General features: G+C 62.4%; 54 protein-coding genes (1 of these 54 only partly in view). 20 read left to right on the top strand and 34 right to left on the bottom strand.

Annotated features, from left to right (window positions below):
• The 6 genes from KG088_RS09975 to KG088_RS09950 all read right to left on the bottom strand — a co-directional run.
• A protein-coding gene (locus KG088_RS09975) for a hypothetical protein (protein WP_213825375.1) crosses the window boundary here: on the bottom strand, window positions 1–463 show its start. Its footprint begins 617 nt before the window's first position; only the first 463 of its 1080 coding nucleotides appear in the window; its start codon is at window positions 461–463; its stop codon lies beyond the left edge, outside the window.
• 74 nt (window positions 464–537) lie between these two features.
• Window positions 538–1392 (bottom strand): hypothetical protein, encoded by an 855-nt coding sequence (locus tag KG088_RS09970; protein WP_213825374.1) that lies wholly within the window; start codon window positions 1390–1392, stop codon window positions 538–540.
• A 15-nt stretch (window positions 1393–1407) separates the two neighbouring features.
• Complete coding sequence (locus KG088_RS09965; protein ID WP_250148179.1) at window positions 1408–2667, bottom strand: amidase; 1260 nt, start codon at window positions 2665–2667, stop codon at window positions 1408–1410.
• Window positions 2668–2828: 161 nt separating this feature from the next.
• Window positions 2829–4637 carry a hypothetical protein gene (locus KG088_RS09960; RefSeq protein ID WP_213825373.1) on the bottom strand — a complete coding sequence of 603 codons (1809 nt, stop codon included), beginning with the start codon at window positions 4635–4637 and terminating at the stop codon, window positions 2829–2831.
• Window positions 4638–5014: 377 nt separating this feature from the next.
• Complete coding sequence (locus tag KG088_RS09955) at window positions 5015–5803, bottom strand: sulfite exporter TauE/SafE family protein (protein WP_213825372.1); 789 nt, start codon at window positions 5801–5803, stop codon at window positions 5015–5017.
• A 72-nt stretch (window positions 5804–5875) separates the two neighbouring features.
• Window positions 5876–6643 carry an SDR family NAD(P)-dependent oxidoreductase gene (locus KG088_RS09950; RefSeq protein ID WP_213825371.1) on the bottom strand — a complete coding sequence of 256 codons (768 nt, stop codon included), beginning with the start codon at window positions 6641–6643 and terminating at the stop codon, window positions 5876–5878.
• 255 nt (window positions 6644–6898) lie between these two features.
• Here KG088_RS09950 and KG088_RS09945 point away from each other — a divergent pair, with 255 nt between their 5' ends.
• The 13 genes from KG088_RS09945 to KG088_RS09885 all read left to right on the top strand — a co-directional run bounded on the left by KG088_RS09945 (window position 6899) and on the right by KG088_RS09885 (window position 18162).
• Window positions 6899–8086 carry an acetyl-CoA C-acyltransferase gene (locus KG088_RS09945; protein ID WP_213825370.1) on the top strand — a complete coding sequence of 396 codons (1188 nt, stop codon included), beginning with the start codon at window positions 6899–6901 and terminating at the stop codon, window positions 8084–8086.
• A 181-nt stretch (window positions 8087–8267) separates the two neighbouring features.
• The gene (arsH, locus tag KG088_RS09940) at window positions 8268–8987 is read left to right on the top strand and encodes an arsenical resistance protein ArsH (protein WP_213825369.1); all 720 of its coding nucleotides are present in this window, start codon (window positions 8268–8270) and stop codon (window positions 8985–8987) included.
• Window positions 8988–9038: 51 nt separating this feature from the next.
• The gene (gene arsB, locus KG088_RS09935; protein ID WP_213825368.1) at window positions 9039–10124 is read left to right on the top strand and encodes an ACR3 family arsenite efflux transporter; all 1086 of its coding nucleotides are present in this window, start codon (window positions 9039–9041) and stop codon (window positions 10122–10124) included.
• Window positions 10125–10127: 3 nt separating this feature from the next.
• On the top strand, window positions 10128–10421 hold the full coding sequence (locus KG088_RS09930; protein ID WP_213825367.1) for a CC/Se motif family (seleno)protein: 294 nt from the start codon (window positions 10128–10130) through the stop codon (window positions 10419–10421).
• Between the two features lie 218 nt (window positions 10422–10639).
• Window positions 10640–11824: a thiolase family protein gene (locus tag KG088_RS09925; RefSeq protein ID WP_213825366.1), complete on the top strand. Its 1185-nt coding sequence runs from the start codon at window positions 10640–10642 to the stop codon at window positions 11822–11824.
• A 2-nt stretch (window positions 11825–11826) separates the two neighbouring features.
• A complete protein-coding gene (locus KG088_RS09920) occupies window positions 11827–12369 on the top strand; it encodes an RNA polymerase sigma factor (RefSeq protein ID WP_213825365.1) in 543 nt (180 codons plus the stop codon).
• 227 nt (window positions 12370–12596) lie between these two features.
• On the top strand, window positions 12597–13658 hold the full coding sequence (locus KG088_RS09915; RefSeq protein WP_213825364.1) for an alpha/beta fold hydrolase: 1062 nt from the start codon (window positions 12597–12599) through the stop codon (window positions 13656–13658).
• Window positions 13659–13792: 134 nt separating this feature from the next.
• Window positions 13793–14341: an OsmC family protein gene (locus tag KG088_RS09910; protein ID WP_213825363.1), complete on the top strand. Its 549-nt coding sequence runs from the start codon at window positions 13793–13795 to the stop codon at window positions 14339–14341.
• A gap of 38 nt (window positions 14342–14379) precedes the next feature.
• Window positions 14380–14949, top strand: coding sequence for a cupin domain-containing protein (locus tag KG088_RS09905; protein ID WP_213825362.1), 570 nt, complete (start codon window positions 14380–14382; stop codon window positions 14947–14949).
• Window positions 14950–15479: 530 nt separating this feature from the next.
• Window positions 15480–16490 carry a permease gene (locus KG088_RS09900; protein ID WP_213825361.1) on the top strand — a complete coding sequence of 337 codons (1011 nt, stop codon included), beginning with the start codon at window positions 15480–15482 and terminating at the stop codon, window positions 16488–16490.
• An 18-nt stretch (window positions 16491–16508) separates the two neighbouring features.
• Window positions 16509–16745, top strand: a complete 237-nt coding sequence (locus tag KG088_RS09895) for a thioredoxin family protein (RefSeq protein WP_213825360.1) — start codon at window positions 16509–16511, stop codon at window positions 16743–16745.
• 60 nt (window positions 16746–16805) lie between these two features.
• Window positions 16806–17975 carry an MFS transporter gene (locus KG088_RS09890; RefSeq protein WP_213825359.1) on the top strand — a complete coding sequence of 390 codons (1170 nt, stop codon included), beginning with the start codon at window positions 16806–16808 and terminating at the stop codon, window positions 17973–17975.
• Between the two features lie 25 nt (window positions 17976–18000).
• Window positions 18001–18162 (top strand): hypothetical protein, encoded by a 162-nt coding sequence (locus tag KG088_RS09885; RefSeq protein WP_213825358.1) that lies wholly within the window; start codon window positions 18001–18003, stop codon window positions 18160–18162.
• A gap of 73 nt (window positions 18163–18235) precedes the next feature.
• On the opposite strand, the gene KG088_RS09880 is transcribed toward KG088_RS09885, so the two are convergent.
• From KG088_RS09880 to KG088_RS09830, 11 genes are all read right to left on the bottom strand, one after another.
• Complete coding sequence (locus tag KG088_RS09880) at window positions 18236–18550, bottom strand: chaperone modulator CbpM (protein ID WP_213825357.1); 315 nt, start codon at window positions 18548–18550, stop codon at window positions 18236–18238.
• A 3-nt stretch (window positions 18551–18553) separates the two neighbouring features.
• The gene (locus KG088_RS09875; RefSeq protein WP_213825356.1) at window positions 18554–19495 is read right to left on the bottom strand and encodes a DnaJ C-terminal domain-containing protein; all 942 of its coding nucleotides are present in this window, start codon (window positions 19493–19495) and stop codon (window positions 18554–18556) included.
• 168 nt (window positions 19496–19663) lie between these two features.
• The gene (locus KG088_RS09870) at window positions 19664–20029 is read right to left on the bottom strand and encodes a metalloregulator ArsR/SmtB family transcription factor (protein WP_213825355.1); all 366 of its coding nucleotides are present in this window, start codon (window positions 20027–20029) and stop codon (window positions 19664–19666) included.
• A gap of 59 nt (window positions 20030–20088) precedes the next feature.
• Window positions 20089–21306 carry an organoarsenical effux MFS transporter ArsJ gene (gene arsJ / locus KG088_RS09865; protein WP_213825354.1) on the bottom strand — a complete coding sequence of 406 codons (1218 nt, stop codon included), beginning with the start codon at window positions 21304–21306 and terminating at the stop codon, window positions 20089–20091.
• Between the two features lie 4 nt (window positions 21307–21310).
• A complete protein-coding gene (locus KG088_RS09860) occupies window positions 21311–22354 on the bottom strand; it encodes an ArsJ-associated glyceraldehyde-3-phosphate dehydrogenase (protein ID WP_213825353.1) in 1044 nt (347 codons plus the stop codon).
• A 79-nt stretch (window positions 22355–22433) separates the two neighbouring features.
• The gene (locus KG088_RS09855) at window positions 22434–22859 is read right to left on the bottom strand and encodes an arsenate reductase ArsC (RefSeq protein ID WP_213825352.1); all 426 of its coding nucleotides are present in this window, start codon (window positions 22857–22859) and stop codon (window positions 22434–22436) included.
• Between the two features lie 126 nt (window positions 22860–22985).
• Complete coding sequence (pstB, locus tag KG088_RS09850) at window positions 22986–23768, bottom strand: phosphate ABC transporter ATP-binding protein PstB (RefSeq protein WP_213825492.1); 783 nt, start codon at window positions 23766–23768, stop codon at window positions 22986–22988.
• 106 nt (window positions 23769–23874) lie between these two features.
• On the bottom strand, window positions 23875–25041 hold the full coding sequence (pstA, locus tag KG088_RS09845; protein WP_213825351.1) for a phosphate ABC transporter permease PstA: 1167 nt from the start codon (window positions 25039–25041) through the stop codon (window positions 23875–23877).
• A 17-nt stretch (window positions 25042–25058) separates the two neighbouring features.
• Entirely contained in the window at window positions 25059–26318 is a 1260-nt protein-coding gene (gene pstC / locus KG088_RS09840; protein ID WP_213825350.1) for a phosphate ABC transporter permease subunit PstC, read from the bottom strand.
• 108 nt (window positions 26319–26426) lie between these two features.
• Window positions 26427–27455, bottom strand: a complete 1029-nt coding sequence (locus KG088_RS09835; RefSeq protein ID WP_213825349.1) for a substrate-binding domain-containing protein — start codon at window positions 27453–27455, stop codon at window positions 26427–26429.
• A 120-nt stretch (window positions 27456–27575) separates the two neighbouring features.
• Window positions 27576–28760, bottom strand: a complete 1185-nt coding sequence (locus KG088_RS09830; RefSeq protein ID WP_213825348.1) for a Bcr/CflA family multidrug efflux MFS transporter — start codon at window positions 28758–28760, stop codon at window positions 27576–27578.
• 143 nt (window positions 28761–28903) lie between these two features.
• Here KG088_RS09830 and tal point away from each other — a divergent pair, with 143 nt between their 5' ends.
• Window positions 28904–29842 carry a transaldolase gene (gene tal, locus KG088_RS09825; protein WP_213825347.1) on the top strand — a complete coding sequence of 313 codons (939 nt, stop codon included), beginning with the start codon at window positions 28904–28906 and terminating at the stop codon, window positions 29840–29842.
• A gap of 53 nt (window positions 29843–29895) precedes the next feature.
• Here tal and KG088_RS09820 read toward each other — a convergent pair whose 3' ends face one another.
• The 9 genes from KG088_RS09820 to KG088_RS09780 all read right to left on the bottom strand — a co-directional run bounded on the left by KG088_RS09820 (window position 29896) and on the right by KG088_RS09780 (window position 42611).
• On the bottom strand, window positions 29896–30405 hold the full coding sequence (locus KG088_RS09820) for an STAS domain-containing protein (RefSeq protein WP_213825346.1): 510 nt from the start codon (window positions 30403–30405) through the stop codon (window positions 29896–29898).
• Window positions 30392–31585 (bottom strand): PP2C family protein-serine/threonine phosphatase, encoded by a 1194-nt coding sequence (locus tag KG088_RS09815; RefSeq protein ID WP_213825345.1) that lies wholly within the window; start codon window positions 31583–31585, stop codon window positions 30392–30394. The genes KG088_RS09820 and KG088_RS09815 overlap by 14 nt, the downstream gene beginning before the upstream one ends.
• A gap of 12 nt (window positions 31586–31597) precedes the next feature.
• Window positions 31598–32344 (bottom strand): MlaA family lipoprotein, encoded by a 747-nt coding sequence (locus KG088_RS09810; RefSeq protein ID WP_213825344.1) that lies wholly within the window; start codon window positions 32342–32344, stop codon window positions 31598–31600.
• 34 nt (window positions 32345–32378) lie between these two features.
• Window positions 32379–33500: a beta-ketoacyl-ACP synthase III gene (locus tag KG088_RS09805; protein ID WP_213825343.1), complete on the bottom strand. Its 1122-nt coding sequence runs from the start codon at window positions 33498–33500 to the stop codon at window positions 32379–32381.
• The gene (gene hrpA, locus KG088_RS09800) at window positions 33497–37537 is read right to left on the bottom strand and encodes an ATP-dependent RNA helicase HrpA (RefSeq protein ID WP_319941414.1); all 4041 of its coding nucleotides are present in this window, start codon (window positions 37535–37537) and stop codon (window positions 33497–33499) included. Before hrpA ends, KG088_RS09805 begins: the two co-directional genes overlap by 4 nt.
• A 200-nt stretch (window positions 37538–37737) precedes the next feature.
• Entirely contained in the window at window positions 37738–39414 is a 1677-nt protein-coding gene (locus tag KG088_RS09795) for an AMP-binding protein (protein WP_213825342.1), read from the bottom strand.
• 66 nt (window positions 39415–39480) lie between these two features.
• The gene (locus KG088_RS09790) at window positions 39481–40260 is read right to left on the bottom strand and encodes a class II glutamine amidotransferase (protein ID WP_213825341.1); all 780 of its coding nucleotides are present in this window, start codon (window positions 40258–40260) and stop codon (window positions 39481–39483) included.
• Window positions 40253–42172 (bottom strand): VWA domain-containing protein, encoded by a 1920-nt coding sequence (locus KG088_RS09785; RefSeq protein WP_213825340.1) that lies wholly within the window; start codon window positions 42170–42172, stop codon window positions 40253–40255. Before KG088_RS09785 ends, KG088_RS09790 begins: the two co-directional genes overlap by 8 nt.
• A 10-nt stretch (window positions 42173–42182) precedes the next feature.
• Window positions 42183–42611, bottom strand: a complete 429-nt coding sequence (locus tag KG088_RS09780) for a hypothetical protein (RefSeq protein WP_213825339.1) — start codon at window positions 42609–42611, stop codon at window positions 42183–42185.
• 77 nt (window positions 42612–42688) lie between these two features.
• Between KG088_RS09780 and KG088_RS09775 the strand changes: the two genes are divergently transcribed.
• Complete coding sequence (locus tag KG088_RS09775; RefSeq protein ID WP_213825338.1) at window positions 42689–44824, top strand: S9 family peptidase; 2136 nt, start codon at window positions 42689–42691, stop codon at window positions 44822–44824.
• 3 nt (window positions 44825–44827) lie between these two features.
• On the opposite strand, the gene KG088_RS09770 is transcribed toward KG088_RS09775, so the two are convergent.
• The 6 genes from KG088_RS09770 to dnaX all read right to left on the bottom strand — a co-directional run bounded on the left by KG088_RS09770 (window position 44828) and on the right by dnaX (window position 49867).
• On the bottom strand, window positions 44828–45277 hold the full coding sequence (locus KG088_RS09770; protein WP_213825337.1) for a YcgN family cysteine cluster protein: 450 nt from the start codon (window positions 45275–45277) through the stop codon (window positions 44828–44830).
• 142 nt (window positions 45278–45419) lie between these two features.
• Window positions 45420–45731, bottom strand: a complete 312-nt coding sequence (locus KG088_RS09765; RefSeq protein ID WP_213825336.1) for a YcgL domain-containing protein — start codon at window positions 45729–45731, stop codon at window positions 45420–45422.
• A complete protein-coding gene (gene rnd / locus KG088_RS09760; protein ID WP_213825335.1) occupies window positions 45731–46855 on the bottom strand; it encodes a ribonuclease D in 1125 nt (374 codons plus the stop codon). The genes KG088_RS09765 and rnd overlap by 1 nt, the downstream gene beginning before the upstream one ends.
• A 25-nt stretch (window positions 46856–46880) precedes the next feature.
• On the bottom strand, window positions 46881–47486 hold the full coding sequence (gene recR / locus KG088_RS09755) for a recombination mediator RecR (RefSeq protein WP_213825334.1): 606 nt from the start codon (window positions 47484–47486) through the stop codon (window positions 46881–46883).
• 31 nt (window positions 47487–47517) lie between these two features.
• Window positions 47518–47844 carry a YbaB/EbfC family nucleoid-associated protein gene (locus KG088_RS09750; protein ID WP_213825333.1) on the bottom strand — a complete coding sequence of 109 codons (327 nt, stop codon included), beginning with the start codon at window positions 47842–47844 and terminating at the stop codon, window positions 47518–47520.
• 91 nt (window positions 47845–47935) lie between these two features.
• Complete coding sequence (gene dnaX, locus KG088_RS09745; protein ID WP_213825332.1) at window positions 47936–49867, bottom strand: DNA polymerase III subunit gamma/tau; 1932 nt, start codon at window positions 49865–49867, stop codon at window positions 47936–47938.
• A 271-nt stretch (window positions 49868–50138) separates the two neighbouring features.
• Between dnaX and KG088_RS09740 the strand changes: the two genes are divergently transcribed.
• The 4 genes from KG088_RS09740 (at window position 50139) to KG088_RS09725 (ending at window position 54925) form a co-directional block, all read left to right on the top strand.
• Window positions 50139–51551 carry a DNA recombination protein RmuC gene (locus KG088_RS09740; protein WP_213825331.1) on the top strand — a complete coding sequence of 471 codons (1413 nt, stop codon included), beginning with the start codon at window positions 50139–50141 and terminating at the stop codon, window positions 51549–51551.
• Window positions 51552–51752: 201 nt separating this feature from the next.
• A complete protein-coding gene (locus tag KG088_RS09735; RefSeq protein ID WP_213825330.1) occupies window positions 51753–52592 on the top strand; it encodes a DUF6544 family protein in 840 nt (279 codons plus the stop codon).
• Entirely contained in the window at window positions 52589–54475 is a 1887-nt protein-coding gene (locus KG088_RS09730; protein WP_213825329.1) for a serine hydrolase domain-containing protein, read from the top strand. The genes KG088_RS09735 and KG088_RS09730 overlap by 4 nt, the downstream gene beginning before the upstream one ends.
• 129 nt (window positions 54476–54604) lie before the next feature.
• Window positions 54605–54925, top strand: coding sequence for a M23 family metallopeptidase (locus KG088_RS09725; protein ID WP_213825328.1), 321 nt, complete (start codon window positions 54605–54607; stop codon window positions 54923–54925).
• Window positions 54926–55042: 117 nt separating this feature from the next.
• Here KG088_RS09725 and KG088_RS09720 read toward each other — a convergent pair whose 3' ends face one another.
• Together KG088_RS09720 and KG088_RS09715 are read right to left on the bottom strand one after the other, a co-directional pair.
• The gene (locus KG088_RS09720; protein WP_213825327.1) at window positions 55043–55423 is read right to left on the bottom strand and encodes a hypothetical protein; all 381 of its coding nucleotides are present in this window, start codon (window positions 55421–55423) and stop codon (window positions 55043–55045) included.
• A 91-nt stretch (window positions 55424–55514) separates the two neighbouring features.
• The gene (locus KG088_RS09715) at window positions 55515–56594 is read right to left on the bottom strand and encodes a L,D-transpeptidase family protein (RefSeq protein WP_250148178.1); all 1080 of its coding nucleotides are present in this window, start codon (window positions 56592–56594) and stop codon (window positions 55515–55517) included.
• Window positions 56595–56779: 185 nt separating this feature from the next.
• Between KG088_RS09715 and KG088_RS09710 the strand changes: the two genes are divergently transcribed.
• The coding region (locus tag KG088_RS09710; RefSeq protein WP_264759050.1) for a protein-disulfide reductase DsbD domain-containing protein at window positions 56780–57501 on the top strand (722 nt) is incomplete at its 3' end.

Raw genomic sequence — 57501 nt, 5'->3', positions numbered from 1 at the left:
ATGTCAGCTCTGTGGCCAGGCCCTGCTGCTCCCTGGCGAGGCGTTGCGGATAATCTACCTGGAGCTCGGCCAGGGCCGCCTCGATGCCGCTCGGCCTCACCAGCCGCTGATGGAGCTGCTCATCCAGCCAGGCGTCCGCGTCACCGACCAAGGCCACGCCAAGACGCATGTAGCTGCCACCGGGGGAGTAGTACCAGTCGAGATAGTCCGGCACCGCCAACGTCAGGGGGGCAAAGGCCTGATCGAGGCGCTCCTCCAACCATGGCGTCATTCGGGCCATCAGCCGTGCCTCGATATCTCCTGTCATCGCCTGTATGTCGCGGCTCAGAGCAGCATGATTCTCGGCGTCCAGAGTCAGCGGCTGGCCATTGACGATCACGCGGTACAGCGGGTCATCGGTGCGCTGCTCCAACAGCCGGAGGCCCGTGCCGAGCACCAGCATCAGCCCCAGGATCATCAACAACGACAACGCCCAATGGCGCCATACGCATGGCAACCCCCGTCCAGCTGTCATTGAGGATGAAACATGGCAAAGGCTCATGATGATGACCCTCGGATACCCGACCGATCGACGTTCCCGCCATTGTGGCGACCTTCCCGGCACAGCACATCGGCGCCGACCAGCAGTCGGACATAGGCCCAGGCGAACGCGCTCTGGGTCAGCAGCAATAGCACCCAGCCCAGCAGCGCGGCTGAGTTGGCGACCCGAAGACTCTGCATGGCATTCTGCATGACCCACACCTGAGTGATTTCGGCAGTGCTGCCCACGCGCACGAAGAATCCCAGCAATGAGTCGTTCTCACGCCCCTGTAAATGTTCGAGAAGTGCCTCTTCCCAGCGTAGCCCCACCAGGTAGGGCTGGGGTAGCCAGAGGACAGTCATCACCAGCGCGATCATCAGCAACCCCGCGGTGGGCAGCATCAGCAGGCGACGAGTCACTGCATCCACGTGGCGCGCGATCACGTGACGTGACAGTCGGCGACGCAGCAGATCTCTCGACACCACCATGGCAACCGCCCCCAGGAGCAACACTGGCCAGCAAACCAGCGGCAACAGTCGCAATTCAACTAACAGCACCAACGCCAGCCCCACGCCCAGTAACTGATGACGCACCACCATCACCACGCCGCCGCGCAACCAGCGATGCCAGGGAGAACGTTCATACAGGTACTGCCCAAGCCAGGCACGACGACGCAACCGGGCCGCTTCGAGACTGCCGGCCACGATCAATTGAGTGGCCATAACCCAGACTGGCAGAAACAGTATCTCGGCGACCGCAAGCCCCGTCAGTGACCAGAACAGCAGGACCCCGAGCGTCAGCACGAGATGTACGTGCCGCCGAAGTAGCCACCCGTATCGCCCCCATGACAGTGCCTTCAGCCATTGCAACATTGGCTAGATGATCGCCTATCCCGTTTGAGCACGCATCAAGGTTCGCGCGATCGACAGCAAGCGGTCGTCGTCATAGCGATCGCCGATCAGCTGGACGCCTACCGGTAACCCCTGCTCGCCCTGGCTGATCGGCAGGTTGAGGCAAGGCACTCCCAGTAGGGTCCAGGCACGACAAAACAGCGGATCACCGGTGGCACCCAGCCCTATTGGTGCCACACCTTGCGCGCTGGCGGCGAGAATCACGTCGACGTCTACGTCGAATCTACGCGAAAGCAACTGGCGCAGCTCGGTCGTGGCGCGCTGGGCCTCCCGGTAACGTGCGTAGGAGAGCGCCAGGCCTTGCTGAATCAACTCCACCAGTTTCGGCCCCATCTGTTGGGCATGGTGTTGGTACTCGCTGGCCAGACTCTGGGAGGCCTCATAAGCCATGACGACCTTCTGGTGCTCGACCAGGTCATCGAAGCGCGCATCGAACGGCAAGACGACGACACTGGCGCCAACTTTCTCGAACCGCTCCTGAGCCTGACGTAGTGCCTGGGTCACGTCGGCATTCAGCGCCTCGTTGCCGGGCAGACTGCATACCCCGACACGAATACCGGTGAGATCCGGGAGCGCCTCGATGGCCGGGGCTCGCGTCAGGGTCGAAAATGTCGTGCAGATATCCTCGATATGTCTGGCAAACCAGCCCAGGGTATCCAATGACGGCGCGAAGGGCTTGATCCCGGCGGTGCTGACGGTGTCGAAGGTCGGCTTGTAGCCGTAGATGCCACAGTAGCTTGCCGGGCGAATGATGCTACCCGCCGTCTGGGTGCCGAGCGCCAGGGGCACCATGCCATCCGCCACCGCCGCTGCGGAACCACTGGAGGACCCCCCTGGGGTACGCGAAGTGTCATGGGGGTTGCGGGTCTTGCCGGGGGTGAAATAAGCGAACTCGGTGGATACGGTCTTGCCCAGGACCAGCGCCCCCTGCTGCTGCAGCAGCGTTACCACGGCGGCATCGACGAGAGAGCCGTCGCTCGTCATATAGCCTCCGGTCCCCCAGGCGGTGGGCATATCGCAGGTATCGATGATGTCCTTGACGCCCACGGGCACGCCGCGCAGCGCGCCTTCGGCGGGGGCATGCCCCACCTCGGGACTGAGGAACTCCCAGGCCTGCACCTCGGATTCCCGGGCCTCGATACGCTCACGGCAGGCCTGCCACCAGTCGAGTGGCTTAGCCTCGCCGCTGGCAAGCCGCGCCTGAAAGGCGTCGATATTCATGTCATGTAGCTGCAAATTGAACTCTCCTCTGCCGCACCCCAATCACACCGGCATTGCCTTGGGACAATGCAGGACAACGCTGGGTGGTGTCTCGGCGCGCAGCCGGGAGATACGGTGGGCGGCTATGGACGGGTCAAGGTGCCCCCCAGTGCCTGAAAGACAAGGGGGGGACCAGCTCAGGGCAGAATGACGGTGAGACCTGGCACCACCCGATCCGGATTCTCGATGATGTGCTGGTTGGCCTGGTGAATGGTTGTCCAGAGGTTGGCGTCACCATAGTAGCGCAGAGCCACATCACCCAGGGTCTCTCCCGATTGTAGGGTGTAGAGCGTTCCCCCCTGTACCCTTGTCACCAAGGACTGTTCACGCCGCAAGTCCGCCACTACGTCATCGTAATCGGCTTGCGGGTCGTCGGCGTCGCTACTGCCGCGGCGCAACGCTTCGTGGGCAGTACGAAGTCGAGAGGCCTGTTCGGACGCGGCCGCCTGGGCGCTGTCGAGATCAAGCTCACCCCCCTCCTCAGAAGGAAGCAGAGCGCGAAGCTGCTCGACTTCGGTCCGAAGGGGAGTCACGGTGTCGCTGCGCACTTCAGCCAATTCGGCATCCAGCTCATCGCGCTCGCTGCGGACCTCGGACAGCTCGGTATCCAGTTCATCGCGCGCGGTGCTAACCTCGGACAGCTCGGCGTCCAGTTCATCGCGCGCGGTGCGGACCTCGGACAGCTCGGCATCCAGCTCATCGCGCGCGGTGCGGACCTCGGACAGCTCGGCATCCAGCTCATCGCGCGCGGTGCGGACCTCGGCCAGCTCGGAGTCCAGCTCGTCTCGCTCGCTGCGAACCTCGGACAGCTCAGCATCCAGCTCATCGCGCGCGGTGCGGACCTCGGACAGCTCGGTATCCAGCTCATCGCGCGCGGTGCGGACCTCGGACAGCTCGGCATCCAGCTCATCGCGCTCGGTGCGGACCTCGGCCAGCTCGGTATCCAGCTCGCCTCGCTCGGTGCGGACCTCGGACAGCTCGGTATCCAGTTCATCGCGCGCGGTGCGGACCTCGGCCAGCTCGGAGTCCAGCTCGTCTCGCTCGCTGCGAACCTCGGACAGCTCGGTATCCAGCTCATCGCGCGCGGTGCGGACCTCGGACAGCTCGGCGTCCAGTTCATCGCGCGCGGTGCGGACTTCGGACAGCTCGGCGTCCAGTTCATCGCGCTCGCTGCGGACCTCGGACAGCTCGGTATCCAGTTCATCGCGCGCGGTGCTAACCTCGGACAGCTCGGCGTCCAGTTCATCGCGCTCGGTGCGGACTTCGGACAGCTCGGCGTCGGTCTCTTCGCGTAGTTGAACCAGATCTGCCTCCAGGCCATCAGCGCGTTCTTCCAACGCCGCGATATCCGACTCGCGTGCTTGCCTGGCCTCCTCACTAGCCTCTAGCTCATCGCGGGCTTCCGCGAGTTCCTGCTGGATGTTGTCGTGCTCGGCGACCAGGGATTGACGCTGTTCCCGGACGTCTTCCAGTTCTGCCCGCGCCTGCTCCGCCTCAGACGTTGCGGTCGCGATGGCATCCTCGGCCTGCTCGCGTTGCTCTTCAGCTTCCGACACTCGTGATTCGAGTGTTTCCCGTTCAGATTCGCTTTCAGCAAGGCGCTCCTCGAAAGTCTCAAGCTCCGTGTTCGCTCGTTCGAGTTCCTCCTCGAGTTCAGTAGCGCGCGCCTCGAGATCGCGATTCTCGCTTTTCAGCTCCTGAAGGCGGTCATCAGGCTCGGCAACCTCGGTGGAGCCGTTGGTATCCTGTTCGGACTCGGCCACATCGGTGGAGCCGTTAGTATCCTGTTCGGACTCGGCCACGTCGGTGGAACCATTGGTATCCTGTTCGGGTTCGGCGAGCAGGTAACCGGGCAGGACAGTAAGCGATATCGCCGTTGCCATGGCAATCGCCAGCGGGGTTCGGCGTAGCTTGCGTTGGCTCGTCTCGGGCAAAGTGTCGCTCATGTGGGTCTCCTGTGGCTGACAGTGGGACATCAGACGAAAGCTGCCGACGACCGCCGGCAATAGGTGCGGGATTTGTGCCGGGTGGTAACGCACACCCAAGCGCCGCACTGCGTCGTCACCCGTTCGAGTCTATACAAGAGACAACCCCGACGCTGCATTAGCAGATTACGCTTCTTGGGATTAGAACTCTCAATGCATGGCCGGGCCTCGCTGGCGCAACGACAGCATCAAGAAGAGCGACTCGATGAACAACGACAATCTGGGAATCCACTCTTGGTCAGTCACCACCACCTCGGATCAGGCTCAACACTGATTCGGTCAAAGACGACTCTGGCTCTGTGGCTTGAGTGCGGGGTTGGGTGTCACTGGTCGTCGAATCACACCAACAGCCTCAAACCTATCATCAGGATCAACAACGAAAACAACCTTCTGAGCAGCTCAGACGGTAGATAGTGCGCGGCCATGACCCCTAACCTGGCGCTGGGTACGCTGCATACCACCATCCCTAAAAATGCCGGCCAGTAAAGATAGCCCGTGGCGTAGGCCGGCAGCGCCGCCTTATCCAGGCCCGTGACGACAAAGGTCAGGGCACCAAACACGGCGATGGGAAATCCGCAAGCGGCCGAGGTGCCGATAGCACGCTTCAACGAGGCCCCCGAGCGTACCAGCCAAGGCACGCTGAGCACCCCGCCTCCCACACCGAACAAGGCCGAAAAGGCGCCGATCACCGTACCGGCAGCGCCCATGGCCCAACGGCTGGCGCCTTCTTCCGAGGCAGGTGGCATCCGTGTCAGCATCATGCGCGCGGCAACGAAAATTAGAAAGAGCCCGAAGAACAGCTCGAGCATGGCGGCCTGGATGAGGCTCGCGATCACGCCGCCCAGCACGGCACCCGCCATCAGCCCCGGCAGCATCCTGGTCAGCATGTCTCGTGATATCGCACCCTTCTGCCAGTGACCGAGCGCCGACGAGGCCCCTGTCACGGCAATCGCGGCAAGCGAGGTCCCGATCGCCATGTGAATCACCAGCGACTCGTCGATGCCTTGAACCTTGAGGCCAAAGATCAGCGCCGGGACCATCACGACGCCGCCGCCGATGCCGAACAGTCCTGCAATGAAGCCCGCCACAGCGCCGACCGAGAAGAGGAACAGTAAGCTTGCGAGCATCGAGAACGCCTGGTATGGAAGTGGAAGGCAGGACCGCCAGAGGCCCCAGCATGATGGATGGCCTCAGTGAACTCACTGCATGCGGATCCCGCCATCCAGGCGGATGACCTCTCCGTTGAGCATGGCATTGGTAATGATGTGTTCGACCAGGCGAGCGAACTCGTCGGGCCTACCCAGCCGTTTAGGGAAGGGCACCGCCGCAAACAACGCCTCAACGGCCTCCTCGGGAATATCGTGCATCATCGGGGTCTCGAAAACCCCGGGGGCGATGGACATGACGCGCACGCCGTGGCGCGACAGTTCGCGGGCCGCCGGCAGGCTCATCCCTACGACACCGGCCTTGGAGGCACTGTAGGCACACTGCCCGACCTGACCGTCGAAGGCGGCAACCGACGCCGTATTGATGATCACTCCACGCTCGCCATCCTCGCCTGGCTCATTTCCAACCATTGCCGCCGCAGCCAAACGCATTACGTTGAACGTACCAACCAGGTTAATCTGCACGGTGCGGGCATAGGCTTCGAGGTCAGCGGGATTGCCCTCGCGGTCGACCAGCTTGGCGGCACTGACGACCCCGGCACAGTGGACCACGCCCGCCAGACCACGGCCGTCGGCAAGAGTCATGGCCGCATCGATGGCGGCCTGAATATCCTCGCCCGAGGTCACATCAGCGCGTATCGCGGTGGCCCAGTTGCCCAGACGCCGGGCATACGCTTCGACGGCCTCGTCCAGATCGCAGAGCAGCACGCGTCCTCCGGCTGCGACCAGTCGCTCGGCGGTCGCCGCTCCCAGCCCCGACGCGGCCCCTGTGATCAGAAAGGTGTGGTTCTTGACTTGCATGACAGAGTTCCTCGCCGTCAATAAGCGTGGGCTCTAGGGCCGGACCGTCAGATGGGTCAGATCCTTGCGAGGCACAGAGCCATTCACTACATTCATCGACAACCATCTCAGCGCTGATTGCCTTGAGAACACCATAGCCCTGACGATAGGTCAACGCGACGTGCCGGGAATCGGTTTGCTGGCACGCTTGCCTTCCAGCCACGTGCAGCCCTTTGTCACGCCAGACGCCTGCGGCTACAGTCAGGAATTCGCCTCATGAATCCTTCCAACGATATTGTCTTTCTCTCGGCCACTCGCACCCCGATGGGCGCCATGCTCGGTAGTCTGGCGAGCCTTAGCGCACCGGAACTCGGTGCCGCAGCGATCCGAGCCGCCATCGAGCGCGCCGGCATCGAGGCCTCCGCCATCGACGAGGGCATTCTGGGCTGCGTATTACCCGCCGGGGTCAAGCAGGGCCCGGCCCGCCAGGCCATGCGCCAGGCCGGCATTCCGGATGGCATCGGTGCCACCACCATCAATAAGTTATGCGGCTCGGGCATGAAGGCCGCCATGTTGGCACATGACTTGATCCGCGCCGGCAGCGGCGAGGTGATACTGGCCGGCGGCATGGAGTCCATGTCCAATGCACCCCACGTGCTGACCAAGGCGCGTGCCGGCTATCGCTTGGGCCATGGCGAGCTCAAGGACCACATGTTCCTCGATGGACTGGAGGACGCCGAGACCGGCAAGCTAATGGGGGGCTTCGCCCAGGACGTCGCCAGCGCACGTGACTACTCCCGCGAGCGGCTCGACGACTTCGCTATCGCCTCGCTGGAACGCGCAATGGAGGCCACCAATGCCGGCCAGCTCAATGCCGAGATGGTGCCAGTGACCGTCGCCAGCCGCCAGGGCGAGAGCGTGGTGGATCACGACGAGCAGCCCTTCCAGGCCAAGCTCGACAAGATCCGCTCGCTGCGACCGGCCTTCGCCAAGGACGGAACCATCACCGCCGCCAACTCCAGCTCCATCTCCGATGGCGCCTCAGCGCTGATCCTCTCCAGCCAGGCCGCCGCCGACCGCGTCGGGGCCAAACCCATCGCACGGATGCTCGGGCACAGCACCCACTCGAAGCATCCCAGCGAGTTCACCATCGCTCCAGTCGGCGCCATCGACAAGCTCATGAAGAAGCTCGACTGGCGCGTTGCCGATGTCGATCTCTTCGAGATCAACGAGGCCTTCGCCGTGGTCACCCTGATGGCCATGGACGACCTGGGCCTGCCCCACGACAAGGTCAACGTTTTCGGTGGCGCCTCCGCCCAGGGCCACCCCATCGGCTCCACGGGCTCGCGCATCATCGCCACCCTGATTCACGCCCTGCGCACCAGGGGCGGCAAGCGCGGCATCGCCAGCCTGTGTATCGGTGGCGGCGAGGCCACCGCCGTGGCAATAGAACGGGTCGACTGACCCTCTACCCAACCTTACTATTCCGGCATGACCCACCAGGGTCAGTCTCTGGGGTCGGTCTCGGAGAAGCGACCCACTTGATCATATATGGGATAACATATATCTTCGCATGACACTTGTTAGCCTTATCGCGGCTAAAAAGCCTTCACTGCCTGATTTTTGCCCATCGACTGGAAATACCATGTCATCCCTGCATGACCTGCCCAATATCGATCACGCGCTGTTTCGGGTGCCCGACCCGACATCTCTGGGTCTTCCCGAGGGCACGGCCCATGCGCCACGCATCCTGCTGCTCTATGGTTCTCTCCGGCAGCGATCCTTCAGTCGCCTGGCGGTCGAAGAAGCCGCTCGGCTGTTGCGTGCCATGGGTGCCGACACCCACCTCTTCGATCCGCGCGGCTTGCCGTTGCCAGACAGCGAAGAGGCCTCCCATCCCAAGGTGGCGGAACTTCGCGAGTTGGCCCAATGGGCTGAAGGCATGGTCTGGTGTTCGCCGGAGCGTCACGGCTCGATGAGCGGCATCATGAAGGCACAGATCGACTGGATTCCGCTGGCTCTGGGGGCGGTGCGCCCGACCCAGGGCAAGACACTGGCGGTGATGCAGGTCTGCGGTGGCTCCCAATCATTCAATACCGTGAACCAGCTACGCGTGCTGGGGCGCTGGATGCGCATGCTGACCATCCCCAATCAGTCGTCGGTACCCAAGGCCTTCATGGAATTCGACGACAACGACCGCATGAAGCCTTCGCCCTACTACGACCGCATCGTCGATGTCATGGAGGAGCTGGTGAAGTTCACCTGGCTGGTACGCGACCGCAGCGAGCTACTGACCGACCGCTACTCGGAGCGCAAGGAGAGTGCCGAGGCTTTCTCCGCCAGGGTCAACCAGCGTGCCCTTTGACCCTGACATCCAAGCGATGCGCAACCGATCAATGATGAAAGGAGTCATGGCATGACCACACACCTGGAATCCTCCGCCCCCAGCGTATCCGAGGGCATGGGGCTGTTCGAACGCCTCCTGTCGCTCTGGGTGGCACTGGCCATTGTGGCGGGCATCCTGCTCGGCCAGTTCGCCCCGGCCGTTCCCGAGGCCCTGTCACGCTTTGAGTATGCCCAGGTGTCGATCCCGGTTGCGGTGCTGATCTGGGCGATGATCTTTCCCATGATGGTACAGATCGACTTCACCTCGATCCTTGGAGTACGCCGCCAGCCCAAGGGGCTGGTCATTACCACCACGGTCAACTGGCTGATCAAGCCGTTCAGCATGTTCGCCATCGCCTGGTTCTTCCTGACGGTAGTCTTCGCGCCGCTGATTCCGGCAGACCGCGCCAGTGAATATCTGGCCGGGGCCATTCTACTGGGTGCGGCCCCCTGCACGGCCATGGTGTTCGTATGGAGTTATCTGTCTCGTGGTGACGCTGCCTACACCCTAGTACAGGTGGCACTCAATGATCTGATCATGCTGTTCGCCTTCGCCCCCATTGTGGTCTTTCTGCTCGGCGTATCGAATATCCAGGTGCCTTGGGACACAGTGGCGCTATCCGTAGTGCTGTATATCGTTATTCCGCTGGCCGCCGGCTACCTGACCCGCCGAGCCGTCATCCAGCGACGCGGCATCGAGTGGTTCGATAACGTCTTCATGAAACGCCTGGCGCCGGTCACCCCGACTGGGCTGATCATCACCTTGGTGTTGCTGTTCGCCTTTCAGGGTGAAGTGATTCTCGAGGCGCCACTACATATCTTGCTGATCGCCATCCCGCTGATCATCCAGACCTTCCTGATCTTCTTTATCGCCTACGGCTGGGCCAAGGCTTGGAAGGTCCCCCACAACGTGGCAGCGCCCGGGGCGATGATCGGCGCCAGCAACTTCTTCGAGCTGGCGGTGGCCGCCGCCATCGCGCTGTTCGGCATGCAGTCCGGCGCGGCTCTGGCTACCGTAGTGGGTGTGCTGGTGGAGGTGCCGCTGATGCTCGCTCTGGTGCGCATCGCCAACAACACCCGCGAGCACTTTCCGACGGCGATCGAGGCACGAGGCTGAGCCATGCCCATTAAGGTAACCGCTGCGGCTCGGGAGTGGCTGCTGAAACAGGGTGGGGTGGTGACGATCCGCCTCTCACCCCGCCACGGCTGCTGCGGCGGGGGTACCCACGTTGCCGTAGCCGAGGCGCGGACCCCGGACGATCCTTTCGCCTTTACGCGGTTCGATTCAGAAGGGCTCGTGATCTACTTCGCCCCCTCACTCGAGGACCAGGCGCTTGTTGTCGATCTCCAGGGCTTACTGGGCATCAAGAAGCTCTTCGTGGAAGGCGTCTCGCCCACCCGTCTCTCGGAATAAGACATGTTCAGACGCAAACGGGTCGCCGAAGATATCGTACGCGACGCCCAGTGCCCGGCACTGATGGCGCCGAGCCAGCCTTCCTGAAATCGAAAGCTTCCCTAATTGACATCGGTCAGGATCGCCTTAGAAGAACTATGCTAAAGCTGACTTGAACCCATATTAGTCTCGAAGCGGCCTAACTGGTCGCCACCGCGCTCAACACCAGGAGTCTCTTCATGTCTTCACGTGACGTCGTCATCTGCCATCCCGTCCGCACCGCCATCGGGACCTACGCCGGCAGTCTCAAGGACACCCCTGCTTCGGACCTCGGCGCAAGGGTCATTCAGGAGACCCTGTCCCGATCCGGCCTGGCTGCCGACGAGGTACAATCACTGATAATGGGCCATGTGATCCAGGCTGGGTGCCGCATGAACTCGGGTCGTCAGGCCGGCATTGCCGGGGGGTTGCCCGTGGATGTACCGGCGCTGACCGTCAATCGGATCTGCGGCTCCGGCGCTCAGGCCGTGGCCAATGCCGCCATGGAGATCTGGAGCGGCATGGCCGACTGCACCATCGCCGGTGGCATGGAGAACATGGACCGCGCACCCTATGTGCTGCCCCAGGGACGCTGGGGGGCCCGGATGGGTGACGTGACGATGTTCGACAGCATGCTGCTCGACGGCCTCAATGACGCCTTCAGCGGCAAGCACGCCGGCTGGCATACTGAAGACCTGGCCAGTCGCTACAACATCTCCCGCGACGACCAGGACGCCTGGGCCCTACGTTCCCAGCTGAATTTCTCGAAAGCCCAGGAAGCCGGCCATTTTGACGCCGAGATTGCCCCTGTCGAGCTCACCAGCCGCAAGGGCACCATTAGCTTCGCCCGGGACGAGCACAACCGCGGCGACACCACCGCCGAGTCCTTGGCAAAGCTCAAGCCGGCCTTCCGCAAGGAAGGCACCATCACCGCGGGCAACGCCCCGGGACTCAACAGCGGCGCGGCCGCGATGATCGTCGCCGAGCGCGGCTGGGCCGAGCAGCACGGTCTCGCTCCCGTGGCCCGCCTGGTGGCCTTCGGTGTCGCTGCCGTGGAGCCGGACTACTTCGGCATCGGCCCGGTACCGGCCGTGAAGCAGGCCCTCGAGCGTGCCGGCTGGTCGGTGGGCGACCTGGACCGGGTCGAGATCAACGAAGCCTTCGCCGCCATCGCCCTGGCCTGCCAGCGAGAATTGGGACTGCCGGAAGACATCGTTAACGTCGAGGGCGGTGCCATCGCTCACGGTCACCCCATCGGCGCCACCGGCGCGGTACTGACCACTCGTCTGCTGCACGCCATGCAACGCAACGGTGAACGCCGGGGGATTGTCACCCTGTGCATCGGCGGCGGCCAGGGTATCGCCCTGGCGCTGGAGACCCTGTAACCATGGCAACAGGTGCGCCGTGCATCGAAGTCGCCTGGGATGCTCACCATGGCGAGCTCAGGGGCTTCTTGCTCAAACACTGCGGCAACCGGGAAGCCGCCGATGACCTCCTCCAAGGGGTCTATACCAAGGCGCTGGCCCATCGCACCCGCTTCTGCCAGCTGGATTCCCCGCGTGCCTGGCTGTTTCGCGTGGCACGCCACCAATCGATGGATGAATGGCGCCGCACGGGGCGGCTGATTGACGGCGAACCGCCCGAGATACCGGTGGACGATACCTCGCCGGCACCGCTGGAAAGCCTCGCGGGCTGTATCGACCGCGCCCTGCCCCATCTTTCGTCGGAGGATCGAGACATCCTGCAGCGCTGCGATCTCGAAGGAAGCAGGCAGGCAGACTATGCCGAAGACCATGGTTTAGGTCTGCCGGCCACCAAGGCGCGGCTGCGCCGGGCCCGGCAAAGGCTGCGTGAACGGCTGATCGAGCAGTGCGACATCGCCTTCGATGCCGAGGGCCGCGTCTGCTGCCACAAGGCCGAATCCACATGAAACGTCTAAGAACTCTAAAGAGGCGCTGCAACCGACGGTTTCCCCGCGGCTAAGCTGGCGCGTTGAGCCTTCGGCAGAACGACAGGCGTGGGCTATACCACACAAATCCGTTTGCAGAACGTTTTCCTGATATGGTTTCTATTACCTTCTGAGCTGCACGGCGCATCACAGAGAGGGCATGTGCGTCGTCCGAAGACATTTGAGCGTAAGAGACAGCGAATGGCCGTATGAGGCAACGAATCGGCTTCTGCACAACACTGGACGGAGTGCGCATCGCTTACGCGCTTTCCGGTCAAGGTTCGCCGCTGCTGCGCGTGGGTGGTTGGCTGAGCCATGCCGAGCACGACTGGCACAGTCCGGTGTGGCAACCGTGGCTGCGCGAGCTTACGAGGCACCATTCGCTGGCCCGTTTCGACATCCGCGGTTCTGGTTTGTCTGATCACACCGCTGCAGAGCAGGGCTTGGAGGCATGGGTGCGTGATCTCGAAGCGGTGGCGGACAGCCTGGGATGGCGGCAGTTCTCCCTGCTCGGGCTGTGTCAGGGAGGCCCGATCGCGCTGCGTTATGCGCAGAGGCATCCAGAGCGGGTCAGTCGTCTGGTGCTCTACAACAGCTACCCCAACGGGGCTTTCAGCCACGGGGCGTCCGATCGCAAGAAGGCGGAGGCCGAAGCCTTATCTCGGCTGATCGAGGTCGGTTGGGGGCGCAGTAGCGGCGCGTTCCGCGAGCTGTTCGCGCGGCTATTGTCGCCGCGCAAGCATGTTGAGCAGATCGAATGGTGGGATGAACTCCAGCGGATCACCGCATCGCCGCAGAACGCGCAGAGGTTATGGCGGGGATTCCACGAAATCGACGTGCGCGACGCCCTGCAGCATATCCGTTGTCCGACGCTGGTCGCGCATGTCGAAGGTGACGCCATGGTGCCCTTCGAGCTGGGACGTATCCTGGCAGCGCAGATTCTGGGCGCGCGCTTTCTGCCGCTGGCTGGAGACACCCACATTCTGCAGCCCGACGACCCTGGCTGGCGCCCCTTCTTCGGTGAGTTGCGGCGCTTCCTCGCCGACGGCCCCATTGCAGCGGGGCCGACCTTCGATGCGCTGACTCGCCGCGAGCGCGTCGTGCTCGACAGCGTCGCGCGCGGGCAGTCCAACGCCGAGATCGCCGTTGCGTTGTCGGTTGCGGTGAAGACGGTGCGCAACCACACCAGCAACATCGCCGGCAAGCTGGGTGCCACCAGCCGTGCACAACTCATCGTACTGGCCCGACAAGCGGGGTTCGGCGACGACTGACCCTTATTGCGGGACACGCATCCCGAAGTTTTCCGAATCCGTTCCGCCTATCGGGACGCCTGCCTCATGTCCGCGCGCCGACAACTGCCTAGCTTACATGCAGGCACAACGAACGGCGACCAGGAGGCAGCGAAATGGAAATGCTCAGTGAACCCGTGGTAACGCATCGCCAGCGAGCACTGCAACAGACCTACCGTAGAACCCCCGAAGCAGCCTGGATCAGCGACCACGCGCGGGCCTTGGACGGTGATCCAGCAGACCCGATCCGTGGCGAAATCGAACCGGCCAACAACGGCGGAGTCCGTTGGGCCTACGGGCTCCATCGGGCGGTGGGTGGTGATCACGATGCCCCCAATCCAGGAGATCTGCTCACGTCGGCCCTCGCGGCGTGTCTGCGCTCGACGACACGCATGGTGGCCCAGCGGCTCAGAATAGGACTGGCAGACGTCGAAGTGCACGTGGCCGCTGAGGTTGACGTGCGAGGGGCACTGCGCGTGGATCCGTCAGTACCAGTGGGCTTTCAACGCTTGCACTGCGATGTCAGTGCACAGGTGACGTCCGGCACCAGCGACGCGGCAACACTGAAGGTGCTAGCCAACCACGCGGAAGCGTGTTGCATCGTGATGCAGACCCTCAAGCACGGGGTCGAGATACAGACTGAATGGCGTATCAGTCAACAGTAAGACAGATCACGCCGTAAGAACAAAAGGAGTAAGTAACGATGACCATGACTATTCAGCAGTACAGCTCGTTTCCTAAGGCGCTCCAATCCATCGCAGCGTCGGCATGCGCGATCGGAATGCTGACTACAGCGGCTGGGGTGATGGCTGACGGAGGGGCCGCAGCGCCAATCACGGCCAGACAACTGTCAGACGAGCGGACCCGGTTCACCGACAACGTCAGCATCGAGATTCACTTGCAGCCCGAAGGCCGGGAAGAGCTGATCATTGCGCTCGACGACCCTTCCGATGTTGTGGTGTACGAATTCACCATCCAACCGGGCGCCGTCTTTCCTTGGCATACCCATCCGGGCCTCGTCCTGGCTGGCGTGCAACAGGGCGAACTGATCTACATCTATGCTGACGACTGTGTCGAGCGCCCCTATCCGACCGGCACCATGTTCATTGATCCGGGTGGTGACAATGTGCACACCGCCGTCAATCCAAGCGAGACCGCAGAAACCGTCGTCGTCGCGACTTTTCTGGATTCGCCCTCAGAGGGGCCGCTGACTATTCCGGTCGATGAAGAACGGGGGCGGCAGCTCGACCAGCACTGTGGGGTCCAGCGCTGAGCGACCGGCGCACAGTAGTTAATGCCCTTGCACTCGGGAAGTTCGCGCCGCGCCATCCCCGGGCGTCAGCGTGTCGAGGGACGTTGGCGCCCAACCAGGTGCTCCATCCGTCTGCTGCTTCGCATAGTGGAGGAATTTTCCCGCCATGCTGAACAATGTCATGCAGCCGACGATCGTACCTCGCGCTCCTGATAGCAATATCGCCGGGCAATTGGCCGAGGGGCAGCTTGGAGAGCTAGAGCCAGAGTAGGACGATGGCGACGATGCACTGGCCTATGACAATCAGAGTGGTGGGACATGCTGCTCTCTGTTCGCTCGTGGCTCGGTTCGAAAGGCCGGCGATAGTACCCCCGACCTTTCAATTAACTCACTCAGCTGGCGGAGTGAGTCAGCAGCCCCGTGGGGCGTATGCTGGATCAGGCCAAATCCACATGTAGTGACGAAGAACTGAGGATGCTTGGTTGAGTATCCTTTTGCCTCCTCCTGCGTCTTCTGAGTTGAGACACTCATGAGAGACAGGAGACATGAACATGCTGGAGGTATTTACCTGGCTGGCCGACTGGCTGATCTATGGGCTGGCCGGCCTAGATCCCGAAAGCAAGCTTGGCACCTCGCTACACTTCTTCGTCGAGGACACCACCAAGATCTTCGCGTTGCTGGTGGTGGTGATCTACGTGATCGCGCTGATGCGCGCCTCGCTGAACCTGGAGCGGGTGCGTCACTATATCCAACAGAAACCTCGCCTGGCCGGCTATGGCCTGGGCGCCGGCTTCGGTGCCATCACGCCCTTCTGCTCCTGCTCGAGCATCCCATTGTTCCTGGGCTTCACCAGCGCCGGGATTCCGCTGGGCATCACCATGGCCTTCCTGTTCACCTCGCCGATCATCAACGAGGTGGCAGTGATCATGCTGTGGAGCCTGCTGGGCTGGGAATTCACACTGGTCTACATCGCCATCGGCATGGCGGTAGGCATCGGCGGCGGCATGATACTCGATGTCCTCAAGGGTGAGCGCTGGCTGAAGGATTTCGCCGCCAAGGCCTATCAACAAGCCACCTCGACGTCTCACGGCGACGAGCCCGCCCCCGAGGCGCCCGTTCTCACCTTGAAGGACCGCCACGAATTTGCCCGGGACGAGCTCAAGGAGATCGTCGGCCGGATCTGGAAGTGGGTGATCATCGGCGTTGGCCTGGGCGCCGCCCTTCACGGCTTCGTGCCAGACGGCTGGTTCGCCGATAACCTCGGCAGCGGCCAGTGGTGGAACGTCCCGACGGCCGTATTTGCCGGTCTGCCCCTGTACTCCAACGCCACCGGCGTCATCCCGGTGATGGAGAGCCTGATTCTCAAGGGCCTGCCGGTGGGCACCACCCTGGCGTTCTGCATGAGCACCGTGGCGGCCAGCTTCCCCGAGTTCATCATGCTCAAGCAGGTCATGCAGTGGCGCCTGCTGGCCACCATCTTCGTCATCCTGCTGGCCAACTTTATGATCGTTGGCTGGCTGATCAACCTGCTGAGCCCCTGGCTGTTCAGCGGTTTTCACTAAACGGAAAGGAGCGCAATCATGAAAAAGATCGAAGTTCTGGGCACCGGCTGCAAGAAGTGCGTCAACACCGCCGAGCAGATCCAAGAGGTGGCCGGCGAGTTGGGCATCGAGGTGGAGGTCCAGAAGGTAACCGATCCGGCCGCCATCATGAGCTACCAGGTCATGTCGACGCCTGGTGTGGCTATCGACGGCAAGCTTGTCCACAGTGGCAGCGTACCGAATCGCGGCAAGATCGAGTCGTGGCTGAAGGCTTGAACGGCAGCAGGGTCAGGATGGCGGCTTGCCATACGACGGGCAGAGCCCGATGATAACCGGATGACGCTTCATCGATGGCAGCGCCATCCCCTTCTCCTCATCGTTGTCGCCCAGCTTTTTGGCACCTCGTTGTGGTTTTCCGTCAACGGCGTGGGCCTGGCGCTGTCCCGCGACCTGGGGCTATCTGAGGCCGACCTCGGCCGGCTGACCCTGACCGTCCAGGCCGGCTTCATCGTCGGCACCCTGTTCATCGCCGCCACGGGACTTGCCGACCGCTTCCGCGCCAGCCGGATCTTTGCCGCCGCGTGCCTGGCAGGGGCATTGACCAACGCGGGTTTCGTGCTGGCGGCGCCGCACCCACCCCTCGACCTGCTGCTGCGCTTCCTGACCGGGCTCTGCCTCGCCGGCATCTACCCGCTGGGCATGAAGCTGGTGATCGGCTGGACGCCGAAGTATACCGGGGCGGCGCTATCCTGGCTGGTCGGCATGCTGACACTGGGTACCGCCCTGCCGCACCTGCTGAGGGGCTCCACACTGGGCCTGCCCTGGCAGTGGTCACTGCTTGGCGCCTCGGGCCTGGCGCTGGTGGGCGGCGGGATGATCCTTGCCCTGGGCGATGGTCCCCATCTCCCCACCAGCAGCGGTCGTGCCCGACTCAAGGAAGGCCTCTCTGCCCTGCGCGTGCCACGCTTCCGCGCCGTAGCCGGCGGCTACTTCGGCCACTGCTGGGAGCTCTATGCTTTCTGGACCCTGACGCCCTTCCTGGTCGCTCGGGAGATCGAACGGCTCACGGCCGCGCCGGGGCTGATCTCCTGGCTGTCGTTCGGCATCATTGCCCTGGGACTTGCCGGCTGCGTAGTCGGAGGAATCCTGAGTCGCGAACTGGGCAGCCTGTATGTCGCCCGACGAGCGCTTGCCGCCTCGGGGCTGACCTGTCTGGCCTACCCGCTGTTGACCTGGGCACCGCCCACTCTGCTGCTGGTTCTCTTGGCCTTCTGGGGACTGACGGTGATCGCCGATTCGCCGCAGTTCTCGGCCCTGGCCGCCGAGACGGCGCCGCGAGAACGCATCGGCTCGACCCTGGCGGTGATGAACGCTGTCGGCTTCGCCCTGACGATTCCCGCCATCTCACTGACCACGACGCTCTGGCAGTGGCAAGGCGCTTGGGTGCTGTGGTGGCTGCTGCCGGGACCGATACTCGGGCTCTGGGCAATGCGGCACATTGACTGACCTAACAACGCTGAAGTACGGGACCATGCCACGACTGAGTCGACGCCACTTTCTCAAGCTGACCGGAGCGGTGCCGCCGTCGGGACCCTCTCACTTTCACAAGGGCACCTGGGCCAATATCCGCCGCATTGGCGAAAATCCCGCCTACCTGCGTGATGTATCGTTCAAGCGGCGGCGTTATTCATGAAACCCGCATAAGGTCTACCGCCCGTCCCCCCCCAACTCGACCCCGACACGGCGAGAATCCGCTATGGGTAAACTCAATCCTCGCTCAGCCCGGCAGCCCGTAAGCGGTCCTTGAGACGCTGGTTCTCCTCGATCAGGTCGGTCGCCAAGGCGGCGAGCTCAGGCGCGGCCTCGAAGTCACGTTCCAGCTGACACATCCGCCGTGCTCGGGTCAGGTCGCGGCTGCTGAAGCGCCAGCTCGCGAGATAAGACGAGCCATCGGCCAGCAGGCCACTCTCGATGCGTTCGACGACCCAGTCGGTCTCGACCGAACAGGCTCGCGCAAGCTCGTCAAGCGTCAGGGCTGCCTCGTCGATCAGTTCGCCGCTGGCGACACGTTGCTGCGCCATGTCCTAGCCTCCCTTGCGTTGGCGCGGATCGAAGGCGAGCTCCCGCGCCATGGTCTCATACAGTTCCCGCGCCTTGTCGGTGTCGGCCGGAGGCAGCACCACCTCGAGCTCCACATAGAGATCACCCGGCTCCGGCCCTGGAATACCGCGACCCTTAAGGCGCAACCGGCGGCCGGCCTGCGACCCGGCAGGCACCTTCACCTTCACCACTCCCGAGGGGGTCGGCGTCTCGATGTTGGCTCCCAGGGCGGCTTCCCACGGCGTCACCGGTACCGTTTGATGCACATCACGTCCCTCGACCCGATAACGCGAATCCGGCGTGAAGTGGATCTCGAGAAACAGATCACCCGCTGGACCACCCCCGACACCAGGACTACCCTGCCCCGATAGCCGAATATGCTGGCCCGCCTTGACGCCCTTGGGTATCCGAACGCTCAGGGTATGCTCCCGGGAGTGAATACGGCCTTGGGGGTCGACCTGCGGTACTTGCAGGGTGATCGCCCGGGTAGCACCGTGGTAAGCATCCGCCAGATCGATATTGATCTTGGCATGACGATCCTCGCCACGCATCTGATAGCCGCGTCTCCCTTGCCCTGATCGGTAACCCTGACCGAACAGGTTGGCGAAGAAGTCGCTGAACTCGCCGAGGTCAGCCTCTTCGAAGCCCCCCCCGCTGAACTCGAAACCGGCATCCCAGTCAGGCGGTGGCTGGAAATCCTGGCCCGATCGATATTGCTGAGCCAGCTGGTCGTAGGCGAGACGCTTTTCGGGATCGGACAATACGGCCTTGGCCTCGTTGAGCTCCTGCATGCGCTGTTCTGTATCGGGCTCCTTGCTGACATCGGGATGAAACTTGCGCGCTAGCTTGCGATAGGCCTTCTTGATCTCGTCGGTCGTCGCGGTTTTCGCTACCCCGAGGATCTGATAGTAGTCCTTGAATTCCACTTGAAAAAGCTCCGGCAGGGGTCACGGCGATTCAGCCAGTGATGACCCAGGCGCCACTGCTGAAAGGCATCAACGATCCATCCAAGGCTAGTCGAGGGCCGGAAAGGTAAGCAAGTTGGCGATGGAGAGAAGGTGGAAAAAGGCCGGGCGACTGGCTTCCAGGGTGGCTCAGCACATCGCCAGGCGTCGCTCGGGGCGACTGCCCATGCCGGCGAGCCGTCCGCTGAGTGCCGCCAGGCGTATCGTCTCGCCCTTGGTTGCCGCCTCTAGCGTCTCGTTCACCCAGTCGGGCAGACCGGCCGGAAGCCCATAATAGACCCACTGACCCTCGCGCCTGTCGTTAAGCAGGCCGCACTGGCGAAGCTGAGCGAGATGTCGTGACACCTTGGGCTGGGACTGGTTGAGGGCATGGGTCAGTTCGCAGACACATAACTCACCCTCACGCAGGATGATCAGCATCAGCATTAGACGAGTCTCGTCTCCCAGACATTTGAACACGCGAACCGGTTCCAACAACGCCAAGGCGGCCTCCATATCAGGTGATTATCAATCCTATTCTAAGGGAAGGCGCCACGCACCGATAGCGACCGGTTTCAGGTGTGCTCCCGCGGCAACGCCAAGGCCAACAGGGCACTGGCCGCTACCAGCGACGAGGAAACTACCAGGCAGGCGGCAAGCCCATGGGCCATGTAGAGCCAACCCGACAACAAGGTCCCCAACAGACGTCCCATAGCGTTGGCCATATAGTAGAAGCCGACGTCCATTGACACGCCATCAGCCCGGGCGAAATGGACGATCAGATAGCTGTGCCAGCTGGAGTTGATGGCGAACAGCACACCGAAGGCGAGCAGCCCAGCCACCAGCCAGCCGACCTCCGCCAGCGGCAATAACGCCAGCAGCGCCGGCAGGCCGGCCAATGCCAGCGCCCAGCACACCGTGACGCCTCGCGCCCCACCCTTGATCAGGCCGGTCAGGCGTGGTGCCTGAGTCTGGACACCACCGTAGCCGATCACCCAGATCGCCAGCAGGCCACCCACCGTCCAGTGGCTCCAACCGTGCTGGTCGTAGAGAAACACCGGCAGCGCCACCACGAACCAGACATCCCGCGAGGCAAAGAGACACAGCCGCGCTGCCGATAGCACATTGATGGCCCGCGACTTGGAGAACACCTCGGAGAATTTCGGCTTGCGCTTTTGACGGCCAAGGTCGGCACGCAGCCGCCACAGCGACAAGCCCAACACCAAGGCCAACAATGTCGCCATGACCACCATTGCGCCACGGAAGCCGATCAGCGTCAGCATGACCCCGCCGAGGAAGAAGCCGGCACCCTTGAGGGCGTTCTTCGAGCCGGTGAGAATGGCCACCCAGCGGTAGAGCGAGCTCTGGGCACTGGCGCTGTCCTTCGGCAACAGCACCTTGACCGCACTCTTGGCGCTCATCTTGTTGAGGTCCTTGGCGATGCCCGAAAGCGCCTGGGCGGCCATCACCCAGGGCACGGTGAGCGCCGCCGCGGGCACCATCAGCATCGCCAGGGCCAGTATTTGCAACGCCAGGCCGGCGTTCATGGTGCGGTTGAGCCCCAGCCGGGCTCCCAACCACCCCCCTACCAGATTGGTGACCACGCCAAACGCCTCGTAGAAGAGGAACAGCATGGCCACTTCCAGCGGCGTGTAGCCGAGCTGGTGGAAGTGCAGCACCACCAACATGCGCAGGGCGCCATCGGTCAGTGTGAAGGCCCAGTAGTTGACGGTGATCAGCAGATACTGGCGCACCTCGAAAGGCAGCTGTTTTAACCTCGTCAAGGGCGACATCGCTTCAGCCACGGGCCACCTGCATGCCCCCTACTTTAAGCGCCAGCTCGGCGGTGCGATTGGCATAGCCCCACTCGTTGTCGTACCAGGCGTAGAGCTTGAGCTGGGTGCCATTCACTACCATGGTCGAGAGCGCATCGATAATCGCGCTGCGTGGGTCGGTGCGATAGTCGATGGATACCAGAGGGCGCTCCTCATAGCCCAGGATGCCGGCCAGTTCACCCTCAGCGGCGGCCTTGAGCGCCGCATTGACCTTCTCCACCGTGACCTCTCGCTCGAGCTCGAAGACCATATCGGTGAGCGAAGCGTTGGCCAGCGGCACCCGGATGGCGTGGCCATTCAGCTTGCCGGCCAGCTCGGGAAAGATCGCCGTGATTGCCTTCGCCGAGCCGGTGGTGGTCGGAATCAGGCTCATGCCGCAGGCCCGTGAACGGCGCAGGTCCGGCTTTTGTGGAGCGCTCGGAGCATCCAGGATCGTCTGGGTGTTGGTGATGTCGTGCACCGTGGTCATCGAGCCATGGCGGATGCCGAAGGTCTCGTGGATCACCTTGACCGCCGGGGCCAGGCAATTGGTGGTGCAGCTCGCCGCGGTGACGATACGATGCGCCTCGGGATCGTACTTGTCATCGTTGACCCCCATGACCACGTTGAGGGCATCGTCGTCCTTGATTGGTGCCGTGACCACCACGCGGGCCACACCCTGGTCGAAATAGGGGGCCAGCTGGACGCTCTTCTTGGCAATGCCCGAGGCTTCGACCAGCACATCGCACCCCGACCAGTCACTCTCGCCAAAGCCACGATCGGCACTGAAAGCGATGGCACGATCATCGATGACGATGGTGTCATCGTCCCCCGAGATACCCGCTCCCGGCGACCAGCGACCGTGCACCGAATCGAACTCCGCAAGGTGGGCGAAGGTAGCGGCATCACCACCAGGGTCGTTGATACGTATCACCTCGACCTCGCCCGACTCGACCCATGGCCAGAGGCAGCGTAGCGTCAGCCGCCCTATGCGACCGAAACCGTTGATACCGATACGTAGTGTCATGAGTGCCCTCTTGGTTGGCCTACTGGCACAAAATGAGTGGCGTAGGGTTAGTGGCGCGAGCGATATGATGACGTTGCGACTACCGCGGAATGTCGTCACGCGCCTTGAGCTGAAGCCACAGTGAGAGGCGATGGCGAATTTCTGTCAGTGCCAGTTCATAGGCATTAGCGCGGTCGATCAGGCGCGGGTCGCGGATGTCCCAATACAGGTGTTCGTCGCTGCTGCCTTGCCATTCACGGCAGGACTGCTGTGCCTTGTCGCAGAGTACGACGACGGCATCGAAATGTTCCCCGGCGAAGTCATCCAAGGATTTGCTGGCCAATCCCTTGCTGGGGATGCCGTGCTTGTCCAGCGCCTCCAGAGTCAAGGCATGCGGCTGGTCCGGTTCACTACCGGCGCTGAAGGCGTCATAACGGTCACCCGCCATATGGCGAAGCAGCGCTTCTCCCATCAGCGAGCGAGCGGAATTGGCATTGCAGAGGAAAAGGACTCGTTGCTTGGCCATGGCATCGGCTCCTCAATATATGGAATGTCATATATACAAGATAGAGATGTCAAACTTGTGACAGCCCCAAACAGGACGACGGGGAAGCACTGGCTTCCCCGTCGGTCAGTTGCTTGGCAATACACCTCAGCCATAGCGTCCGGTGATGTAATCCTCGGCCTTCTTGGTATGCGGGTTGGCGAACATCGTATTGGTGTCGTTGTATTCAATGATCTCGCCTAGATGGAAAAATGCCGTGTAGTCGGCCACGCGGGCGGCCTGCTGCATGTTATGCGTCACGGTGATGATGGTGAACTGCTTCTTGAGCTTGTCCATCAGGTCTTCGATGGTCGCGGTGGAGATCGGGTCAAGCGCCGAGGTCGGTTCGTCCATCAGGATGACATCAGGCTGCACGGCGATAGCCCGCGCGATACACAGACGCTGCTGCTGACCACCGGAAAGCGACGTGCCCGGCTGTTGCAGCTTGTCCTTGACCTCGTTCCAGAGGCCAGCCTCACGCAGGGCATGCTCTACGAGCTCCTCCTGCTCGGCCTTGCGGCTGACCAGGTCGTGCATGCGCGGTGCGTAGGCGACATTCTCGAAGATCGACTTGGGGAAAGGATTGGGCTTCTGGAAGACCATCCCTACCCGACGGCGCAGCGCCACTTCGTCCATCTTGGCGGCATTGACATCGCGACCATCCATCTCGACCAGCCCTTCGAGGCGCACGCCGGGAATCAGGTCGTTCATGCGGTTGAGACAGCGCAGGAAGGTCGACTTGCCACAGCCGGAAGGCCCGATCAAGGCCGTCACGTTCTTCTGGTAGATATCGATATTGAGATTATCCAGCGCCTTTGTATTGCCATACCAGAGGCTGAGGTCACGGATGCGGATGCTAAGGTCATGGCCGGCATTCGGATTGCGAGTCACCGGCTGGCCGGTTTCTTGACCCGAGCTTTCTTGAGGTGACATCGGGGCGGAACTCCGCTCGGCAATGTGCATGTTCATCTAAGGATATCCTGTTTCGGTGCGGTGGCTACCAGCGACGCTCGAATTTCTTGCGTAGTATCACCGCCGTGGCATTGAGGAAGATCAGGATCGACAGCAGCACCAGGATGCCGCCGGCGGTCTTCTCGACGAAGGCTTGCTCAGGCTCGCCCGCCCAGGTGAAGATTTGCGCCGGCATCACCGTGGCGGCATTGGTGAAGGAAACGCCCACGTCTGGAATGAAGGCCACCATGCCGACGATGATCAGCGGTGCGGTTTCGCCCATGGCCTGGGCCAGGCCGATGATCGACCCGGTCATGATGCCCGGCATGGCCAGCGGCAGCACATGGTCACGCACCACCTGCCAGCGCGAGCAACCCACACCAAAGGCCGCGTGGCGAATGGAGTCGGGGACACTACGCAATGCCGTGCGCGTGGCGATGATGATCACCGGCAGGGTCATCAGGGCCAGCGTCATGCCGCCAACCAATGGCGATGAGCGTGGCACGCCGAAGAAGTTGATAAAGATCGCCAGGCCCAGCAGGCCGAACAGGATCGAGGGTATCGCCGCCAGGTTATTGATGTTGATCTCGATGAGCTGCGTCAGGCGGTTGTCCGGGGCAAATTCCTCAAGATAGAGCGCCGTCATCACCCCGATCGGGAAGGCGATCGCCAGCGTGACCAACATGGTCAGGACGGTACCCACTACCGCGGACAGGATGCCCGCACGCTCCGCCATTTTGGAATCGCCATTGGTAAAGAAGGTGGTGTTGAACTTCAGCGCCACTTGGCCACTGTCGACAAGCGCCTCGATGGCGGCTTGTTCGGCCTCATTCAGCGAGTTGCGGTGCCCCTTGAGGTACTGGTCCACCTCGCTGTTGGCCAGCACCCAACGCTGCTCGGTGGTACCCAGCAGATCGGGGTTATCGCGGATCATGCCCGGAATCAGGCGCTCGAAGCTGCGGCTGACCAAGGGCGCGATCTCGGGATCCATCGCCGCGCGTCCCATTCGCTGGGCGTCCTCGTTGTAGTTGAGCTCAACCTGCACATAGGCCTGCTGAAACGCCGGCAACCCCCTGTTGAGCATGTCGGCAAAAAACAGCAGCAGGAAAAGACCGGCCAACCCCAGCGACCCCATGGAGATCCACTTCAGCCGTGCCGACTTGCGATGACGGCCCTTGAGTTGGGCGCTGATGTCGTCGAAGGAGTGACTCATCTGCGGGTTCCTCGGTGTTACAGGTTATTGACGCGATATTTATCGCGAAAGCGACGAATCATGATGACCGACACCAGATTGAGACTCAGCGTGATGGTGAACAGCACCAGCCCCAGCGCGAAGGCCGAGAGCGTCTCGGCGCTCTCGAACTCGAGATCACCGGTCAAGGCGGCCACGATGCGCACCGTGACGGTGGTCATGTCCTCCAAGGGGTTGGCGGTCAGGTTGGGGCGCATGCCGGCCGCCATCACGACGATCATGGTCTCGCCCAGCGCGCGCGAGACCGCCAGCAGCGAGGCGGAGATGATGCCCGGCAATGCCGCCGGAATCACCACGTCACGAATCGTCTCGCTCTTGGTCATCCCCAGCGCCAGCGAGCCCTGACGCATGCTGTCGGGCACCGAATTGATCACATCATCAGAAAGCGACGAGATAAAGGGGATGATCATGATGCCCATGACCACACCCGGCGCCACGGCGTTGTTGTACGACGCATCGAGACCAATGAAGCCCGCCACGTCGACGATGATCGGCGCCACGGTGATTGCAGCGAAGAAGCCATAGACCACGGTGGGGATGCCAGCCAGCACCTCCAGGGTCGGCTTGGCCAGGGTGCGAACGCTAGAGGGCGCGAACTCCGACATGTAGATGGCCGACAGCAGGCCGATGGGGATCGCCACCAGCATGGCGATGCCGGTGATCATGAAGGTACCGGCGAACAATGGAACCGAACCGAAGCTCGCCCCGCCACCGCTGCTCTCGTCGCCGCGGCCTGCGGCGGCCAGGAAACTGTCGCCAGGACTCCAGACGGTACCGGTAATGAACTCCCAGAAGCTGTGTATCTGGAAGAAGCGCACGGCCTCGAAGACGATGGAAATGAGGATCCCGAAGGTGGTCAAGATCGAGATCATCGCCGCACCGACCAGGACCCAACGGATCACGCGTTCGATGGCCTGGCGGGCATGGAAGTCGGGGCGCACCTGCATCATACCGAGCATCAAGCCCACCGCGGCGACCACCAGGCTCGCGGCCAACAGAAACGGCGTGGGAATCTCGGCCCCCAGCAGCAACATCAGGAAGGCCCCGGCCGCGCTGACCACCAGCGCCGGGCCGGCCGTGGCCAGCACGGCGAACCAGGCGTACTGATCAGGCTGGGCAAACATCGCGGTGCCTTCGGCACGCACGCGCGCTGCCTTGGCACGACCCAGGAAGAAGGCTACCAGACCCAGCAGCAGCACGCTGCCGCTGAATAGTGCGATCAGTTGATTGGTCTGCATAGATCTCTCTCGATGAATGTCGACGACAGCCAAGCTGTCGGAACGTGATTCGGCCGGCAACCCCGAAGCTACCGGCCGAATCAGGCATCCGTGCCCGTCATGTCATACTTACTGCAGATCGGAAAGCTGCAGTTTGGCACGATCGGCGACCTTCTCGCGGGTCTGCTCACGCTCGGCTTCGGGCAGCGGGATCAGGCCGAGATCCATCAGGTACCCACCCTCGCCGATCATGGTCTCGGAGACGAACATGTCGACATAGTCGTACAGCGGCGGCACTTCTTCAGCGTGCTGATTCTTGACGTAGAACCACAGCGAGCGGGCAATCGGGTACTCACCGGCACTGATGGCCTCGGACTCTGGCTCGACGCCGCCGATGCTGGAGGCAACCAGCGTATCGGGGTTCTCGACCAGGAAGGAATAGCCGAAGATGCCGAAGGCATCGATGTCTTCGCTGAGTCGCTGGACGATCAGGTTGTCGTTCTCGCCCGCATCGATGTAGACGCCGTCGGAACGAATGTCAGTGTAGCCTTCGCCGCCGTAGACCTCCATTTCCTCGGAAGGGACTTCCATGGCTAGTTCTTCGAAGGCATCACGCGTACCGGAAGTGGTGGGCGGGCCGTAGATGGAGATCTCGCGATCCGGGAGGGAGGAGTCGATGTCGCTCCAGTTGGTATAGGGGTTGTCGACCAGCTCGCCATCGACCGGCACCTGGGCGGCCACGGCCAGGAAGAGCTGCTCGAGGGTGAGGTCCATTGCCTCGTTCTCGCTGGACTGTGCAAACACGATACCGTCGGAGCCGATCTTGACTTCGGTCACATCGGTCACGCCGTTTTCTTCACAGCGCTCGAACTCGGACGCCTTGATGCGACGCGAGGCATTGGAGATGTCCGGTGTGCCTTCGCCAACCCCGTTACAGAACAGGCGAATCCCGCCGCCTGAGCCGGTGGACTCGATGACCGGCGTCGGGTTCTGGGTAACGGCGCCGAACTCCTCGGTCACATAGCTGGCGAACGGGTAAACAGTGCTGGAGCCAACGATACGGATCTGCTCGCGGGCCTGGGCAACGCCGACGACGCCAATCACGGCGGCGGCAATGGCCGTGGTCTTGAAAGTACGGCTATTGAGGATACGGTTCATGCGAGTTACTCCTGTCGATGAAAGGTGTCTGGCCTTTGCAAGGCACACATTGCCGCAGGAAAGTGACAGCTTCATGACAGGCAAAACGAAATGTGGGTTTCACCCGACGATCGCCCAGTGTCAGTCGGTCGTCGCCCGCCCCGACAACCAACGCAGGCCGATATTACCCACCAGCGCCGTCGCCAGCATGGTCAGCACCATCGGCCAAGCATTGTCGATCTCGAAGGCGCCGACCACCACGCCCGCCAGGGCACCACAACTGAACTGTATGCTACCGAGCAAAGCTGTTGCCGTGGCGCTCATGTGGCTGAAGTGCTCAAGCACTGACGAGATGGCATTGGGGGCGATAAGCCCGATCACGCCCATGAACAGCATGATCAAGGGCACCACCGTGACAAGGGTGTCCTGTCCAGTGGCTACCAGGCCCACCAGGCAAAGCGCGGCAAGACACTGCACGGCGAGGCCCAGCCGCATGTTCTGCTGGGGGCTGCGGCGGCGTAGCAAACGAATGTTCAAACGGTTGGACGCGGCCATTACCACCACATTGCCGCCGAATACGAGTGGATAGACGGCGGGCGACAAGCCGTAGTACTCCAGATAGAGAAACGGCGAGGCCGTCACGAAGGCGAACATGCCGGCGAAGGCCGATGCCACTGCACAGATATACCCCATTGCCTCACGGTGTTTAAGCACGCTGGCATAGTTGCGCAGGATCTGGCGTGGTGACGCGACGGGGGAATCGACAGGCCGGGTCTCGGGCAACTGGGTGCCCATCAGCCACAACAGGAAGGCCGCATAGACGGCGAGGAAGACGAAGATGAGCCACCAGTCGGCGAGGTAGAGCAAGCCACTGCCCACGGCCGGCGCCACCAAGGGGGCGAGCATCATGATCATCGCCATCGTCGACATCACCTTGGCCGCTTCGCGTCCCCTGAAGCAGTCACGCACGATGGCGGCCGAATTGACCACACAGGCGCCGCCGCCCAAGCCCTGCAGGAATCGCCAGGTCCAGAGCTGATGCAAGCTCGTCACCTGGGTAATCGCCAGGCTAACCACCAAGAAGAACCCCAGCCCGACAAGCAAAACCGGCTTGCGTCCCACACGGTCCGACAGGGGGCCGCCGGTCAGTTGGCCGAGAGCGAAGCCTACTAGGAACACACTGATCGAAAGCTCGGTGTGATGCACGCTGGCACCGATACTCTCCGCCAGCGATGCCATGGCGGGCAGATAGGCATCGATGGCAAAAGGGGCAAGCGCCGTATTGGCCGCCACCAGCAACGCGACGCGGCGGGCGTTCAGGGGCAAAAAAACCTCCTCTGCAAGCGTCATGACAGGGAATTTTAGATAGGCCGCTAATCATACCCCATCCACCCTCGCCTGTCGGCGCTATCGGCCGTGATCCGCCCTTGCTACCATCGGTCCTTCCCTACAACGAGAAGAGCCTTTTCATGGAAGACGACCTGCTGTCCCAACTCAAGCAGATGACCACGGTGGTAGCCGACACCGGCGACATTGAGGCAATCCGTCGATTCCAGCCCACCGATGCCACGACCAACCCCTCGCTGATTCTACAGGCTGCCCAGCAGGCCGCACGGCGCCAACGCCTCGCCGAGATCGCCCGTCAAGCCGCCGACATCGACGATGCTTTGGATGCCGTCGCAGTGGAGATCGGCAGCGAGATCAGTGCATTGGTGCCGGGCTACGTCTCAACCGAAGTCAGTGCTCGGCTCTCCTTCGACACGGAAGCGACCTTGGCGCGCGCGCACTCGTTGATCGAGCGTTATGCCCGCCACGGTGTCGCGCCAGAGCGTATCCTGATCAAGGTCGCCTCCACCTGGGAAGGCATCCGCGCCGCCCGCCAGCTCGAACGCGAGGGAATCAACTCCAATCTTACCCTGCTGTTCGGCATGGCGCAGGCGCGCGCCTGCGCAGATGCCGGGGTGACCCTGGTATCGCCGTTCGTCGGGCGTATCCTCGACTGGCACAAGTCCCGAGATCCTGAAGCCGACTTCAGCGACGATCAAGATCCAGGGGTGCAGTCGGTAAAAGCCATCTACGAACACTACAAGGGGCACGGCTACCAGACCATCGTCATGGGGGCGAGCTTTCGTAACGCTGGCGAAATTGTGGCGCTGGCCGGATGCGATCGCCTGACCATTTCGCCCAAACTGCTAAATAAGCTGGCAGAGACTCGCGCGCCACTGACGCGTCAGCTGGCACCGCTCGACGCCGAGACGAGCGCGCCAGAGCCCCAGGATGAAGAGGATTTTCGCTGGGCAATGAACGAGAATGCCATGGCCACCGAAAAACTGGCCGAAGGCATCCGTAAGTTCATGGTGGATCAGCGCAAATTGGAAGCCCTTTTGGGCACGCTACGCAAGGAATGAAGCGGGTGCTGCTTCTCCTCTTCAATGAAGCGTGCCTTCAGCGCGGTGGGCCTTCAGCGTGGAGGAGAGGCTGCTTCCTGGGACTCGAGCATTTCGACCAACGGCTGAAATTCTTCGCGGTTGTGCTCGCTCATGCGCATGAGGATACGGTGGGCCTCCAGGATGCGCTGACGAAGCCCATCCTCGTCGGCCGGCATCTCATCCAACACGCTCAATTCGCTGGGCTCGGTGATCGGCGCTTCTACCAACGTGAAATAGCGGGAAAACCCCATCACATCCAGCATACGCTGGACATCGGGGTTATCGGCTACGATTGTCGGCGGCTGTTCCAGCCTACCCTGCACCGCCATGGCCACCTTGGCGAGAAAGCCAAGGGCGGTGGAATCCACATTGGTGGTCTTGCGTAAGTCGATCATTACCGCCTTGAGGCCCTGCACCTCGGCGAGTCGTTTGGCCTGACTGTCCAGCGTGGCAGACAGGGTCAAGCGCACGTCTCCGCAGAGCCGAAGCACGAAGACGCCAGAATCGAACGCTGCTTTTATGCGACCTTCATGAATTTGCATCGCCAAACCCGCTTAACATCATGATCGTCAGATCGTCGGGGAGTTTTTCATGCCCCGGGCCACTCTCGGCGACACTTTCATCGTCATCAGAGAGATTCTCGAGAAACAGACTGCTGCGCAGATCCTCCAGCGTGTCACTGCCGAGAACCCGGTCCTCAAGCTCCTTGAGGCGCTTGTTGAGCGTCTTACCCGGCAAGCATTCCAATATTCCGTCCGAACACAACCAAAGACGAAAGTTCTCTGGCAGCTCACACCCCAGTTGAGGGTAGGTAACGCCGGGGAATAATCCTACCGGCATTCCCTCACCTGGCAGTGAATAAACCGTAGCGTTGGCCGCCATCATCGGCATGGGCAGCTGAGCACCAAGCGAATAGTGAAGATAGCGACGCTGCTGGTCAATCACCCCGACGAAAAGGGTGGCATGCTTGCCGATACCGGCATCGAGCAGCTCCCGGTTGAGCTCCCCCAGCCAGTGTGGTGCCAGCGCTTCGGGACGGCTACCATCCCATTCGTTCTGCCATCGATTGGAGAGGTACTTCAGTAGTACGGTCACGAACGCTGACGAAGCGCCATGCCCCGACACATCGGCAAAATAGAAAAGCGTATAACGCTCGTTGAAGCGCTGGAAGTCCAGAAAGTCACCGGAAAGATACAACGAGGGGGCCAACCAATAGTCGCAGGTGATCTGTCCCACGGTCTGCGGTCGCGGCGGCAGCAGCTTGCGTTGTATTTGGCCACCGGCCTGCTGATCGAGGCGCAGCATGGCCAGGTGAGTTTCCAGGTTATCGTTGAGCTCGGCCAGGCGCTCCCGATCACGCGCCCGCTCCTGGGCCAGCTCATGCAACTCGATGGCCTTGCGAATCATGCGTCGCAACAGGTGGCCATGACGCAAGGGCTCGACGATGTAATCCACCAGGCCAGCATCCACAGCCTTCAGAAGGTCGGCGTCGAGTCGATCATCGCTGACGACGAGTGTCGGCAGGCGAGGAGTCAAGGATGCCCAGTCACGGCTCGGAACTGCCCTGACGTGCGCTACCACCAGAGCGGTTTCCGCCGGCAGGCCCTCGACGTTGTCAGCGGCGAACACGGCAAGGCCGTCTCTAGCGATGATCTCAGCTAACGCGTCCCTCTCCTCGCCGGGAACATCAATTACGCCGATCAGCTGTTTGGAAGGCTGCATCCCGTCATGGCCTCATTCGTCGAAGGCATCATCGAAATCGAATTCTTCGCCGGCGAAGGGATCATCGCCCTGTTCGCCGTCGCTGACTTCGAAACGACGTTGCTGCAGCCAGGTATCGCGTATGAAGCTGTAGCGATCGCCGCGAATCAACGCCTCCTGATCCAGCAGGCCGGCGCGGGCATCGATGACCCGCAGTGCCGTCAGGGCGAGGCGCACCGATTCGTCGTCCACGTAGGTAAGCGGATAGGTATACATGTCGACCGGCAGGCCCGCCGCGTCGCGAACCGTACTCGGGCCCAGCAGCGGCAATACCAGATAAGGGCCCGAATCGAGTCCCCAGGTTCCCAGGGTCTGCCCGAAATCCTCATCGCGCCCGGAGATATCCATGCGGGTCGCGAAGTCCCACAACCCGCCGATACCCACGGTGCTGTTGATCAGAAACCGCGAGGTGGCGATGCCGGCGTTGCCCGGCTTGCCCTGCAGCACGCTGTTGAACGCGGTGCGAATCTCGCCGAGATTGGAAAAGAAGTTGCCAACCCCGGTCTCGACGGGAGCGGGGGTGATGAAACGATAGCCCTGGGCCAACGGCTTGAGGGCGTAGCGGTCCAGGGTGTCGTTGAACACGAACACCTTGCGGTTGAAGCCTTCCCAAGGGTCATCGGGATGGCGTTCTTGCGCCTGCCCGCTTGTGGCACAACCGCTCAATAATGACAGGGCCAGCACACCCGGCACGGTGATTCGTAGGAGACGATGTTTCATGGGTTTTCCTGACTGCGGATCGAAATCATGATGCTCATTGGCGACGCAGCACAACGCTGCCGGCACTGTAGCCCGCGCCGAAGGAACAGACCACCCCTAGGGCGCCGGGGCTCAGGTCGTGTCGATGTAGATGCAGGGCGATGATCGACCCCGCCGAACTGGTGTTGGCGTAGCGGTCGAGAATGATCGGCGCCTTGTCGGGAGGAGGGTCCGTCCCCAGCACGCGTCGCGCGATCAGATCGTTCATGTGGCGATTGGCCTGGTGCAGCCACAACCGCGACAGGTCCGCCCCTTGCAGTTCCAGGCTCGCCAGGTGCTCGTCGATCAATGACGCCACCAGCGGGCAGACCTCCTTGAAGACGCGCCGGCCTTCCTGCACGAACAGCTTGTCAGTTGCCAGTGGGTCGGTGTCGGTGACCCGGCCCAGGAAACCGGCGTTATTGCGAATGGCATTGGAGAAGCGGGTCACCAGGCGGGTACCGAGGATCTCGAAGCGGCTCTCGGCGGTCGCAACGGCGGCGTTTTCCAGCACCACGGCGGTACAGGCATCGCCGAAGATGAAATGACTGTCGCGGTCGCGAAAATTCAGGTGCGCCGAGCAGATTTCCGGGCTGACCACCAAGGCCCGTTTCACGCCGCCACAGCGAATGGCATTGGCCGCGGCGTCGATGGCGAAGGTCGCCGAGGAGCAGGCGACATTCATGTCGAAGGCGTAGCCTGCGGCACCCAGCGCCGCCTGCAGCTCGACGGCCACCGCCGGATAGGCACGCTCGAGGTTCGAACAGCCAACAATCACCAGCTCGATGTCGTTCGCTTTCACCCCGGCGGCATCAAGGGCCTGTGACGCAGCCTTCAGGCCCATCTCGCACTGAAGGGAAGGCTCGTCATTGCGGCGCTGCGGAAGGCGTGGACGCATGCGCTCTGGGTCGAGAATGCCTTCGGCATCGAGCACGTAACGACTATGGATGCCCGAGGCCTTGACGATGAAGTCCGTACTGGAGGGCGCGATGGCTTCCCGCTCGCCGGCGGCTATGGCCTCGCCGTGGCGTGCATCTTCGGCCTCGGCCCAGGCATTGAACGAGGCAACCAGGGTGTCATTGTCGATGGCATGTTCGGGCGTGAACAGTCCCGTCCCGGTGATGGCTACCTTGATCATGCTGCTCTCCTCGTGATGTCCGCCCAGTGTTTTTCCAACCGCTTGGTGGATACCGGCATGCGCGTGCCCAACTGTTGGGCGAACAGAGAAACGCGCAGTTCCTGAATCCACCAGCCGAACTCGACCAGCACCGGGTCCTCCACGTCGCCGCGCCGCTCGCTGGCGCGCCGTGCGTCGAGGCGCGCTTCCAGCGCCTGGATCTCCTGCATGTGCATCTGATCGCGCATGCGCTCACGGGGGGCCTTCTCCAGGCGGATCAGCGCCGCCTGCATGTAGCGCGGGTATTCCTCCAGCCATTCTCCGGCATGCGCGACGAAACCGGGATACACCAGGCGCTGCATCTGGGCCTTGAGATCACTGTACACCAGCGCAAGCGCCAGGTTCATGTTGCCCTTCAGCGCCTTGGTCACCGCCAGGTGGCCCTTGAGCGCGGCCTCGAGATGGGTGACCAGAGACTCGGCATGCGGCCGCAATTCGCCACGGGTATCGGCGAGGCGACGCTCCAGTTCGACACGGGAACGCGGCAGAGGGTCCACGGCCACGACCTGACGAAACACCGCGTCCACCACGTCCTCGACGAGCTGGCGCTTGCTGCCTACCTTGGCGAACAACAAGGCGCAGGTCGATAGCCCCGCGAGGCGTTCGATGGCGCGAACCTGGTCGCTCTGCTGCACCATCGCGGCGCGCACCACGCCCTGGCGATGCGCCTCGCGCGCCTTGTCGGGGTGGTCGAAGAGCTCGACACGGAAGGCCTCACCAGCAGGCACCAGTGCCGGAAAGGCTTCCACGCGGATACCGGCCTGAGTCGTCACGCGGGATTCAGGTAGTGGCGTCTCGGGCAGGGTAGCGATCTCGCTCGCGCCACTGGCCTCCTGCGCCAGGGCGCGTGCGCCCTCGCCCGCCGCCTGTTCGAACTGACGTTCCAGTTCGCGGACGTCGCGTCCCTGCCCCAGCGTCTTGCCCTGATGGTCCACCACGCGCAGGTTCATCACCAGATGCGGTTCGAGCTGGTCGAGGCGCCAGTCGTCGGGATGCAGGCGTACCCCGGTGCGACGCCGCAGGAACTCGCCGAGCGCCTCGGTGAGCGGCACGTCGTCGGGCGTCATGGCCTCGAGCGCAGCATCGACCCAGTCGGGAATCGGCACGACCTGGCGACGAATCGCCTTGGGCAACGACTTCATCAGCGCAATGCACTTCTCGCGCAACAACCCCGGCACCAGCCATTCCAGGCGCGCCAGCGGCAGCTGGGGCAGCATCGTCGCGGGCACGGTGAGCGTCACGCCGTCATCGCTGGCGCCGAGCTCGAAGTGATAGCTGAGCGGATAACGCACCCCGTTGAGGTTGAGCTCATCGGGGTAGTCGGTTTCGGTGATCTCCCCCGCCTCGCGGGCCAGCAGTGCCGCCCGGTCGAACTTGAGGATGTCGGGGTTCTCGCGCTCGGCCTTGCGCCGCCACGCCTCGAAGCCCTTGCCGTTGACGATGTCCTCGGGGATGCGCTCGTCGTAGAAGGCGAAGAGGGTATCTTCATCGACCAGGATGTCGCGCTTGCGGGCACGGTCCTCGAGATCCTCGACCTCCTCGATAAGCGCGCGGTTGTGCGCGAAAAACTCGCCCTGGGTACGGAATTCGCCCTCGACCAGCGCCCGGCGGATAAACATCTCCCGCGACTCCTGCGGCGCGATGGGGCCGTAATGCACCTTGCGCCCGGCGACGATCGGCAGGCCGAACAGCGTGACCTGTTCACTCGCCACCACCTGGGCGCGCTTCATCTCCCAATGCGGCTCGGCGTAGGTGCGTTTCACCAGATGCCCGGCGATCGGCTCGATCCACGACGGATCGATCCTGGCCACCGTGCGGGCGAAGAGCTTGGAGGTTTCCACCAGCTCGACGGCCATTAGCCATTTCGGTGCTTTCCTGGCCAGCCCCGAGCCCGGGTGGATAACGAACTTGCGGTTACGCGCGCCCAGGTATTCACGGTTCTCGAGCAGGGTCCCCAGGTGCGAGAGTAGCCCGGTGAGCAGCGCCTTGTGGAGCTGTACCGCGTTCTCGCGGCGCAGCGTGGCAAGGGCCGATGCATCTTGCTCGCCATCGCCCGGCCACGAGGAGGGCGACGGCGGCGGCACCACGATCTCCATGTCGCGCAGCAGCTGGCGTAGCTGGCGGAAGGTGTCGTGCCACTCGCGCAGGCGCAGGTAGTTGAGATAATGATCCTTGCACCAGCGGCGCAGCCGATTGCCGGAAAGCTCCTCGCGGGCGGCCTCAAAGCCGTTCCAGAGATTGAGCAGCGCCACGAAGTCGGAGTCCGGGTCATGCCAGCGCCGGTGGGCCTTGTCGGCCGCCTCCCGCTTGTCGGAGGGTCGATCGCGCGGGTCCTGAACCGCCAGCGCCGAGACGACGATCAATACCTCGCGAAGCCCGCCCTGGTCGGCGCCAGCGAGCACCATCCGCGCCAGCCGGGGATCGATGGGAAGTCTTGCCAGCTTGCGTCCGGTGGGCGTCAGGCGATTGTCCGCATCCACCGCCCCGAGTTCGAACAGCAGGCGAAAGCCGTCGGTAACGAAGCGTGAGTCCGGCGGGTCGACGAAGGGAAACGCCGAGATGTCATCGGGTTTCAACGACAGCAGTGACAGCATCGACAGTATCACCGAGGCCAGGTTGGTGCGGCGGATCTCCGGGTCGGTGAATTCGGGCCGGGAAAGAAAATCCTCTTCGTCATAGAGGCGGATACACACGCCCTCGGCCACCCGGCCACAGCGGCCCTTGCGCTGGTCGGCGCTGGCCTGGCTGATCGGTTCCACCGGGAGGCGCTGGATCTTGGTCTTGTAGCTGTAGCGGCTGATGCGAACCAGACCGGGGTCGATCACGTAGCGGATCCCCGGCACCGTCAACGAGGTCTCGGCCACGTTGGTGGACAGAACGATGCGCCGTCCGGCGTGCGGCGCGAAGACGCGGTTCTGCTCGGCGTTGGAGAGCCGGGCATAGAGCGGCAGGATCTCGGTGCCCTTGAGGTCGGCACGACGCAGGGTATCGGCGGCCTCGCGTATCTCCCGCTCCCCCGGCAGGAATATCAGGATGTCGCGGGGCCCATGGAACCAGCGCTTCTCGCGCTCGATGGCCTCGACCTCCTCCACCGACTGGAGAATGCCCTCCTGGAGTGTGCGGTCCTCCTCGTCATCGGCCTCCCGCACCAGGGGCCGATAGCGCGTCTCGACCGGATAGGTGCGCCCGGAGACCTCCACCACCGGCGCCGGGCGCGGCGTGCCATCCGGCCCTGGCAGAGCGAAATGCGCGGCGAAGCGTTCCACATCGATGGTCGCCGAGGTGATGATCACCTTGAGGTCGGGGCGGCGTGCCGTCAGCCGCTTGAGATAGCCGAGCAGGAAGTCGATGTTAAGGCTGCGTTCGTGGGCCTCGTCGATGATGATCGTGTCGTAGCGGGTCAGATCCGGATCATGGCGGGTCTCGGCCAGCAGGATGCCGTCGGTCATCAGCTTGACCAGGGTGTCGTCGCCGGTCTGGTCGGTGAAGCGCACCTGATAGCCCACCTGGCCGCCCAGGGGAACCTGCATTTCCTCGGCCAGCCGGGTGGCCACCGAGCGCGCCGCCAGGCGGCGCGGCTGGGTGTGACCGATCAGCCCGCGACGCCCCAGACCCAGCTCCAGACACAACTTGGGTAACTGCGTCGTCTTGCCCGAGCCGGTCTCCCCCGCTACCACGACTACCTGATGGTCACGTAGTGCATCGAGAATGTCGGCGCGGCGCTCGGCCACCGGCAACGCCTCGGGATACGCAAGGGTCACCCGGATGGCCGCGCGCCGCGCCGCAGTATCTCGCGAGCGCTGAAATGCCTCGCTGAGCTGAGCAAGACCTTTATCCACCGGCTTGCCTTCCTTCAGGCGCCGTGAAAGACCTCGCAGGCGCTTCTCGAGCGTCGTGCGGTCACGCAACATGGTGCCGTCTAGCTCCAGGCGCAGCGTCTGAAGCACGTCGGCATCGGAAAGGCGGGGATGTTCTGGCGATCGGGTGGCGGTCGACACGTCAGGCTCGAGGACTCCGTATTGGGTGAAACAATAGAGGGGATAAAAAGGACTAGCGAAAGCCAACATGAAAACCCAACAACCCATTCCGGTATCCCAGAATGGGCGGTGTATTGTAGCGCCGCCGAGCGCTCGGCGCCTAATCACCGTCATTGATACTTATGATAGCCGCCAATAAGACAGACTATTGCGATCCCTGTTCAGCTAACGGCGTCACCCGAGGACTCGTCCCGTAACTGCCGACGCAGGACCTTGCCCACGTTGGTTTTAGGCAGCTCACTTCGAAACTCGATGAGCTTCGGCACCTTGTAGCCGGCGAGTTCCTTCTTGCACCAGGCGCGGACTGCCTCGGCATCCAGCGTCTCGTCTCTGGCCACCACGAAGAGCTTGATCGACTCGCCATTCGTCTCGTCTGGAACGCCGACCGCCGCTGATTCCAAAACCCCCGGGTGTGCCGCCATCACGTCCTCGATCTCATTGGGATAGACGTTGAAACCCGACACCAGGATCATGTCCTTCTTGCGATCGACGATGCGGATATAGCCATCCTCCTGCAGCACGGCGATGTCGCCGGTACGAAACCAGCCATCGGCATCGATGGCCTGAGCGGTTTCGTCGTCGCGATTCCAGTAACCCTTCATCACCTGCGGCCCCTTGACGCAAAGCTCCCCGGGCTCACCAAGCGCCACATCCTGGCCTTCTGCGTCCACCGCTTTCACCGAGGTGCCCGCCACCGGCTTGCCGATGGTGCCGAGCTGAATGGCATCCACGGGGTTGAAGCTCACGATGGGCGAGGTCTCGGTCAGCCCATAGCCCTCGGCAATGGCGCAGCCCGTGACGTCCTCCCAGCGCTGCGCCACCGCCTTGGTCAATGCCATGCCGCCGGAAATGGTGAGGCGAAGCGACGAGAAGTCGAGCCGACGAAAATCTTCGCGGTTGCACAACGCATTGAACAGGGTGTTCAGTCCGATGAAACCGGTGAAACGAAGCTTGCCGAGTTGCTTGACGAAGCCCTCCAGGTCGCGGGGATTGGTGATCAGCACCGAATGATTGCCGGTCTCCATCATGAACAGGCAATTCACCGTGAAGGTATAGATATGGTAGACCGGCAACGGCGCGATGATCGTTTCCGCCCCGTCGGTGAGGGCCGGGCCGATGGCCTGACGCGCCTGGAGCATATTGGCCACCAGATTGCGGTGAGTAAGCATGGTGCCCCTGGCAAGGCCGGTGGTGCCACCGGTGTACTGCAGGGCGGCGACTTGCTCTGGCTGACAGTGCGCCTCGCGATGCTCTCTGGAAGCCCCGAGCTTGAGCGTCGTCCGAAACGGTGTGGCACCCGGCAACGAGTAAGCCGGCACCAGTTTCTTGACGTACTTGACGACGGCATTGATCAGTTGACGTTTCACAAAGGGATGCAGGTCGCCAAGCTCGGTGATCACTACATGGTCGATCTCGGTACGCTCGACGATCCGCTCGAGCTTATCGGCCATATTCGCCAGTATGAGGATCGCGCGTGCGCCGGAATCCTTGAACTGGTGGGCCATTTCGCGCTCGGTATAGAGCGGATTGGTGTTCACCACTACCAGGCCGGCCCGCAGGGCGCCGAATACCGCTACCGGAAACTGCAGAACGTTGGGTAGCTGGATGGCGATGCGATCCCCCGGCTGCAATGTGGTCTCATGTTGCAGCCAGGAGGCAAAGTTCGCAGAGAGACGGTCGAGCTCGGCATAGCTGATCGTCTGGTCCATGCAACTGAAGGCCGGTTTGCTGCCAAAGCGCTCGACCGACGCGTGGAAGACATCCATCACCGAGGCATAATGGTCCAACCCTTCCAGTTCAGGGCCGGTGAGTACCGGAACGTTAGCGTGCTGGTTCATGGCGGCGTTCTCCTCGGACTCCGGTGTGCGACGTTATTATTCTGCAGCTACACAAATGATTAAAACTTACGTTTTAAATCTCGCATAAATCTCGCCTTCCCGCCAGACCAGCAGCTCACCGGGCGTCATGCGCACCCAGTCCTCGTTATCGGTCAAAGGCTCAGTGGCCATTACCGACACCACATCATCGGGCGTGGTGTGCTCGGCAAAATTCACCTTCATTTCAGCATCCGAAAGGTTAGCGGGCCCGAAGGGGGCACGCCGAGTGATATGCGCCAGCTTGGTGGAACAGAAGGTGTAGAGGTATTCGCCATCGGCCAGCAGGAGATTGAAGACACCGAGTTCTCGCAACTGCTCGCAGAGGCGATGCAAATGACGCCAAAACCCTTCGCGCTCGTCGGGAGGGTCGGGGAAAACCCGCCTGAGCTCCCCCATCAGCCAGCAGAAAGCGTGCTCGCTGTCGGTGTCCCCTACCGGCTGGTAAATGCGGAGGGGCAGCGCCTGCCATCCGGTCAGTTGGCCGTTGTGCGCATAGCACCAGGGCTGCCCCCACATCTCCCTGACAAAAGGATGGGTATTGGCCAGACGAACACTGCCCACATTGGCCTGGCGGATGTGGCTGATGACGATCTCGGACTTGATCGGGTAGTCGCGGATGAGGCGAGCGATGGGGGATTCCACCGAAGGGTGCGGGTCGCGAAACTCGCGATAGCCGCCCTCCTCGTAGAAAGCGATCCCCCAACCATCGCGGTGGGGCCCGGTCCCGCCGCCCCGATGCAGGAAGCCGGAGAAGCTGAAGCAGATATCAGTAGGCACGTTGGCGCTCATGCCCAGCAGTTCACACATAGGGTTCCTTCCGTTGGGTAGCAGGACGTGACCTTGATCTTGTACCAGGGCGCGCTCCTGACCCGGGCAGAGACTTGGGTGCGGGAACCGACCGCGTCCGGTGCCTGAGCCCCATGGCAACGACGCCTACGAGTAACAAGATGACCACCATCAAGGTAGCCATCCGCCACCACGGGTCCTGCCTGCTCTGCTCCACCATGCGCTCGAGTCCCGGCCAGCCCTCCTGCCATAATGCCCAGGCCCGGCGCGGCAGTTCGTTGACAATGGACACGAAGCGGTCGGCAGCGTTATCCGCCCATTCGGTAGTATCTTCGGCTGACGGCTCTTCCTCGAGTCGCTCGGTGGAGAGCGTCGGCCCGACCTCGTCCGCCAGATCGATGCCGATCCTGCCATCGGGATTGAGTATCAGACGCGGCAAACGGATCTCCCGGCTCTCGCCATCGAGCGTGACCCGGGCGGTCACCAGCAGCGGCAAACGGACACTATCGTCGATTTCCGGCAACGACAGGTGCCAGCGTGTCGGACCCAGGGCATCGGCCTCCAGCGTCTTTCCTTGAAGTTCGCCGGAGAGCTCGGTGTTGTGGCGGTCAAGACGTGGATGCTCGGCCACCAGCAGCACTCTCTCGGCCCTTGGCTGATGCATCAGGCCAATGGCAGGCAGGACATTCACCGCCTGGATACGTTGGCGGTGAAAGTTCTCGCCTTCGGCGCGAATCACCAGCTTGGAATTGCCGGTGATCGCGGGTGGGGGCAGCACGCCAGCGAAACGGCCGTCGCGGGGCTGAAGCTGGATGGCGGTCTGGACCTCACCCTGCGCGTCGTGTAACTCCATGGTCACGTCGAGATCCTCGGCCAGTTCGGCGGCTGGTTCGCCATCGAGCTCGATCCACGCCTCGACGGGCACCTCGAACCCAAGGTAGAGAGTGGTCGGGAGATCGTTGGTGCGCAGTGCCAGTGGCGAGATCACATTGATACGGCTGTCGCTCCCCGTCGGCCCTTCGAGACGCCACTCGCCGGACGCCGGGTTGGGGACACGGATCAGGTCGAAGCGCGGCTCCACCTGCCAGCGCATGTCGTCGGCATGTCGCTCGGCAAGATAGGTACTGCCGTCCGGCGCCACCAGTGTGATGGCCCCGTCATCGGGTTCGTGGAAAAGCAGCGCTGAAAAGGACTCGACATCCGGATCGATGGTGAAGCGTCCGTCGATCAGCGGAACCTGGTCGGCGGGGAAAATGCGCTCGAAGATATCGAGAAAGGCGCCAAGCAGACTCTCGGGTGATGCCACCATGGAAGAGAGGCCACCCGTCAACTGGGATACCCGCTCCATCAGTGCCAGGTCGACCTGATCGGAAAAGGCGACCGAATGCACGACAACACCTTGGTTGGCGAACTCGGGTGCCAACTCCTCGACAAGGCGCTGGCGTGATTGGTCATCGATCGCGGGCTTGGCACCGCGCTCAGACGGCAGATCGATCATGCCATCGGTCAACAGCACCATATGGCGCCAGCCGTTGGTCTTGGCAGATGCCGCCTCGCGCAGGGCAGTCTCGATATCGGTATGCGGCTGGTTGGCTTGCAAGGCCGGGGAAAGCGCCAACGCCTCGTCGCGCCAGGCGGCATCCACTCGGCCCAACGGCAACGGATTGTCGACTTTTTCACCGAAGGTCCAGACCCCCGCATCGACGCCCCATGGCAGCAGAGAAACCAGCAGTTCCAAGGCGCTGGTGCTGAGCTGCTCGGGGTCGTTCTCTTGCATACTGCCCGATACATCGATGATCACGCGCACATCAGGGCGTTCCTCGACAACCTGGGCATGCCCCATTTGAGCCGCCAGACATAACGCCAGGCCTACTGTCCATAGCATGAGGACTCGCCCGTATTGCTTGCCTTGCCCTAGCATCCAGCTGGCCATTCAAGGCTCCTTAACCGAGCATCGGCTCGCGTCGCTTCCGATCCGCCGGAGGCGAGGCGGGCCAGTCTTGCGCCTGCGTATCGCTCATGTCGGTGGTACGGCGTCCCCACCACCAGATCGCGACGCCGACTGCGCAGCCGGCCAGCGCACCGATCACCGCCAGGATGGCGGCCGGCACCATCGACCCGCTGTTGCCTTCCAGCAAGGCGATGCCGGCCACCATCACCGCCGGGGCGAAGCCACTATAGAATTCTCCTTCGTCGAGCAGCGGCAGACGAAAACGCGACGGTATCCACATCACGCCGGCCACCATCCAAGTAATGATCAGCCGAGGCAGGCGTGGCAGGAACGCCAGCCCCAGGTAGCCGGAACCCAGCACCACCAGAGACAGAGCGATGTATGTCAGCCATAGTAGGGCCATTGAATCCGAGATCAGCATCGATACCTCGCAGCAGGAGCCGTCAGTCACGCTCCTTGTGAACATTGATTTACACTAAGTATGGTACATCCCGCGACATGAAAGCACAGCCGCCCCGTCACAACTCTTGCTTGTCTTCCGCCTCGCCGGTGTCTCGCTTCCGCCGCCCGGAAGATAGCGACTGGCACTGGTTGGAGCAGCGCGACGATCCTGAGGTCACGGCCTTTCTAGAGGCTGCCAACCAAGAATTCGCCGACTGGTTCGCCCCCCTGGAGGGCTTGGTCGAGCGACTCTATCACGGCCATCTGGCCCGTCGAGAGCTCGCCGTTCATGGCCTGCGTACTCCTTTGGACCACTACACCGTCTGGAGTGAAACAGCCACCAATGCCGATTATCCGCTGTGGTGGCGACACCCCAATGGCCAGGAAGACACCGCCGAGTGTTTTCTGGACCTCGAGGACCGGTCCAAGGCGCAGGCCTTCTTCGAGATCGGCGACATGGCGCTTTCCCCCGACGAAGAGTGGCTGGCCTGGACGGAGGACACGCGTGGCGATGAAACCTTCACGCTCTATCTGAAGCACTTGCCCGCGGGTGAGCCCGTGTTGCTTCTCGATGAGATCGGGCCAGAGCTTACCTGGGCAGAGGACGGCCACACGCTGCTTTTCACCCGCTACGACGCCACTCAACGCCCCGACAGCATCTGGCGTCTGCCGGTGGCGGTAGGAAACCCCGACTCTCCGGCCGCCAGCGAACCGGTACTGATACTGCGCGAGGGTGATACGGAGTTCTGGGTAGGCTTCGGCAAGACCCGGTCGAGGGAGTGGCTGATACTCGAGAGCGCCTCCAAGGATACCAGCGAATGCCACCTGCTGCCGGCCCGCTCCCCGGCCTCGCCACCGCGCCTTTTCCGAGCCCGCGAGCAGGGCGTCGAGGTGGGCGTCGACCATCGGCCAGGGCACTTCTATGTGCTGCATAACCGCAACGCGCCGCACTTCAGCCTCGACGTCGTGGACGATTGGCGTATCACGGAGTCTACCGAGCGTGGCGAGGACCCCTGCGTGCATTGGCAGCCGCTCATTGCCCATCGCGAGGACGCCACGCTGGAAGGCATCGACGCCTTCGCCTGGGGCCTGGTCGTTACCGAGCGCGATCATCACGAGGCCCAGGTTCATGTGCGAATCCTCGAGCTCGAGGGTGCACTGGGCATCCACCGCGAAGAACGCCTGCCCCTTCCGGAGACGCCATGCAGCCTGGCGCTGGGGGATACGCCGCATTTCGACACTCGCTGCCTGCGCCTGCGCGAAGAGTCCTTCACCCTGCCGGTGAGCTGGATGACCCACGACCTCGACAGCGGGGAGCGTCGCCTGCTCAAGCAGCAGGCGCTCCACGGCGACCTCACCCCGGAGCAGCTGGTGTGTGAGCGGCTCTGGGCGACTTCCCACGACGGCGAGCGCATCCCCGTCTCGGTGGTGATGCGCGCCGACCTGGCCGGACATCCCCTGCCGACGCTGCTCTATGGGTACGGCGCGTATGGCGAGGTGCTTGACCCCTGGTTCTCGATTGCCCGCCTGGAGCTGCTGGCACGCGGCGTGGCGTTTGCCGTGGCCCACGTACGTGGCGGCGGCGACCGCGGCGAGCCCTGGTACCTGGCCGGCAAGCTCGAACACAAGGAAAACAGCTTTCGCGACTTCCTGACCGCCCGCAACGCCCTGGTGGAAGCCGGCATCAGTGACGGCGAGCGCATCACGGCCTATGGCGCCAGCGCTGGCGGCCTGTTGGTGGGCGCCAGCCTCAACCTGGCTCCCGAGGCCTTCTGTGCCGCCGTGCTCGACGTGCCTTTCGTCGATGTCCTGCGCACCATGGAGAACCCCGACCTGCCACTGACCACCGCCGAATACACGGAATGGGGTAACCCTGACGATCCTGGTACCCGGAAGCGGATCCGCGATTACTCACCCTTGGACAATCTTTCTGCGCAGCCCTGGCCGACGGTATTCCTGCAAGGCAGCTGGCACGATACCCGGGTGCCCTACTGGGAACCGGCCAAGCTCTATGCGCGGCTCACCGAACTCGGCACGGCCCGCGGCCCGGTGATGCTGCGCACCGACATGTCGGCCGGCCACGGCGGCGCCTCCGGACGCTTCAAGGCCTGGCACGACAACGCCCGCCAGGATGCCTACATCCTCTGGTCACTTGGCGTGGAGTCACGCGACGACTCACGTAAGCTTTCATAGGCGTCAGCCATCGATCGGCAGGATGGCGATGATATGGTCCTCAAGCTCCTCCTCGGGGACCTCACGCTGAGACACGGCGAAGCTGCGCACGCTGACGCCCTTGCGGTGCATGCGCTCGGGCCCCCCGGCAATCAACGGGTGCCAGCCGGCAAGCTTTCTGCCCTCGGCGATGCGCCGGTAGGCGCAAGAGCGCGGCAGCCAGCGGAACGCCTCGATACGCTGGGGAGATAACTGGGTGCAATCCGGTACCTTGTCGAAACGGTTGGCATAGTCGCCGCATTGGCAGCTGCCGATATCCAGCAGCTCACAGGCCACGTTGAGTACCGCCAGATCGCCAGTCTGCTCGTCCTGAAACTTCAGCAGGCAGCATTGGCCGCAGCCGTCGCAGAGGGCCTCCCACTCCTGCGGGGTGAGTTCGTCGAGGCCGAAGCGCTCCCAGAACCGTTCTCTCATGATCTCTCCTGCGCTACGCGGGCGCGGCTGGTTGCCGGGTCACGATTCTGCGAGTTTCGCGTGGCACCGGGCGCGGTTCAGCGAGTTTCGCACGGCACCGGGCGCGATTCAGCGGGTTTCGCGCGGCACCGGGCGCGATAAATCAGTAACGCGCCTGTGTCGGCATGTTGTAAAGATCGAGCAGGTAGTCGTCCTTGGCTGGCGGCATCTGCAGGTAGTAGCCCTTCTCGCGAATGGCCGCCATGATGTCTGCCGCCTTCGCCCGGCCCAGTGTCTTGTCCGGGGTGAGGATCAACGTCATGGCCGGAAGTGGCTTGCCGAACTGCTCGAGCAATGGCTCGGACACATCCACCAGCCCCTGGCGCTTATCGACATAAAGGTAAAGTCCCTCCTTGCGCGAACTCTTGAACACCTCGCACAACAGCTTGTCGCCGCGCATCCGGTCATCGCTCATCAGGACACCGCCTCGAGAGCCGAGACCATGTCGGCATTGAGACGCTCGCCTCGCCAGCCACCGGGCAACGGCAGCGCGTCTTCGCCGAGATCCGCCGTTACCAGCGCCTCGACGTCCCGACGACGCAGCAGCACTTCCGGCGCCAGCCCGAGGTCCTCGGCTTCAGCATTTACCACTCGCTTGACGGCCTTGACGCGCTTCTTGAACTCGGGAGCCAGTGGGGATGGCATGGCGGGAGGCAGCAGCCCCTCGTCAGCATGAAGTGCCTCGCGAACCAGGCGCAGCAGCTCATCGCCCTCCCGCTTGATCAGGGACGGCTTAAGATCCTCGACCTGGGCCAGCTCGTAGCGATTTTCGGGGAGCTTTTCGGCGATGGCGTACAGCAGCCGATCGTTGATCAGCCAGCCGCGAGGCAGATCTCGCCGCCGCGCCTCGCCTTCACGCCAGATAGTGAGCCGGCGGAACGCCTCGATCTGGCGCGGCGACAGGCGCCACAGCTGGCGATGGCGCAGATACCATTGGCCATCGGCCGCCTCGCTGCGCGTCGCCTGCGCGACCAGTTCGCCACAGTCGGCCTCGAGCCACTCCATTCGCTGTAGCTGCTCGAGGCGTTCACGCTGTCGCTCCCAGACTTCAAGCAGATAGACCACATCCATGGCGGCATACTGTTTCTGGGTCTCGCTCAGGGGGCGCAGCAGCCAGTTGGAACGCGTCTCGTCCTTGGGCAGGGTTTCGCCGACCCAGAATTTCACCAGCTTCTGGTAGCCCATGGAAGGCACCTCACCCAGCAAAGATTGCGCGACCTGAGTATCGATCAGCGGTGCCATCGCCACCCCGGCCCAATGGGCAAAGACCTCGAGATCCTCACTGGAGGCATGCAGCAGCTTGACGGGCCCCGAGGACAGCAGTCGACGAAACGCCTCAGTACAGCCGACGGCCTGAGGGTCGACCAGATAAGCCGGTCCGTCGGCGGCAAACTGGATCAAGGCCGGCACCGGATGGAAAGTGTTCTCGCGGAAGAACTCGGTATCCAGGGCGATGACATCGGCATCGGCCACCTCCGCGCAGGCCGCGTCCAAGGCCTCGGCAGTGTCGATCCAGCGAATCTCGGGGTTCAAGGGCATAAGGGGTCCGGCAAATAGGAAGGGATCAGTCGCTCTGAAACGGCAAGCGACCATTGAAGGCACGACTCAGAGTGCCGCCATCGACATACTCAAGTTCGCCCCCCATGGGAACGCCATACGCCAGCCGCGAGAGCTTCACGCCCAGGGGGGAGAGCTGAGCCGCGATGTAGTGGGCCGTCGCCTCGCCCTCTACGGTAGGGTTCGTGGCCAGGATCAGTTCCTCGACGCCGCCTTCGGCGACCCGTGTTTCAAGCTGGTCGAGACCAATATCTTCCGGGCCGATGCCGTCCAGGGGGGAAAGATGGCCGTGCAGCACGAAGTAACGCCCGCGATAGCCGCCGGCGTCCTCGATGGCCAGCTGGTCGGCGGGGGATTCCACCACACAGAGCACGGCATCGTCACGCCGCGCACTCTCGCATAATGTGCAAATTTCCTGCTCGGTGAGGGTCCGGCAGCGACGACAATAGCCGACCTCCTCGACCGCCACACCCAGCACCTCGGCCAGACGCTTGCCGCCCTCACGATCGCGCTCGAGCAGATGCATGGCCATGCGCTGGGCGGTCTTGGGCCCCACGCCCGGTAATACCCGCAGCGATTCCATCAACCGATCTACCAAGGGGGAAAAGCTCATTGGCGTCTCATATCAGGCGTCATCATACGCCCTAAAACGGCATCTTGAAGCCGGGCGGCAGGTTCAGGCCAGCGGTCGCCTCTTCCATCTTCTCCTTGGAATTGGCTTCGACCTTGCGCACGGCATCGTTGACCGCGGCGGCCAACAGATCCTCAAGCAGTTCCTTGTCCTCTTCCATGACGCTGGGATCGATGTCGACCTTGCTGACATCGTGGCGGCCGTTCATGGTGATCTTGATCATGCCGGCGCCCGCCTCGCCCAGGACTTCGGCCTTGGCGACCTCTTCCTGAACGCGTTGCATCTTTTCCTGCATTTCCTGGGCCTGTTTCATCAGGTTGCCCATTCCACCTTTCATCATGGCGGATTCCTCTCTGGTTAATGTGACGTTGCTCGAGCGCGTGTATAGGCTCGTCATGTGCGTTTGCGGGAACCGCCGCCGGTACGTCGCTCTAGGCTTGAGCATCGGCCGGCTTGACGGTGGATTGTATCAGGCGCGCCCCGAAGGTCTTCTGCAATTCCTGGATATGTGGGTCACGGGTCAAGGCTTCAACCGCCTCGGCCAGTCGCTGCGCGGCAAGTCGGTCGGCCTGCTGCTTGGGGGTTTCGATCGATTCGGGCAGCGGCCCCACTTCGACAACCAGGCGACGCTCGAACCCCAGCGAGACCAAGGCCTGCTGCATGCGCTGAAGGTGAACATCCGCCTGCATCGCCGCAAGCGAGGGATCAAGGCGCAGATACAGTCGCTCACCGTCGTCTTCTTCGACCACACAGTTGGCCGCCAAGTTTCGGGTCAAGCCGCCAAGGCCCAGCGAATCAAAACGCGCCAGCCAGTCAGCATGCTCGACCCGCCCTTTCGCCCCAGCTACCGGGGCAACCGTAGGCGGGATGGTTTCCGGCTGTGGCGTTGGTGGCGGCTCAGGGGCCATTGAAGGCTCGGCCGTCTTATCGGGCTCGACTGGCTCGCTGTCCAACCATGGAAGTGGTTCTTCAACGAGTGGAGGCGCCTCGTCGGGCGCTAGTGCTTCGACTGGCGGTGACTCAATCGGCGTTGACTCGATTGGCCGCGGCGCCGCTGCCGAACCCGCCGGCGCAGGCGTCTCTGCCTCGCTTGCAGCGGGGGCAGTCGAGTGTTCCGCTGAGGGCCCAGCGGTCGACGTAGAGGTAGTGAGGGCTGTCTTATCGCTTCCGGCATCAGCGGAATCGGGGCTATGGCGTCCGGTCACATCGCGCTCGGGTGCGCCACTGAGCGGCAGCGGGGTCTTTGGGGGCTTGGGCACCCCCTGGGGGCGAAAGGCCAGCATGCGCAGCAGCGTCATTTCCAGGGCTGCGCGTAAATCCGGCGCATGCGCCATGTCGCCACGCCCCTGGATGCCGATCTGGTAATAGAGCTGAACGTCCTCCGCGCTGAAGCGGCTGGCCAATGACAACAGGGATTCGCGGTCACCGTGGGCGTTATCCAGGGCATCGGGCACCATCTGTGCGACGGCCAGGCGGTGCAGCATGCCGGTGAGGTCGTCAAGCACAGCGGCGAAGTCCGGCCCCTGCTCGGCCAGTTGGCTGACTTCCGATAAGACACGGGTGGCGTTGACCTCCGCCATCGCCTCCATCAGGGCCAGCACGTGCCGGTGATCCAGGGTGCCGAGCATGGCGGCCACGTCGGCGTGGCGCACCTCACCCTGGCCGAAGGCGATGGCCTGGTCGGTCAGGCTCATGGCATCGCGCATGGAGCCTTTGGCGGCCTTGCCGAGCAACCAGAGGGCACTTTCGTCGAAATCGACCTCTTCGGCCCGAAGCACGGTGGTCAGATGACCCACGACCCGTTCGGGCGGCATGTGCTTGAGGGTGAACTGCAGGCAGCGGGACAGTACCGTAGGCGGCAGTTTCTGCGGGTCGGTGGTCGCCAGCAGGAACTTCACGTGCGGCGGTGGCTCTTCGAGCGTCTTGAGCAGCGCATTGAAACTATGGGTGGAAAGCATGTGCACCTCGTCGATGAGGTACACCTTGTAGCGCCCCTGGGTGGGCGCGTACTGCACGTTGTCCAGCAACTCGCGGGTGTCTTCCACCTTGGTGCGCGAGGCGGCGTCCACCTCGATGAGATCGACGAAGCGCCCCTCATCGATGGATCGGCAACTATCGCACTGGCCGCACGGCGTCGAGGTCACGCCATCATCGCCCTGCCCGTTTGCCGTGCAGTTGAGGCATTTTGCCAGAATGCGCGCCAGGGTCGTCTTGCCGACACCACGCGTGCCGGTAAACAAGTAGGCATGATGCAAACGCCCCTGGTCGAGCGCATTGACCAGCGCGCGGCGAACATGATCCTGGCCGACCAGTTCATGAAAGGTACGCGGTCGCCACTTGCGGGCCAGAACCTGGTAGCTCATGCAGCGCGGATCCTTGAAGTTTGACGAACAGAGTTGAACGAACAGAGAGGAAGGAATGACGGCCCATAATCGACAGGCTGACGACGACACCTCATTCTAGCGATTAGGGCGAGCCCCGGAAAGCCAAGGTGACTCGCTCCGCTCCCACGACGGTATTTCCTCATCGGCGAGACGTTCGCGTCCCGACAGATAAAAAGAACGCTTCTGTATTGGTTGATTCGCCAATTCGGCAAGGATGACAATCAAACCCCATGACGAAACGGAGACACCCATGACGCTGACGCCACCCTTGCTGGCCGCCCTTTCAGCGCTGGCGGCATTCATGTTCGCCTATGCCCTTGCCAGCATCGTTGGCGGACGTCGCCGCGACGCCGAGCGTCTTCGCTACCAGGCCGCGGCGGCGGAACAGCGCGAGGCTGTGGCCACCCTCACCGCTCAGCGCGACAGCGCCTGTGACACTTGCGACCGCTATGAACACTGGTGGCGAGAGGAGAAGAGCGCTCGGGAGCAAGCCGTCAAGGAGCTGTCTGACCTGCAGTCCCGCCATGCCGAGTTGACGACGACCCTTGAACAGAAACAGCAGCATTTCACCGCACAGCTCACCTGGATTCGCGAAAACCGCGACCAGCTCAAGCAGGAATTCGAGAACCTCGCCAACGAAATACTCGAACGCAAGGGCAAGGCGTTCTCGGACCTGTCGCAGAAGAACATCAGCGGGCTCTTGCAACCCATCCAGACCGAGATGAAGGGCTTTCGCGAAAAAGTCGAGTCGATCCATCGTTACGATACCGAGCAACGCGCCAGCCTGCGCACCGAGCTCGTGCAACTACAGAATCTCAATCGCGAGATCACCGACCAGGCCAGCAAGCTCACCCAGGCATTACAGGGCCAGAAGAAACTCCAGGGCAACTGGGGCGAGCTGATGCTGGAAAACGTGCTGGAAGGCGCCGGCTTGCGACTCGGCCACGACTATACCCGCGAGCAGAGTTTCAATACCGACGACGGCCGCCGCCGTCCGGATGCCGTGGTCTATCTCCCCCAGAGCAAGCACCTGGTCATCGACGCCAAGACCTCGCTCTCTGCCTATGTGCGCTACGTCAATGCCGAGGACGATGCAACGCGTCATCAGGCGCTGGCGGAGCACGCACGGGCGGTAGGCGCGCGCATCAACGAACTTGCCGACAAGCATTATTACGACCTTCCGGGCCTGAATTCTCCCGAAGTGGTGGTGATGTTCATCCCCATCGAGTCGGCTTATGTCGAAGCGCTGAAGTTCGACCCTGGCCTCTACCAGCGGGCCATCGAGACCAACGTTCTGGTGGCCACGCCCACGACGCTACTGACCAGCCTGAATATCGTGCGACAGCTGTGGCGCTTCGAGGACCAGAGCCGGCACAGCGCTGAGTTGGCCCGTCGTGCCGAGAAGTTCTATAACAAGCTACGACTGTTCCTTGAAAGCATGCAGGACGTGGGTCACAAGATCGATGGCGCGCGCGAGAGCTACGACCTGGCCATGAATCGGTTGATCAGCGGTCGTGGCAATCTGATCAAGCAGACGGCTGAATTCAGTGAGCTCGGCGTTGCCGTCAAGAAGGAACTGCCGCCGGAACTGGTCGATCGCGCCAGGCTGGAACTGTCTGCCGAACGCGCGTCGACTGCCGCCACGTCCTCCGGCGATGCCTGAGTGAGCTGACGATGCAAAGACGTTTCCCGCGTGCGGAGCTCGAACATTTCGGGCAAGGGTATGCCTTTCGCCTTTTGCTGCGCCGCTGCGAGCTTTGTGAGGATAAACAACCCCGTGCCCTGCCTACTTTTGATCCAGGTCATCATGTCGCGCGGCGAAAAGCCTTTACATTAAAGGAGTAAAGTCTTCGTTATCGAGATCATGAAGTTCATCATCGCACTCGCTCTCCTGTTTTTGTTCGGCCTCCTCGCTCTAGGTGCCCTTCTCGTGTGGGACCAGCGCGCCGACAGGGCGGAATGGCAGCGTCTTGCAGCACTCAAGCCCAAGGCTCCTCCCCTCTTCTCGTATGCGTTGGTCGCGGATCTGCCCGAGCCGGCGCGACGGTATTTCGCCTACACGATCCAACCAGGAACGCCGCTTTTCCCAGTGGCCGAAATCGACATGGCCGGTCAGTTCAGCCTCGGCACCAAAAACGACCCTGCCTATCAGCCGATGGAAGCACGCCAAATCCTCGCCGTGCCCGAGGGCTTCGTCTGGGCGATGCGCACGCGCGGCGGGATGCCGGTCTCGGGGTCTGACTCGGGCTTATGGACACGGTTCCGCATCTTCGGCCTGATCCCGGTCGCCCGGATTGGCGGAAATCCCGATCATACGCGCTCGGCCTTCGGTCGCTACGTTGCAGAGGCCGTGATCTGGACGCCAGCGGCCCTGTTGCCGGGGCCGGGAGTCACTTGGGAGGGCGTGGACGACGACACCGCGCGCGTGACCATTCGCCACGGCGACCTTAGCCAAGCCGTGGACGTGACCGTCGATAGCGAGGGCCGACCTGTGATCGTATCGTTCCAGCGATGGAGCGACGCCAACCCCGACAAGGTGCACCGGCGGCAGCCTTTCGGCGCCTTTACGTCGGATTTTCGCGAGGTCGGGGGCTATCGCCTTCCCTTCCACGTGGAGGCGGGCAACATGTTCGGCACCGAGGACTATTTCCCCTTCTTCATCGCCGATGTCACGGAGATCCGCTTTCTGGAGGCGGCAAGATGATCGAGCGCATCAAGCCTGTCTTCTCGGCCCTCGTCGCAATGGCGTGGCTAACCTGCGCGGGCCAGTTGCAGGCACAAGAGAGCGCCGTCGACTCGCTCGCCGCGCGGCTTGACGCGCTTGCCCACGGGTTCATGACCACCGAACAGGTGCCCGGCGCCGTCGCTGCCATTGTCGTCGATGACGATGTGATCTTGCGCGGCTTCGGTTTTGCCGATCTGGAGGCGGACAGGCAAGCCGGGCCGGATGATGTGCGTTTCGAGATCGGCTCGATCACCAAGCTGTTTACTTGGACCGCGGTGATGATGCTGGTCGAGGAAGGCAGACTTGATCTTCACGCCGATGTGTCAGGCTACCTGGGTAGGGTCGACGTGCCAGGCGACGAGCCGCTGACGCTGGCACACCTGATGAGCCATCGGCCCGGTTACGAGGAAAGCTACGCCATCTTCGACCCGGACATCGCCGCCTTGCCCCGCCCGCAGGCGCTGGCGGCCTCGGCGCCCGAACAGGTGTTGCCGCGCGGGACGGTGACCTCCTATTCCAACTGGGGTGTCGCCCTGGCCGGGCAGATTGTCGAGAACGTCTCCGGACAGCCTTGGGCGGCGTTCGTGCAGACGCGCATCCTCGATCCACTGGGCATGGACGACACGACCACCAGCGAATCCGCGCGCAGGCCCGATCAGCCGCCCTTGTCGAGCAGCTACCGTGTTCGCGGCGGCATCGCGCACCCGGCCTTCCGCATCGACATCGGCGCATTCGCTCCGGCCGGTGCCATCGCCAGCACCGCTGCAGACATGGCTCGGTTCCTGCGCTTCCTGACAAGCGACGGCGCACTCGATGGCATTCGGCTGTTGGAGCCCGAGACCATGGTGCGAATGCGCACCCGGCTTTTTGACGACCGCCCGCAGGCTGCGGACATGGCCCATGGCTTTCAGGCCCGGCCGATGTTCGGCACCACGGTCTATGGCCATGGCGGTGGGCTGAACGAGTTCCTGTCGAACCTCGTTTTCATCCCCGAGATCGATGCCGGCGTCTTCATCTCGCAGAACGGGGGCCGAGGCGTGAGCCTTCCCTTCCTTGCCCCCGACATGATCCTTGCCGCGCTCGCCTCCGAAGCGGGACTTGAGCCCCCGGCGCCGCAGACTGTCCCTGATGCCGATGCCCACGCGGCTGAGGCGGCGGGACGCTACCTGAACAACCGGCGTACCTTTTCGGGGCCGGCGCAGTTCTTTGCGGCGCTCTCACCGCTCAGCGTGACCGCCTTGCCCGGTGGCGCATTGCTGATTCCGACGGGCACCTTGCAGGCCCCATCGCGCTTCGAACCGATCGCACCTGATCTGTGGCAGGACGCGCTGGGCAATCGCGTGATGCTGATCCGCGATGCGGACGGCCGGGTGCTGCGTCTCGCCGACGGCACCGGGGCGCATACGCACGAGCGGCTGCGTGGCCTTGCCGACCCGGTTTGGCTGGGTGCCGCGTTCGGTTTGGCCGCACTCCTGTCGCTCACCACACTGCTTGGGCCTCTATGGCGGCACGGGCTTCGCGGCGGATCACGGGGTGGGCTGCTGGCTGCCGCTTTGGCGTTGGCTGGGGCGGGCGCGGTCTGGATTATGGCAGGCGCGGGGGTTGCCGCGGGTCTTGCCGCCATACGGCTTGGTTCGGAATTCCTGTTCGACCAGCCGCAACCAACGCTGGAGGCAGTGCTCCTGATGGGCGACGTGATCACCGTCATGTCGGTGGCGGTTTTCCTGTCACTGGTGCTCGTCTGGCGCGCACCGGGCTGGAGCCTGTGGCGGCGCCTACATCACAGCGCCTTTGCGCTCGCATCGGTGGGGCTCGCAGGTCTCATGCTGCGCTGGGGCTTGGCGTTTGGAGGACCGATCTGATGCGGGACGTCGTCCTTGCTGCCGACAGATGCACAGCACCATGATCGCACTCGTCCTTCTGATTCAGGTTGTTTTGCCACTGACGCTGCTTCTCTGGCTGTTCCTGCTTCCTGCGGAGTCTCTGGGCGGGTGGCTGCTGCAAGCGGCTGGCTGCCCGCCGACCCGGCAGCCTATGCCATTTTCGGTGCTGAGTTGCGCGCGCCCTGCGATGGGCGGATGATCGCGGCCGAAGGGTCCCTGCCCGATTTCGACGTTCCGAACGAGAACCACGTCAACCGACTGGGCAACCATGTCATCCTGGGCTGCGGCGCGGCAGAGATCGTCTTTGCCCACATGCGACAGGGTAGCGTGGCGGTCATGATGGGTGATCAAGTGGCCGTGGGCGACCGCATCGGCGAAGTCGGCAATTCCGGCGCCTCGACCGAGCCTCACCTGCACGTCCATGCGTAGCGTCCCGCAGCGGAAGCCGCACCGCCGATCTCGGGCGAACCGTTGGCGATCCGGATCGATGGTCGTTTTCTCGTTCGAGGCGACCGCCTTTCGGGATTGGGCGCTCCGGCGCCCTGATCAGGCAAGCAATGTCAGAGCCGCGAGGATGATCGCGATCGGCAATCGTGCGAGACCGATCCGCCGCCAGGCCCGATCGCCCGAGATCGAGGAGACCGCGGCCCGCCCTCTGGGGTTGAAGACCAGTGCCATTGACTTGATAGCCCAGAGGGCCGGGATACCGACGACAAGGCACCAGCCGGCCCAGCTTCGCGTGCCCTCGGGGCGCATCGCAAAGTCGCGCAGTGCAAGCCCCCAGAGGACGAGCAGCAGCCCCGCCATTGCCCAGACGGACCAGGGGCGCCGGGCGCGGCCATAGGCCCAAACCTCGATCGTCTGCCAACGCGCAGCGAGCAGGATCATGCCGGTGCTCGTCATCGCCGCGACCGTGGTCAGCGTCATTCCGAATAACTCCAACCACGCTATCGGCATGGATTATTCTCCTACAGTGAAGTAGCCCCGAAATTCGGAACAAGCATGAATCTTCAAGTAATCACCTTGTTTCGGTGTACAGGTAAAAGCCCTGTGGTCTTGTCTCGATTTCTTCGTAAATACTTATAAGGACCGATGCTTCTTTGTCGTAAATTTCCTCTGAATTCGGATAAATTCGATATAGATTGCCATCCGCCTGCATGACCAGCTTATGAACGTAATCATGATTTATCTCGACACCTTCCTTCTTTACGTTTGCCAAGGATTCCAGCGGATCAATTAAACGTCCCAACTCATATTCGCTCCCTGAAGGCGATGGGAAGGCCTGGACATACAGCTGCCCCTCATCCCAGGCAGCTTTAAAGGGTTCATTCACAACATTGACTTGAGTACCATCAGGAATGCGCTCGAACAAGTTTTCGATATCCTCGGGGTGCATGCGAATGCACCCACGACTGGCCCGCATACCGATGCCATCCGGTTGATTGGTGCCATGGATAAGATAGCCAGGAATATCCAGCAGTATGGCATGGCTTCCCAATGGGTTGTCGGGCCCCGGAGGAACCACGACTGGGGGCGGATCTCCCCGTTGAGCCGCCTCTTCCCGCATGGAACTCGGCGGGTACCAGGCAGGGTCTTCAAGACGCATAGTGGTCTTGGTGACACCAAGCGGTGTATTGAAGCCATCACGACCGATGCCAATTGGGTACGTTTCTACTATTGGCATCTCATTTTCCCCTGTCGGGGGATAATAATAGAGCCTTAATTCGGCAAGATTAATGACAATGCCTTCTTGAGGCGTTGCTGGCAGGATATGTCTAGCAGGGATGCGGATTGCGGTGCCTACGCCGGGCATCCAGATGCTGATATCGGGGTTGGCGGCGCGAATTTCCTCGTAGCCGACGCCATGTTCCTTTGCGATATCCAGCAGAGGCTTGTTCTCTTCCAGAACAATGGAGTAGCTCTCGCCAACGATTCGGGTGTGCTCCACCAGAGAATACTTTGCCCCGGTTGGCCGACTCTCTTCTGCCGATACCGAGCCAGACTGAAGGAAAATAACCAGCACCATTAATGCACTGACGCGGCTTGTTTTTCCAGCCCCAACACAATAGCCAAGATGGCATAAATAAAAACACTGCATAATGACTCCGCATGTCCAAAAACCATGCACAGTGTTTATGATTATTTCTTTTTTCGCAACCGAGAAATAAGCGAAAACTCGATATATAAAAAACAACTGAATACTTTTTTAAAAACTTTCGACCGCTAATACTCGGTTAATGCCACGCTGTCACAATGCCGAATCCAACTGGCTGGAGCAGCTATATGCAAGTCTGTAAGCTTCATCGATTGCATCTCTATGTATTGGCAATTCTTACTACGCTTCTACTGGTCTTCACTTCGTCTCTACAAGCAGGGGAGGAAGAGTTTCTTCCCGTGGATGAAGCCTTTCACCTCACTGCTTCCAGGGAAAGTGATGATATTGTTTTACGCTGGGATATCGCCGATGGGTACTATTTATATCGACATCGTCTCAACATCGAAGGCGAATCCTCCCCTATGGCGGGACCCGTTATGCCAGAAGGGGAGCTCATCACCGACGAGTTTTTCGGTGAGTCTCAAGTCTACTATGACAGCGTTGAGGTCCGCCTCGACCCCCAAGAAGCGCAGCGTCTCGAACTGAGCTGGCAAGGATGCGCCAAGGCAGGCCTGTGTTATCCGCCCCAGCGCCAAAGCGTGACGCTTGCCGACTTGGCAGGAAATACCGATCAATCGGCAGCCGGGTCCATACCCGACAGCTTGCTTTCTACCCAAAACGCTCCAAGCGCTGTCGCTGTCACTGATTCAATGGCAGATGATCAGCGACTCGCTGCCTCTTTGGCCTCCAGCAATACACTGTGGACCCTGGCCGCCTTTTTCGGCATGGGGCTGCTTTTGACCTTTACGCCGTGTGTATTGCCCATGGTGCCGAGAAATGGACCCGTAAAACTGGACAGCACCGTAAGTGGAGCTTCCCTGGTTGTCAGGCGACCAACTGGCGGTTCGCC

It is taken from the genome of Halomonas jincaotanensis (assembly GCF_018448785.1).
In the GTDB taxonomy this organism is placed as follows: Bacteria; Pseudomonadota; Gammaproteobacteria; order Pseudomonadales; family Halomonadaceae; genus Halomonas; species Halomonas jincaotanensis.
The sequence above is the reverse complement of the archived record's forward strand: the minus strand, read 5'-3'. Positions and strand labels throughout refer to the sequence as shown.

Excerpts from the sequence above, each read along its gene's own strand:
- KG088_RS09970 (WP_213825374.1), bottom strand. The coding sequence starts at position 1,392 with ATGTTGCAATGGCTGAAGGCACTGTCATGGGGGCGATACGGGTGGCTA.
- KG088_RS09960 (WP_213825373.1), bottom strand. The coding sequence starts at position 4,637 with ATGAGCGACACTTTGCCCGAGACGAGCCAACGCAAGCTACGCCGAACC.
- KG088_RS09955 (WP_213825372.1), bottom strand. The coding sequence starts at position 5,803 with ATGCTCGCAAGCTTACTGTTCCTCTTCTCGGTCGGCGCTGTGGCGGGC.
- KG088_RS09950 (WP_213825371.1), bottom strand. The coding sequence starts at position 6,643 with ATGCAAGTCAAGAACCACACCTTTCTGATCACAGGGGCCGCGTCGGGG.
- KG088_RS09945 (WP_213825370.1), top strand. The coding sequence starts at position 6,899 with ATGAATCCTTCCAACGATATTGTCTTTCTCTCGGCCACTCGCACCCCG.
- arsH (WP_213825369.1), top strand. The coding sequence starts at position 8,268 with ATGTCATCCCTGCATGACCTGCCCAATATCGATCACGCGCTGTTTCGG.
- arsB (WP_213825368.1), top strand. The coding sequence starts at position 9,039 with ATGACCACACACCTGGAATCCTCCGCCCCCAGCGTATCCGAGGGCATG.
- KG088_RS09930 (WP_213825367.1), top strand. The coding sequence starts at position 10,128 with ATGCCCATTAAGGTAACCGCTGCGGCTCGGGAGTGGCTGCTGAAACAG.
- KG088_RS09925 (WP_213825366.1), top strand. The coding sequence starts at position 10,640 with ATGTCTTCACGTGACGTCGTCATCTGCCATCCCGTCCGCACCGCCATC.
- KG088_RS09920 (WP_213825365.1), top strand. The coding sequence starts at position 11,827 with ATGGCAACAGGTGCGCCGTGCATCGAAGTCGCCTGGGATGCTCACCAT.
- KG088_RS09915 (WP_213825364.1), top strand. The coding sequence starts at position 12,597 with ATGAGGCAACGAATCGGCTTCTGCACAACACTGGACGGAGTGCGCATC.
- KG088_RS09910 (WP_213825363.1), top strand. The coding sequence starts at position 13,793 with ATGGAAATGCTCAGTGAACCCGTGGTAACGCATCGCCAGCGAGCACTG.
- KG088_RS09905 (WP_213825362.1), top strand. The coding sequence starts at position 14,380 with ATGACCATGACTATTCAGCAGTACAGCTCGTTTCCTAAGGCGCTCCAA.
- KG088_RS09900 (WP_213825361.1), top strand. The coding sequence starts at position 15,480 with ATGCTGGAGGTATTTACCTGGCTGGCCGACTGGCTGATCTATGGGCTG.
- KG088_RS09895 (WP_213825360.1), top strand. The coding sequence starts at position 16,509 with ATGAAAAAGATCGAAGTTCTGGGCACCGGCTGCAAGAAGTGCGTCAAC.
- KG088_RS09890 (WP_213825359.1), top strand. The coding sequence starts at position 16,806 with ATGACGCTTCATCGATGGCAGCGCCATCCCCTTCTCCTCATCGTTGTC.
- KG088_RS09885 (WP_213825358.1), top strand. The coding sequence starts at position 18,001 with ATGCCACGACTGAGTCGACGCCACTTTCTCAAGCTGACCGGAGCGGTG.
- KG088_RS09880 (WP_213825357.1), bottom strand. The coding sequence starts at position 18,550 with ATGGCGCAGCAACGTGTCGCCAGCGGCGAACTGATCGACGAGGCAGCC.
- KG088_RS09870 (WP_213825355.1), bottom strand. The coding sequence starts at position 20,029 with ATGGAGGCCGCCTTGGCGTTGTTGGAACCGGTTCGCGTGTTCAAATGT.
- arsJ (WP_213825354.1), bottom strand. The coding sequence starts at position 21,306 with ATGTCGCCCTTGACGAGGTTAAAACAGCTGCCTTTCGAGGTGCGCCAG.
- KG088_RS09860 (WP_213825353.1), bottom strand. The coding sequence starts at position 22,354 with ATGACACTACGTATCGGTATCAACGGTTTCGGTCGCATAGGGCGGCTG.
- KG088_RS09855 (WP_213825352.1), bottom strand. The coding sequence starts at position 22,859 with ATGGCCAAGCAACGAGTCCTTTTCCTCTGCAATGCCAATTCCGCTCGC.
- pstA (WP_213825351.1), bottom strand. The coding sequence starts at position 25,041 with ATGAGTCACTCCTTCGACGACATCAGCGCCCAACTCAAGGGCCGTCAT.
- pstC (WP_213825350.1), bottom strand. The coding sequence starts at position 26,318 with ATGCAGACCAATCAACTGATCGCACTATTCAGCGGCAGCGTGCTGCTG.
- KG088_RS09835 (WP_213825349.1), bottom strand. The coding sequence starts at position 27,455 with ATGAACCGTATCCTCAATAGCCGTACTTTCAAGACCACGGCCATTGCC.
- tal (WP_213825347.1), top strand. The coding sequence starts at position 28,904 with ATGGAAGACGACCTGCTGTCCCAACTCAAGCAGATGACCACGGTGGTA.
- KG088_RS09820 (WP_213825346.1), bottom strand. The coding sequence starts at position 30,405 with ATGCAAATTCATGAAGGTCGCATAAAAGCAGCGTTCGATTCTGGCGTC.
- KG088_RS09815 (WP_213825345.1), bottom strand. The coding sequence starts at position 31,585 with ATGCAGCCTTCCAAACAGCTGATCGGCGTAATTGATGTTCCCGGCGAG.
- KG088_RS09810 (WP_213825344.1), bottom strand. The coding sequence starts at position 32,344 with ATGAAACATCGTCTCCTACGAATCACCGTGCCGGGTGTGCTGGCCCTG.
- KG088_RS09805 (WP_213825343.1), bottom strand. The coding sequence starts at position 33,500 with ATGATCAAGGTAGCCATCACCGGGACGGGACTGTTCACGCCCGAACAT.
- KG088_RS09795 (WP_213825342.1), bottom strand. The coding sequence starts at position 39,414 with ATGAACCAGCACGCTAACGTTCCGGTACTCACCGGCCCTGAACTGGAA.
- KG088_RS09790 (WP_213825341.1), bottom strand. The coding sequence starts at position 40,260 with ATGTGTGAACTGCTGGGCATGAGCGCCAACGTGCCTACTGATATCTGC.
- KG088_RS09785 (WP_213825340.1), bottom strand. The coding sequence starts at position 42,172 with ATGGCCAGCTGGATGCTAGGGCAAGGCAAGCAATACGGGCGAGTCCTC.
- KG088_RS09780 (WP_213825339.1), bottom strand. The coding sequence starts at position 42,611 with ATGCTGATCTCGGATTCAATGGCCCTACTATGGCTGACATACATCGCT.
- KG088_RS09775 (WP_213825338.1), top strand. The coding sequence starts at position 42,689 with ATGAAAGCACAGCCGCCCCGTCACAACTCTTGCTTGTCTTCCGCCTCG.
- KG088_RS09770 (WP_213825337.1), bottom strand. The coding sequence starts at position 45,277 with ATGAGAGAACGGTTCTGGGAGCGCTTCGGCCTCGACGAACTCACCCCG.
- KG088_RS09765 (WP_213825336.1), bottom strand. The coding sequence starts at position 45,731 with ATGAGCGATGACCGGATGCGCGGCGACAAGCTGTTGTGCGAGGTGTTC.
- rnd (WP_213825335.1), bottom strand. The coding sequence starts at position 46,855 with ATGCCCTTGAACCCCGAGATTCGCTGGATCGACACTGCCGAGGCCTTG.
- recR (WP_213825334.1), bottom strand. The coding sequence starts at position 47,486 with ATGAGCTTTTCCCCCTTGGTAGATCGGTTGATGGAATCGCTGCGGGTA.
- KG088_RS09750 (WP_213825333.1), bottom strand. The coding sequence starts at position 47,844 with ATGATGAAAGGTGGAATGGGCAACCTGATGAAACAGGCCCAGGAAATG.
- dnaX (WP_213825332.1), bottom strand. The coding sequence starts at position 49,867 with ATGAGCTACCAGGTTCTGGCCCGCAAGTGGCGACCGCGTACCTTTCAT.
- KG088_RS09740 (WP_213825331.1), top strand. The coding sequence starts at position 50,139 with ATGACGCTGACGCCACCCTTGCTGGCCGCCCTTTCAGCGCTGGCGGCA.
- KG088_RS09735 (WP_213825330.1), top strand. The coding sequence starts at position 51,753 with ATGAAGTTCATCATCGCACTCGCTCTCCTGTTTTTGTTCGGCCTCCTC.
- KG088_RS09730 (WP_213825329.1), top strand. The coding sequence starts at position 52,589 with ATGATCGAGCGCATCAAGCCTGTCTTCTCGGCCCTCGTCGCAATGGCG.
- KG088_RS09720 (WP_213825327.1), bottom strand. The coding sequence starts at position 55,423 with ATGACGCTGACCACGGTCGCGGCGATGACGAGCACCGGCATGATCCTG.
- KG088_RS09715 (WP_250148178.1), bottom strand. The coding sequence starts at position 56,594 with ATGCAGTGTTTTTATTTATGCCATCTTGGCTATTGTGTTGGGGCTGGA.